The organism is Lacinutrix sp. MEBiC02404 (assembly GCF_053601575.1).
In genome coordinates, this window is sequence record NZ_JBSHNV010000128.1 from 1 (window position 1) to 57,671 (window position 57,671).

Below are 57,671 nucleotides of genomic sequence, written 5' to 3' on the forward strand. Positions count from 1 at the left end.
AGCTAAAGGAAGGAGCAGTAAACAAGTATCTTTTTAGTTATTCTAGCTATTCCACAAGAGTAATCACGCAAACCAGTCCCATAAGAATTATCGAAATGAAAACATATTTTCATCAAAAACACCCAACAAAGCCAATTAGAAAAACCTTAACACGAAGCAACCTCGCGGCAATGTCCCCTTGAGGGTTATCGAAATGAAAACATATTTTCATCAAAGACACCCAACAAAGTCAATTAGGAAAACCTCAACACGAAGCAACCTCGCAGCAATGTCCCCTTGAGGGGACTTTAGGGGTGTTTTTCAAAAAAAACATAGCATCATCAAAGATACCAAGTATCGCTCATTAGGGGTGTTTTTCAAAAAAACATAGCATCATCAAAGATACGAAGTATCGCTCTTTATGGGTGTTTCACTTTGCCTTTTGTCTTTTCCTCTAATACATGTCAGTTCGAGTGAAATTGCTTTTTTTTCTGCAATTTAGTATCGAGAACCAATACTAACTAAAGACATATACAAACCCTTCCGTTTTTGATTTATTTTATTGAAATCAAATCCACCTTTCCTTGAAAAAAGAGAAGTAGTTTTATAATTTGAAGTTAATTTATTTAATAGTTTTTAGTTGAAATTGTCATTTCGAGCGTGCCGAGAAATCTTTTTTCTTTAATCTTTGTAAAACTGTCATTTCGAGCACAGTCGAGAAATCTCATTTTTATTTGGGCAATTTATTTTTGGCAGAAAAAACCAAAAATAACCACGCTTTTCGTTTCTAGTTTTGTAAAACCTTAAATAGAAGTTTTACAAAAGCTAACCACTACAATCCTTATTGCGGGGAAATCCTGCATGTACTTTTCTAGCTGCCAATATCTAGACTATCCGTTTTTTTATGCTACATTTTAAAAAGCGCTTCGCCTTTTAGGGCAAACCTTCCGCTTTTTTGTCACAACAAAAAACCACCTTCCTTTAGCTAAAGGAAGGAGCTGAAATCGAATGTCTTTTTATTATTCTAGTTATTTCACAAGAGTAATCACGCAAACCTGTCCCCATAAGAATTATCGAAATGAAAACATATTTTCATCAAAAACACCCAACAAAGTCAATTAGGAAAACCTCAACACAAAGCAACCTCGCAGCAATGTCCCCTTGAGGGGACTTTAGGGGTGTTTTTCAAAAAAAACATAGCATCATTAAAGATACCGAGCATCACTCTTTATGGGTGTTTCCAGAACGAACACCATTACAATCCTTATTGCAGACCAATCTACACAGGTACTTTTTCATCTGCCAATAACCAGACCATCCTTTTACTACAGTCCACATTTTAAAATGCGCTTTGCTTATTTTACGCCAAACCATCCACTTTTTCGTTACCACAAAAAACCACCTTCCTTTAACTAAAGGAAGGAGCAGTAAATAAGTATCTCTTTAGTTATTCCTAATTATATACAAGAATAAGCTTTGTGCCTTCGCGAGAGAAATTAATATGCAGTTGTAGTTTTCAATTTCAATAATCCAAAAACAAACAAAACCTGCTATCCTATTCTCTTGTAACAAAGTGCTTCGCCTTTTACGCCAAACCATCCGATTTTTCGTTCGCACGAAAAACCACCTTCCTTTAGCTAAAGGAAGGAGCAGTAAATAAGTGTCTTTTTAGTTATTCTAGCTATTCCACAAGAGTAATCACGCAAACCAGTCCCATAAGAATTATCGAAATGAAAACATATTTTCATCAAAGACACCCAACAAAGCCAATTAGGAAAACCTCAACACGAAGCAACCTCGCGGCAATGTCCCCTTGAGGGGACTTTAGGGGTGTTTTTAAAAAAAACCATAGCATCATCAAAGATACCGAGTATCGCTCTTTATGGGTGTTTCCCTTTGCCTTTTGTCTATGTCAGTTTAAGTGAAATTGCTTTTTCGTTTTGTATAAAAAAAAACATCTATCAGATATTTTTAATAATATGCAGTCTCAGTTCACTGTCACAGTTTTCAACTTCACATTCATTTTCATTTTCATTTTCACTAACTTTGAATCTTAAATCCAAAACCTTGAATTTAGAAGCATGAAAGTATACACAAAAACAGGAGATAAAGGTACCACCGCACTTTTTGGAGGCACAAGAGTACCAAAACACCATATCCGTATCGAAAGTTATGGTACTGTAGACGAGCTAAACTCGCATATTGGTTTAATTAGAGACCAAGAAATAAATACCAAATACAAAGAAATTCTTATCCATATACAAGACCGCCTTTTTACGGTAGGTGCTGTTTTAGCTACAGATCCCGAAAAAGCAATTCTTAAAAATGGAAAAGAACGATTAAACATTCCTAAAATTTCTTCAGAAAACATAGAACTACTAGAAAAAGAAATGGATACAATGAATGAAGACCTGCCTCAAATGACGCATTTTGTACTTCCAGGTGGTCATCAAACCGTGTCATTCTGTCATATTGCTCGCTGTGTTTGTAGACGTGCAGAACGCTTAGCAGCAGCTTTAAACGACATAGAGACCGTAGAACCTACCACTTTAATGTACTTAAACAGATTATCAGACTATCTTTTTGTCTTGGCACGAAAATTGTCTTATGATTTGCAAGCAGATGAAGTAAAATGGATTCCTGAAAAGCAATAAATTTTACCGCCTGTAATTAGTAACACTGCAAAGTACTTTAGTGTCTAGTAGTTTACAGTTAAAATGGACGTTCTTTTAATTTATTGAAAAAATAATTCACTTTTCTCTTGACTATCTAAACTAAAAATTTATTTTTGCAAAAATAAAAACATTTAGAAATGTATTGGACATTAGAACTAGCATCTTATTTAAGTGATGCACCTTGGCCAGCAACAAAGGACGAACTTATTGATTACGCAATCAGAACGGGAGCACCTTTAGAAGTTGTTGAAAACTTACAAGCAATTGAAGACGAAGGAGACTCTTACGACTCAATTGAAGAAATTTGGCCTGATTATCCAACGGACGAAGATTACCTCTGGAATGAGGACGAGTATTAATATCACAAAATTATCAATAAAAAAGTCTCATATGAGACTTTTTTTTGGTTATAATTATAATAAAATAACAACTTAACGTATCTTTGAAATCCTTTTTATTAGGGTTTTATCTTTACATAATAACAATCAAAAACTTATTATCCTTGCAAGCAAAGGCTTGAAAATAATAAGAACAAAAACATACCACACATGACTTTTTTAGATTCTGTACTAAAAGTATTTGTTGGCGACAAGTCTAAGCAAGACGTAAAGTCCATAACACCTTTAGTAAATAAAATCAAAACCTTTGAGGCTGCTTTAGAAGCATTATCTCACGATGAACTAAGAGCAAAAACAGCTTTCTTCAAAGAGAAAATAGCCGAAGCACGTAAGCCACTTCAAACAAAAATAGATGCGCTTTTAGTAGATGCAGAGAATGAAGAGGACATCGATAAACGGGAAGATATTTATTCAGAAATTGATGCTATAAAAGACGAAATTTATAAAGTTACCGAAGACGTACTAAACGATATTTTACCGGAAGCTTTTGGTGTAGTTAAAGAAACTGCTAGACGTTTTACAAACAATACTTCCATAACCGTTACAGCAAATGAGTTTGATAGAGTAATTTCTGGAGAACATGATTATGTAACCTTAGAGGGAGACCAAGCAACTTGGGCAAACTCTTGGGATGCTGCAGGAAAAGCGATTACTTGGGACATGATTCATTATGATGTGCAATTAATTGGTGGTATTGCAATGCACCAAGGTAAAATTGCCGAGATGCATACTGGAGAAGGTAAAACGTTGGTAGCAACACTTCCTGTGTATCTTAATGCTTTAGCTGGTCGTGGTGTTCACTTAGTAACGGTAAATGATTATCTAGCAAAAAGGGATAGCGCATGGATGGCTCCAATTTTTGAGTTTCATGGTTTGAGTGTCGATTGTGTAGATTATCATAAACCTAATTCTGCTGCTCGTAAAAAAGCGTACAATGCAGATATTACTTATGGTACCAACAACGAATTTGGTTTTGATTACTTGCGTGATAATATGGCGCATAATCCAGATGATTTAGTACAACGTCCACATCACTACGCTATTGTCGATGAGGTCGATTCTGTTTTAGTCGATGATGCTAGAACCCCATTAATTATTTCTGGTCCGATACCAAAAGGAGATCAACATGAATTTGATGCCTTAAAACCTAAAGTAGATGATATTGTTTCGGTACAACGTAAATACTTAACAACGGTTTTAGTCGAAGCAAAAAAACTGATCGCTGCTGGGGATGAAAAAGAAGGTGGTTTTCAACTACTTCGTGTATATAGAGGTATTCCTAAAAACAAAGCTTTAATTAAGTTTTTAAGTGAAGAAGGTGTTAAACAATTACTTCAGAAAACGGAAAACCATTACATGGCAGATAACAATCGTGAAATGCCTAAGGTAGATGAAGAATTGTACTATGTAATTGAAGAAAAAAATAATCAAATAGAACTTTCAGATAAAGGTATAGAATACATCTCTGGAAAAGATAATCCGGACTTTTTCGTCATGCCAGAAATTGGTATTGAAATTGCAAAAATTGAAGGAAAAGGATTAAGCAAAGAAGACGAAGCAGAAGAAAAAGAAGAATTATTCCGCGATTTCGCAATCAAGTCCGAACGTATTCACACCCTAAACCAATTACTAAAAGCATATGCTCTTTTTGAAAAAGACAACCAATATGTGGTAATGGATAATAAAGTGATGATTGTAGACGAGCAAACGGGTCGTATTATGGATGGTCGTCGTTATAGTGACGGTTTACACCAAGCCATTGAAGCAAAAGAAAATGTAAAAATTGAAGATGCTACGCAAACTTTCGCAACGGTAACCCTTCAAAATTACTTTAGAATGTACCGAAAGCTTTCTGGAATGACAGGAACTGCGGTTACAGAAGCTGGTGAGTTCTGGGAAATATACAAATTAGATGTTGTAGAAATCCCTACTAACAAACCTATTGCACGTGATGATAGACAAGATTTAGTATTTAAAACAAAACGGGAGAAATACAATTCGGTTATTGATGAAGTTACAAAACTATCTCAAGCAGGAAGACCAGTTTTAATTGGTACTACTAACGTAGAAATTTCAGAACTTTTAGGAAAAATGCTTTCTATTCGTAAAGTTCCGCACAATGTCTTAAATGCAAAACAGCATAAAAAAGAGGCCGAAATAGTAGATGAAGCTGGTAGAAGCGGACAAGTAACTATTGCAACCAATATGGCTGGTCGTGGTACCGATATTAAATTAAGTGACGAAGTAAAAGCAGCAGGTGGTTTAGCAATTATTGGTACAGAACGTCATGATTCTCGTCGTGTAGACAGACAGTTACGTGGTCGTGCCGGTCGTCAAGGAGATGTTGGTAGCTCCCAATTCTACGTTTCATTAGAAGATAATTTAATGCGTCTTTTTGGTAGTGAACGTATTGCCAAAATGATGGATAGAATGGGATTAGAAGAAGGGGAAGTAATTCAGCATTCTATGATTTCTAAATCTATTGAAAGAGCACAGAAAAAAGTAGAAGAAAATAACTTTGGTGTACGTAAGCGTTTACTAGAATATGATGATGTCATGAACTCGCAACGTGAGGTTGTTTATAAACGTAGATATCATGCTTTATTTGGGGAACGTCTTCGTGTAGATATCGCCAACATGGTTTATGATACTGCGGAAAACATTACAGAAACAAATAAAGGTGCTTCCGATTTTAAGAATTTCGAGTTTGAATTAATTCGTTATTTCTCTATGGCTTCTCCAATTACGGAAGCTGAATTTGTAAAGCTTCCCGTATTAGAAATTGCACAACGTGTATATAAAGCTGCTTTTGAACATTATAAAGCAAAAATGGCTCGTAATGCAGAAATTGCATTCCCTATTATCGCTAATGTATATGAAACACAACGCGAAAAGTTTAAAAGAATAGTGGTACCATTTACAGATGGTGTAAAATCTTTACAAGTAGTTACAGACCTTGAAAAAGCGTATGAAACGAAAGGAAAACAACTTATAACCGATTTTGAAAAGAATATTACACTAGCTATTATTGATGATGCTTGGAAAACACATTTACGTAAAATGGATGAGTTAAAGCAATCGGTTCAATTAGCAGTGCATGAGCAAAAAGATCCTTTATTAATTTATAAATTTGAAGCTTTTGAGTTGTTTAAAACAACTATAGATCAAGTAAATAAAGATGTGATTTCTTTCTTATTTAAAGGAGAATTACCAACGCAAGAATCTAATATTCAAGAAGCAAAAGAAACGCGTAAAAAAGAAAATTTACAAACGCAAAAAGACGAGATTCCTAATTTAGACGAACGTTCTGCTCAAAATAGAGCTGCCGGGAATACGCAACGTCAACCAGAAGTAGTAGAAACTATTGTACGTGACAAACCAAAAATTGGACGTAATGACAAGGTTACTATTAAACACGTTATGAGTGGCGAAAATAAAACCGTAAAATACAAACAAGCAGAACCTTTAATCGCTAAAGGCGAATGGGTTTTAGTAGAGTAATAAAAACCTAATACATCTTCCTGAACTTGTTTCAGGATCTTAAAACCTGAAGGTAATACTTCAGGTTTTTTATTATCCTATTTTCACAAAAAAGGCCACCAAAAAGAATAAACTTTAATTTTTTAACAATTTATTTTTTGTATCTTTAAAAATACCTAACCAAAATTGAAGATATGAGAAATGCATTTGCTGTTGCTGTTGGTCTAGTTGTTGCCGGACTAGTAGTATTTTTATTATATATTTTAGGTCCACAATTTTTCACCTTTCCACCAGGAGCAAATCCTATGGATCCAGAATCTATAAAACAAAACATGCATTTAATACCTGCAGGCGCAATGCTCTTAGTTATTGTAGCACACTTTTTTGGTATTATTGGAGGTATGATTGCTTCTACAGCAGTTTCAGAAACGTCCCTAATCCCTGCGTATATCGTTTCCGGAATTATAATTTTAGGTTCTATTGGAGGCTCTCTAGCCATGTCGCATCCTACTTGGTCAATAATCACAGGAATAATTGCTGTAATTGCTGCTTTTTTTGTGGGTAGAATCGCTGCCATCAATAAAATGAATGAAGAATAAATCTATCTTTTAATGCTTCCTTTTTACCGATAAACAAAACAACCGATTTTATTCCGTTTCAACGAATATATTTCCGATTACACCGAAGTTTATTCAATATTCCTTAAATTTATTCCGTTGCATAACAGCAACATATACTCCTTTATTTTTTTTCGATTAATAGCACCTAATAAAATACGAAAAAAAACTATGAAGCTTTATGTTACTTTAAAGCGAAATTTTGTGCTATTCATCTTAATTTCCACATTACTTATATCTTTTCAAAGCATGGCTCAAACGATTAGTTTTGGAGCATCCGGCTTGGTTGGAGAATCGGTGTTGAATCCTACTTCTTTAGAATTTGGTCCGGATAATAGATTATACGTATCGCAACAAGATGGGAAAATTTGGGCATATACTATAAATAGAGATGCTGCCACCTCTGGAAATGGAACATATACCATTACAAGTACCGAAGCTATTACAACCATACAAAATGGTATTGTAAACCATAATGATAGTGGGATTTCAAATACAACACAACAGCGTTTAATAACGGGAATAGCGACTGCAGGAACTTCTACAAATCCTATTCTATATGTAACCTCATCCGACTATTTATTTGGAGGCGGAGGCGCTGGTAGTGATACCAATCTAGACACAAATTCTGGTATTTTATCTAAATTAGAATGGAATGGTACTTCTTGGGACAAAGTAGATTTAATTAGAGGCTTGCCACGTTGTGAAGAAAATCATGCGATAAACGGCATGGATCTTTTTGAACGCAATGGCAATAACTACCTTTTAATTGTTCAAGGTGGGAATACCAATAAAGGAGCACCAAGTAATAACTTTGCTGGTACTCCAGAATATTTTTTATCGGCTTCTATGCTCATTGTAGATCTCACGCAATTAGACGCTATGCCAACGTATACAGACCCTAGAAACAACACAGATTATGTTTACGATTTACCAACCTTAAATGATCCTACAAGATTAGATATAGACAAAACACATGCCGATTTCCCATATCCTATTGGTCATCCATTACGAGATGCAACCATAGATGTTAATGATCCTTTTGGAGGAAATAATAGTTTAAACCAAGCTTTTCCGGAAACTGGAGGACCAATACAATTGTTTGCTCCTGGTTTTAGAAATGCTTATGATGTTGTTGTAACTGATAACGGAAGAATTTACACTTCAGATAATGGTCCGAACTCCCTTTGGGGCGGCGTTCCAAGAGTTTACGACAATAACACAAACACATATCTAGGAGATGAAAGCACAATAACCTACGACCCGGTAAATCATTATGTGAAAAATGAAATGAATGAATCTGGAAGTAGTTTAATTGGGGACCCATTACATTATGTAGGTACTATCAATGATGCAAATAAAACATATTATGGAGGGCATCCAATTCCTATTAATGCATTCCCTTCTCGTGCAGAAGTTATTGCTTACCAAAAAATTAATGGTTCATGGGTTGCTACCAGCACAAATACCTTACAGTCTTTAATAGTTGGAACCTCTGGATATTTCAACACTTCTTTTGCTATTGGCGATTTTCCGGATGATCCACGTTTAGGAGAATACTTGGTAGATGAACCTATTGGAAGTCCGAAAAATAATATTTTAGATGTTAGACCTTCCTCCACCAATGGTATATTGGAGTATACCGCAACAAACTTTAGTGGTATTATGCAAGGCAATATCTTAACAGCTTCCTTTAATGGCGATATTAATAGATATGTACTAAATGCTGCTGGAGATAGTGTTTTAGAACAGGAAATCATCTTTAGTGGTTTTGGAGCCTTGCCTTTAGATATTTCAGCACAAGGAGATACCGATATTTTTCCAGGTACGGTTTGGGCTGCAACCTATGGCGCAAATAATATTACCGTTTTTGAACCATCTGACTTAGATTGTACGCAACCTGGAGAACCTGGATATGATCCGTTAGCCGACAATGATGGCGATGGATTTTCTAATCAAGATGAAATAGATAATGGCACAAATATTTGTTCGCAAGGAAGTAAACCGAATGATAATGATGGCGATTTTATTTCCGATTTAAATGATCCAGATGATGATAATGATACCATTTTAGATGTTAATGATGCTTTTGCGTTAGATGTAAATAATGGTTTAAGCACGAATCTTCCTGTTGATTTTGCTTTTTGGAATAATGACCCAGGAACAGGTTTCTTCGGTTTAGGTTTTACTGGTTTACTATTAGATCCTTCCGGAAGTACAGATTACTTAACCCAATTTGACGAAGTCGATTTATCCTTTGGTGGTGCTGCTGGTAAAGCAACGGTTGATTACGTAACCATTGGTGATGCTGCTAACAATACACAAAAAAATGGTTTTCAGTTTGGTGTAAATGTAGATATCAATTCGAATCCTTTTACTATTCATTCTAAAATTGAATCTCCGTTTTTTGGTATAAACGGTTCGCAAACACAACCTATAGATCATCAATCGTATGGTATTAGCTTTGGTAATGGAGATCAAGATAATTATCTAAAACTCGTCTTAATGAATGGTACAACTAATGTGGATACCGTGCATGGCTTACAAGTATTACTAGAAGATAATGGTGTGATTACCATCAATAACACCTATGATGTTCCTGGAATATTAAATGCTGGATCTGTAAGTTTATACTTTAGTATAGATCCTACAGCGAATACTGCGCAACCGTTTTATTCTATTGATGACGGACAAACACTACTCGTTTTAGGAAGCCCAATATCCTTACCTTCTACTTTTTTAGACCCATTGGATACTAAAGGATTAGCTATTGGAATGATTTCGACAGCAAGAGACGCTTCTGGAAGTGCTTCCAATCCGTTTACAGCCACTTGGGATTATATAGAAGTTTACGAAAACCAAAACGGCATATTAACCGCAACTCCTAACCCATTAGATTTTGGTTTAACTCCTACCACAAATTCTTTAAGAACAAAAGAACTTAATATTAGTAATGAAGGAGGACCAACAGATGACGCCATTACAATAACGGCACTTCAATTTTCTGGTACGGATGCCGCTATGTTTTCAACCAATATAACTTTACCGTTAACTATCAATGCGGGGACTAACGAAGATCTTCCTATTCATTTTATTTCTAATAGTGTTTTAGGAGTAAAAAACGCATCGCTACAAATGGTACATTCTGGAAGCAACTCTCCTATTCAAGTAAATGTAACCGGAGAAATTACAGATACCTATTCCCCTATAGTAAGAATAAACGCGGGTGGCCCATTAGTAACAGCAAGCGATTCTGGTCCAGACTGGGAAGCAAACAATAGCAACGGAACTTTTACAGGTACATCTTATGCCGTTTCCTCTGGATCTAGATACTCCATTTCTACTCTAGATTATTCTTATAAAGATGCATCTATTCCTTCGTATGTAGACCAAACAACCTATGAAACAGTTCTAAATTCACAACGAAGTATTAGTGCGACTTCTATTCCTATGATCTTTTCTATTCCTGTTCCTAATGGCGATTATATCGTTAATTTTTATGTTGCTAATTTATATAATGGAACTTCAGATCCTGGAGAACGAATTTATAGCGTAGATATTGAAAACCAACGTTTCTTAGAAAATGTGGATCCTTCTGCAAGGTTTGGACATAGACGAGTAGGAATGATTCAGCAGAATGTATTGGTATTAGATGGGATTTTAGAAATAGAATTTTTCAGAAATATAGAAAATCCAATGGTTAATGCTATTGAAATTCTTGCTTTACAAGCTTCGGATATTATTATCGATCCTATAGCAGATATTACAAATTGTGTCTTAGAAATTTCAGATTTTTCCGCAATAGCTAATGGCGGAAGTACTTCGGAAAACTTCACATATTCTATTAGCGGACAACCAAGCGGATTACAAATAGAACCTACCAACGGACTTATTTTTGGTACTATTAATCCTAGTGCAATAACTGGAGGATTAAATAGCGATGGTGTGCATCAAGTAACGGTTACTGTTTCTAAACTAGGAAGTACAGACGCGATTGAAACATTTATTTGGACTGTTCTTGAAGATACAGAAGTTCCAATAATTACTTGTCCGTTAGACATTACCCAAACCACGGATACCGCTTCTTGCGATGCTTTAGTTACCATCATAGAACCGACAGCAACCGATAATTGCACAGGAACAATTACTTATACTGGCGTACGGAATGATGCTTTATTATTAACAGATCCTTTTCCAGTTGGAGATACCATTATTACATGGACCGCAACAGATACCGCAGGAAATGATTCCATTACTTGTGATCAAACCATAACCATTACAGAAGATGAATTACCAGTTATTACTTGTCCGTTAGACATTACACAAACTTCAGATATAGCTTCTTGTGATGCTTTAGTTACCATAATAGAACCAACTGCTACTGATAATTGCACAGGAACAATAACTTATACTGGCGTACGAAATGATGCTTTATTATTAACAGATCCTTATCCTGTTGGGGATACTATTATTACATGGACCGCAACAGATACTGCAGGAAATGATTCCATTACTTGTGATCAAACCATAACCATTACAGAAGATGAATTACCGGTTATTACTTGTCCGTTAGACATTACACAAACTTCAGATATAGCTTCTTGTGATGCTTTAGTTACCATAATAGAACCAACTGCTACTGATAATTGCACAGGAACAATTACTTATACTGGCATACGAAATGATGCTTTATTATTAACAGATCCTTATCCAGTTGGGAATACTATTGTTACATGGACCGCAACAGATACTGCAGGAAATGATTCCATTACTTGTGATCAAACTATAACCATTACAGAAGATGAATTACCAGTTATTACTTGTCCGTTAGACATTACCCAAACCACGGATATAGCTTCTTGTGATGCTTTAGTTACCATCATAGAACCGACTGCTACTGATAATTGCACAGGAACGATTACTTATACTGGCGTACGAAATGATGCTTTATTATTAACAGCCCCATATCCTTTAGGAGATACAGTGATAACTTGGACCGCAACAGATACTGCAGGAAATGATTCGATTACTTGTGATCAAACCATAACCATTACAGAAGATGAATTACCAGTTATTACTTGTCCGTTAGATATTACACAAACAGCGGATATAGCTTCTTGCGATGCTTTAGTTACCATCATAGAACCAACAGCAACCGATAATTGCTCCGGAACGATTACTTATACTGGCGTACGAAACGATGCCTTATTATTAACAGATCCGTATCCAGTTGGGGATACTATTATTACATGGACCGCAACAGATACTACAGGAAATGATTCCATTACTTATGATCAAACCATAACCATTACAGAAGATGAATTACCTGTTGTTACTTGTCCGTTAGATATCGAAGAACTTGTTGCACAAGGAGTCACTCAAGCAACTATAACTATTATAAAACCAACTGCAACAGACAATTGTACAGGAACCATTACATATATTGGCATAAGAAACGATGCTTTATTACTAACAGACCCGTACCCTTTAGGAGATACAGTGATAACTTGGACAGCAACAGATACAGCAGGAAATGAATCTACTGCTTGCCAACAAACAATAACAGTAACTTCTACGTACAAATTAAACTTAAATGTTTCTTTACAAGGTAGAATAGATCATTCTGGAAGCTATTCGGTTGTCTTTTACAATGTTAATGATTTAGCAACTCCTGCTTACAGCTTCATCGAAACTGCAAATGCTTCTGGAAATATAATTCTTAGCACAGGAATTCTTCCTGGAAATTATAAAGTATTAGTAAAACATGAAATTTATTTACAACGATTGATAACCGTTAATCTAATTGGAAATCAGACAGAAACTGTAACAGAATTACTAGCTGGAGATGGAAATAATGATAATGCCATAAACTTTTTTGACTTTGGTATATTATCTGGAACATACGGATTAAGCTCAACACAGATTGGATATGATGGTCGTGCAGATTATGATAATAATTTAACTATAAACTTTTTTGACTTTGGCTTATTCTCCGGAAACTTTGGTCTATCTGGTGAAACACAAAATGACTAAAACTAAGAACTATGAAAACTTTAAAATTATTTAAAATTAAAACGTTTATACTATTACTATTTATTGGTAGCATAAACGTAACGGCACAAACAGTAGATTTAGTTTCTAATGTAGATGTAACTCCTCCTTTAACCGTTGGGCAAACATTTACCTATACCATTCAGGCTTTAGCTGGAACAACACCGTACCGAGTAGTACAACTTTATTTGGAGTTTAATGAAACTGTGATACAATTAAATAGCTTAACACCTGACAATACAGATTTAAACGTACCATTATCTAATGATACAAGTGTTCCGGGAGTTATTCGATATTCAGCTGGTGCTTTTAATGATGTATTTGGAACAACAACATTATTTACTGCCGTTTTTGAAGTTATTAGCACCAGTGAAAGTGTTAGAATAGAGCACGTATTATACGCAATTGCAGACCCTAATGGGACTGGAGTTTCTAATACAGATGCAGAAAACATTACAGGATCTACTAATGATATCATTCTAGCAACACTTACTACGGAAGAAAACGATTTTAGTAATAGTTTCTCGATATTTCCAAATCCGGTAAGGGATGTATTGTATATAAAAACGAATACGCCTTCCGAAATTAAGGACATAAATATACATGGTGTCGATGGTAAATGGATTCAGCAAATTAAAAACATAAATACTATTGGCAACCAAATTGCTATTCCGGTAAAGCATCTAAATGAAGCCTTATATTTTGTAACTATTACATCTATAGAAAACGAAAACGCTACATTTAAAATATTAATTAATCAGTAATTTAGTTTTAGTAGCGTATTAGGATCTGGACAGTTTTTTTTAAACTTGTCCAGATTTTTTTTGTTGCAAACGCCGGGATAATCACCAACATAATTTTCTAAATCTCTTATAATTTGAAAGTGTAAATGTGGTGCATAGTCACCATTAACTTTTGCTTCTCCCAATGTAGCAACAGTTTCTCCTGCTTTAAAGGTTTTACCAACTTTTAAATTAGTTATTGAAGCTACACTTAAATGACCATAAAGCGTGAAGAATTCTACCTCTTTAATACTATGTTTTAAAATTATAGTTGGACCATAATCTCCAAAATTCGTATTATTTTTAAAACTATGCACAGTAGCATCCAAAGGTGTATATATATTGGCTCCTGCCTCAATCCATAAATCAAGACCTAAATGCATATTGCGTTCTTCGTCCTTTTTTTCTTGATTAAAATAAGCACTGCGTTTATAAAGGTTTCGATGCTCAAGGTAACCTCCAAAAGCAACTGTTTTATTATGCTTTTTCAAATAATGCTGCATATAATTTTGCCAAGCTTGGGAAGAAGAAATGTCAAAATGGTTTAAAGCTGCATTATTTTCAGATAGATTTATAGCAATATATTCTGAATCTGGAATAGACGCATCCAATACACGAAGCGGTTTAGTGTCGATGCTTTTTAAGAATAAGAGGAAATCTTCAGCATTCATTAAATCTAGTTTCTTTCAAAAGTAAGAATAAAAGACTGAAATGTAAAAGAGATAATTAGTACTTCTGCATGTATTTCAGAATTAGAAATACATTCCGATAAACAAAAATTATAGAATTATTTTTTCACAACAACATTACTGTACTTTGCATTAATAACGATGGTTTTATTGCTATCACTATTTACCGTTTTACTAGAAGTGCTTTCGTTATTAAATAACGATTTTGTTCCTTTATAGAATAAGTTATAATCTCCTTGAGGCAGTTTCACATTCGCTTCGCTGTTTTCTAAAACCAAATTAATATTTTTAAAATCGTTAGAAATATTACCAATAATTAAATCCCCAAAACTACCATCTATAACCGCATTACTTACAATATTTTTAATCGTAACATTAGAGGAATTTGCACTTAAAACCAAACTAGTAGCTGCTTCTACTTTTGCCTGATCGACATAATTAAGTTTTAATTCGCCTGCATTCCAATTGATTATTTTAACTGGAGAATACGAAACATGGATGGAAGTCTCACTTCCATCAATGGTATTTGCTATTAAACTAGAATGCGAAATATCTGCTTTTGCATTGCGTATTGCAGAAGCAAGTATAAGTTCGCCATGTCGCACATTCATTTTAAGCTTCGCTTTTTTAGGCATTTTAATCTTTATAGTTTTCTTTACTTTTAAGTTCGAATTTTTAGATGTAGCATATATATCTTCCGGACTATCCTCATGGTCACCTTCTTCAACAAAAGATCTATTTATAGATTCCTCTATACGTTTCCCTAATGCTTCTCCCCAAGCTTCCATATTTTCTTCAAAGTCACTTTCTTCTATAGATCTTTCTAGATTTTCTCCCCAAGCTTCCATCTTTTTTTCAAAGTTCTTTCCAAATTCTTCGCCCCATTTCTCCATGTTTTTTTCAAACTCTCCTCCAAACTGTTCTCCAAATTTTTCTCCCCAAGCTTCCATTTTCTTTTCGTATTCTTTCCAATCTTTTTCATCAAAGTTTTTTGCCCAAACTTCCATTTTATCGGAATATTCTTTACCATACTTATCTTCGTACTCTTTACTCCATTTCGCTAAATAGTCTTCGCCTTCTTCTTGGTATTTTTCATAATCAAAATTAAAGCTATTCATACCGTCTGGTAAATTTGGCAGATTAGGCATTCTCGGAATATTCTCTAATTGCAAAGACTCCATCAAACCTTCTACCAAAGGCATTACTGGCAAATCGGCCAATTTAAATTCTAGTTCCTTAAGGGCATCTAAGGAGCTTTCATCAAAAAGCGCAATACCTTCATTAGACCAAGAACTTAAAGATCCTTCCGTTTTAATAGTAACTACTTGTTTCGATCCATCGACTTTTACCTGCCAAGCATTAAAAGCTTTTTGTAATTCTTCTTTAGACAGTACATCACTTTCTAAATACGCTTCAATTTCAATAATATCTTTATCCCAAGTTTCAATTTCAATATTGGTATGGCTTGTATTTAAATCTATTATAGCGTTTTGATTTACGTTGATAGATTGCGATATTTTTTCTAGCTTTTGTTGTGCTATGCTACTAATAGCGACAAAAAGTGTAAGTATTGTTATTCTTAAATTTTTCATTTTAGTATATTTTTTTTAAATTACATCTGGAATGGTATCCAACGTACTTAATGTTTTTAATTGATCTTTTAATCGGTGTAATAAGTTTAATCGAAATTTTAAATTATCGATAAGCGCATTAATAGTTTGTTCATTAGGCCCATCTTGTGTTAACTCCACAGATAGCTTTTTGTATTCCTTTTTTAAATCTTCTAATCGTTGTACATAACCATCAAACATTTCTTTGTTTTCTGGTGTTAGTTTTACTTTAGAAAGCTCCAAATTAATATTAGCTAAATAGTAATCTTCTACCTTTTTTAAATCTGGTGATACATCTCCTAAGCTTTTAGTAGCAACCACTGTTGGATTAGTGTCTATAGGCAAAACTGGATTATTAAAATACGTAAAGCCTCCATAACCTAAACCAATAAACAATACAATACTTGCTGCAATTTGTAACCAATTAAATTTAGGTTTTTGCTGTTCTGGCAATGCTTTGTTTAGTTTATCAAGAAATCTAGCTTCGTGATTTTCCGGCATTTTTTTGTTTTGCTCTTGCAAATCTTGCTTTAATAAATCTCTAATATCTTGTGCCATCTTTTTTGTGTTTTAATAATTCTTTCAATTTTTGTTTTCCTCTAGATAATTGCGTTCTAGATGCTACTTGCGATATATCTAAAATTTCTGAAATTTCTTGATGATCATAACCTTCTAATAAAAACAGCGTAATCACATATTTATATTTTTCCGGTAATGTGCTTATTGCATTTTTAACTTCAACAATCGTTATGCCATCGTCTACCAACCAATTGTCATCATTTGGAGTATCTATTACTTTTAAGTGCACTTCTTCTAATGCAACCACTTGTTGCTTTTTAGATTTCAAGTAATCAATACTTTTATTAACAACAATACGTTTTAACCACGCACCAAAAGTAACTTCCGCTTTATACTGATGTAGTTTTTCGAATGCTTTAATAAAAGCCTCTTGCACTACATCTTCTGCTTCTGCTGCATCCTTCACAAACCGATTAGCAACTATATACATACCATTGCAATACTGGTTGTACAACTGCATTTGTGCTAGTCGGTTATTCTGTTTGCATTTTTCAATAATTTCTGTTTGAAACACGCTTTTCTCTTTTGGTTTTTGGTTCGTTCTCCTTAAAGACGATTAAAAATTTGTTGTGTTGCAAAAAAGATAATATTTTTTTTAATAATTGGTAAGAAATTTGCATTACCTTTTTAAAGATGCTTACTTTAAAGTATCTTTACATTATTAATTGGTATTAAAAAATTTGTAAAAATGAATAGGTTTTTAAAATGGGTTATCGGTTTATTAGCTATTGCATTAGTTGCCGTTTCTATATATTCATATAAAAATGACGGATTCTTTAGCGAACGCTTAAGTCCGGAAAAAAACGTAAGTTTTCAGGTAGAAGATATTAAGCTTCAAGTTTTTTATAACAGGCCATCTAAAAGAGATCGTGAAGTTTTTGGTGCACTAGTACCTTATAATCAAGTTTGGCGTACTGGAGCAAATGAAGCGACTACTTTTGAAACCAATAAACCGCTAAGAATTGGTAAAGATTCGCTACCTGCTGGAAAATACACTATTTGGACGATACCAAATGATAGTACTTGGAATGTCATGTTTAACTCGAAACAATATTCTTGGGGCGTAGATATGGAAATGAAACCAATGCGTGTTCCAGAATTTGATGTGGTTAACATTAGTGTTCCTGTTAAAAAAATAGATACCACAGTAGAGCAATTTACTATTGGTTTTGATAATTCTACAGATAACTTATCCTTAACTATGGCTTGGGATAATACGATGGTTGTAGTGCCTCTAAAATAAATATTTAGCTTAGAGTCTCCGCTTATATTTAACCGTTGTTGTCTAACAAATATTTCTTTTGAAAGAAAAACATAAATTCACTTCATCTATAATTCAATCCATGAAGACACTTCTCAAAGGAGAAGTTCATTTTGTTGAAAATTATAATAGTTGGATGATTAATGTATCTGTTACATGGAACAGAAGAAAAACAAACATAAATTTAAACGCTAGAAAAACAGACTTAGCATCTAATTTCCTTTCCTGTTGTCTTAGTAAATCACAATTTTTCACTTTTATCTCTAGATCTAAAACATATAATTTTAGCGGACAAAAAAGTATGTTTTCTGAATTGTTACTTGAATGTGTAGAAACACAATTCTTAATGGATAGTAAAAGCCCAACTATTGAATTAGATGGAAAAAGTTTAATTTTTAAAGGAGGTATTCGGAAAAAAGATTTTAATAGCTTATCCAACGTTTTTAAACTGTTTGAAACGCTAATGGATGAAATAGATTATTTAAATGATGGTAACGATTCCAAAAAATCTAAATAATAAGTTATAAATTTATAAAAATTCTGAAAATTTGGAATTTGGAATTTGGAATTTGGAATTTAAAACTATCACATTAGTGGCTAAACAAAACAAATCTGCATTACAAGAAAAAAAAGGGGTTTCACAAAGTGAAATCACCAATGCTACTTCTATACAGAATATTAAACGAAAAAGAAGAGCACAGCCAAGTGCTGCAGATTTAGTTTCGCAGATTTTAAAAGGAAATATTACCGCTTTAAGTAGAGCGATTACATTAGTAGAAAGTAAAAACCCTACACATTTAGAAAAAGCAAATACTATAATTACAGCTTGTTTACCACATGCAAACAAATCTGTTCGTGTTGGTATTACTGGAGTTCCTGGAGTTGGCAAAAGCACCTTTATTGAAGCACTTGGCACGCATTTAACTGCACAAGGGAAAAAGGTTGCTGTTTTGGCAATTGACCCTAGTAGTTCGCTTACCAAAGGAAGCATTCTTGGTGATAAAACCAGAATGGAAGATTTGGTAAAAGATAAAAATGCGTTTATAAGACCTTCACCTTCTGGAGAATCTCTTGGTGGTGTTGCAAGAAAAACACGGGAAACCATTATACTTTGTGAAGCTGCTGGCTTTGATACTATTATTATTGAAACTGTTGGTGTTGGACAAAGTGAAACTGCGGTTCACAGTATGGTAGATTTCTTTTTACTACTAAAACTTGCAGGAGCTGGAGACGAGTTACAAGGAATAAAACGTGGTATTATAGAAATGGCAGATGCTATTGCTATTAATAAAGCCGATGGCGACAACGCAAGAAGTGCTAAAATTGCTAAAGTAGAATTTAACAGAGCGCTTCACCTCTATCCTGCAAAAGATTCGGAATGGCAACCTAAAGTAACTTTATGTAGTGCTTTGCATAATGAAGGAATTGATAAAATCTGGGAAATCATTGAATCCTACATTGCAATTACTACTAAAAACAAGTACTTAAACCACAATAGGAACGAACAGAATAAGTTTTGGCTTATTCAAACTATTGAAGCGCAATTAAAAAGCAGCTTTTTTAACGATACTGAAATTAAAGATGCTTTGCAAATACAATTGCAACGTATTGAAGATAATAAAACGACTCCATTTGCTGCTGCAGATTATTTGTTAGGATTAAAAAACAACCATGATTAACACTATACAAATAGTAACTTTACTACAAGGTTTACTTTTATTAATTGTCCTTTTTAAGAATAAAGAGAGCTATTTAAAACCTGCATTTTATTTACTCATTGGATGTATTATCGCTGTGATATTATATATTCTTGGAGATGATTACAATAATATATTCCTAAAAAACCAAGATTTTTTCTTCTTCGATAAATCGTTATTTATCACCTTTCTATTTCTGTTTATCAAGTATCATGTATCTAAAGACTCCATATTCTTGAAAAGGGATTACTTATTTTTTATTCCTAATATTATTTACTTTTTTATTGAATCCTTAGAGGTTTTTGTATTCGAAGAAAACATAATTATAGAGCTCTTAGAACTATTTGTAGAAATTACATTCTTAAGTTATTTGGCCTATACTAGCTTTTTAATACTTAAAAGTAAAGATAGGAAATGGATGCTTTATTTTATCATCCCATTAATTTTACTAATAAGTATTTCTATAGTAAATGAAATATTCAGTTGGTTTCATTTTAAAGAAATTATCATTTCTACAGATGCTAATTTTGGAAGTTATCTACTAGTTGTCATTGCTTTTTTATTTTATGCAATAACGTTAAAACTAATCCTTTCTCCTAAAGATGCATTACCAAACAAGAAAGCAATCAAGTATAAAAATTCGAATTTAAATCCGGAGCAAATTCTTAAATATAAAAAGGACCTAATTCATAAAATGGAAAAGGATAAAGCTTTTACAGATGCCAAGCTTTCTATTCATAAAGTTGCAGACGATCTAAAAATACCAAGACAATATATTTCTGAAATATTAAACAATCATATGCATACCAGTTTTCAGGATTTTGTAAACGAATATCGTGTCGAAGCGTTTATTAAACTCCTTAAAAACGACCAATATGCTCATTATACACTTCTAGCAATAGCAAATGAAGTGGGCTTTAATTCTAAGGCAACATTTAACGCTACCTTTAAGAGAATCAAAGGATTAACACCTTCAGAATACAAGAAGAAATTCTTATAAATCTACAAATATGTTCAGATAACTTATTCTGAACACTACCAAAATAATTACCTCCTTTTTAAGTGCGTTCTTTAATTAGTTAAGAACAAAAAACGCACATGAATTTCATTAAAACAGCATTTCTTTTTACATTCTTTTTTATATCCCTTTCTTCTTTTTCACAAGAAAATAGCGAATACAAAACTAAAAAAGCAGTACAAGATATTGGGGACTATTTACGATATGGTATGCCAATTGCTGCAGGCTTAACAACCATACTTATAAAAGATAAAAAAGGAACTTGGCAATTTGCTAAAGGCTTTACAGTAAATCTTGCAGTTACCTACGCGTTAAAATATGCCATTAACAAACCTCGTCCAGCAGGAGCAACAGATGGTCATGCATTTCCTTCTGGGCACACTTCTGTAGCTTTTCAAAGCGCATCCTTTATACAAAAAAGATATGGCTGGAAATACGGAATTCCTTCGTATGCATTAGCGGGATTTGTAGCTTATTCTAGAATAGAAGGTTACAAACAAAGACATGATGGCTGGGACGTTTTAGGAGGGATTATTGTTGGTGTTGGTAGCACATATCTCTTTACTACGCCATACCAAAAAGAACATCTTAAACTTGCTTATACTAGTTATGATAGCACTTACTTAATAGGGTTAAAGTATACATTTTAACCCTACAAATAGCGCATAAAATATTCAGTTCGACAATGAAGCCAGTCAATAAATTTTATAAAAAATCAAATGGAAAAACAGAATAAAGTTGCAGAAGTAACCATGCTATTTTGGTGCATGAAAATTGTTGCTACAACACTTGGCGAAACATTAGGTGATTACCTTTCAATGACTTTAAATCTAGGGTATTTAACAAGCCTATTTATCACTTTGGTGTTTTTTATTAATGTGCTATGCATTCAATTATACACAACAAAATACAGTCCGATTTATTTTTGGCTAGTCATAATTGCCACTACCACTTTAGGTACCGAAATATCCGATTTTATAGATAGAAGCCTCCATTTAGGATACACTATTGAAAGCATAATATTGTTTATAGGCTTATTACTAGTACTCTATTTTTGGTATAAAAAATTCAAAAATTTAAGTGTTTACCCAATCTTCCATAAAAACAAAGAAGTCCTCTTTTGGTTCGCTGTTTTATTTTCTAACAGCTTAGGTACAGCCTTTGGAGATTACTTGAGTGATGTTATTGGCTTAAGCTACCTAAATGGCGCATTAGTAACTTCTTTAATTATTGCATTAGTCGTGTCTTTACATTATTGGACCAATATAAATCAGATTGTCTTATTCTGGATTGCATTTATTTTCACTAGACCATTTGGTGCAACCTTTGGTGATTTTTTAACGAAATCTATATCTAAAGGAGGTTTAGATCTTGGCACACTTAACGCTTCCATTGTATCCATTCTATTAATGACAGCTTTACTATTTATTTCTCATAAAAAATTAAAAATCAAAACCATACAAAATGTTTAAAAACCTTTTCCCTAATCGTTTTTCATTATTAAAAACATATATTTTAATCTTTCTAACACTCTCTTTTATAATAAGAATTTGCTTTTTTATATGGAATTATTCCGAAGTAGAAACTTCTATTCTTAGTGTACTAAAAATATTCTTTATTGGATTTCTATTTGATATTGGTACTGTTTCCTTTTTTGCTTCACCTTATGCTATTTACTTACTTTTCATTCCTACAAAATGGTATGGATCTGCAGTAGACAGAGCTATTACCTACTTTGCATTTGTACTTGGTCTCATTATTTTTATTTTTTCGTTCTTTTCTGAAATTGCTTTTTGGGAAGAATTTAGCCGAAGGTTTAACTTTATTGCTGTTGACTATTTAATTTACACCAGCGAAGTATTAAAAAACATTAATGAATCGTACCCAATACCTTTACTTCTGTTAGGTGTTTTTGGCATTCTATTTTTACTATTCTATGATACCAAGAAGAGAGGTGTTTTCCTTAAAACCTTTAATAGCAATGAAAGTTTTAAACATAAAATAGCACCTACAATTATTATTTTATGCACTTCCTTATTATTTGGTTTTTTCATAACAAATAAAAATGCAGAACAATTTGAAAATAGATATAATAACGAAATAGCAAAAACTGGTATTTATTCCTTTTTTGCCGCTTTTAGAAACAATGAACTTTCCTATACCGAGTTTTATAATACGATTAATAAACAGGAAGCTTTTGATATAGTAAAAAACAGTTACTCTAAAAATGGGGATCGTTTTATAGAAAATGAAAATTCTATTCTTAGAAATATGAGTCCGTTAGATACTATAAACAAACCCATAAAACCAAATGTGATTTTTATATGCATTGAAAGTTTAGGTGCTAAACGTTTAGCGTATTTTGGTAGTACAAGAAATATAACACCAAACCTAGATAAATTAATAGATAACAGCATATTCTTCACCAACCTATTTGCAACGGGAACCAGAACAGTAAGAGGCATGGAAGCCATAACGCTATCTATTCCTCCAACTCCCGGAAGAAGTATTGTAAAACGAAAAAATAACACCAACCTATTTACGATTGCAGAAGTGTTTAAAGACAAAGGTTATAGCAACAGTTTCTTTTATGGAGGCGATGGTTATTTTGATAATATGAACACCTACTTTGGTGGTAATGGCTTTAATATTGTAGATAGAGGAAGAGGCTTTTTATTAAACGATGCTATTAAAACAACCCGAACTAATATTGAAGATAATGAAGTGACTTTTGAAAATGCTTGGGGAGTTTGTGATGAAGATATTTTTAATAAAGTTTTAAACGAAGCAGACAAATCATATCACGAAAACAAAGTATTCTTCAACTTTGTCATGACTACTTCCAACCATAGACCATACACCTATCCAGACCATAAAGTATCTATTCCTTCTGGTCAAGAAAGAGATGGAGCAATACAATACACCGATTTTTCCATTCATTCTTTTCTGGAAAATGCAAAAACGAAACCTTGGTTTAAAAATACCATTTTTGTAATCATGAGCGACCATTGTGCAGCAAGTGCAGGAAAATGGGAATTAGATGTTGCTAATTATCATATACCAGGATTTATCTATAATGCACCAAATACAAATGCTCAAAAAATAAATCAATTATGTTCTCAAATAGATATGTTCCCAACACTGTTTGGTTTACTTAATTGGGAATATAAATCGAATCTTTTTGGAAAAGATGTATTAAAAATGCAACCTAAAGACGAACGTGCTTTTATAGGAAACTACAGAAAACTAGGATTGTTAAAAGGAGATTCTCTTATGGTTTTAGGAGACCAAAAAACCAAAGCTCAATACGTTTGGGAAAAGAAAAGTAATGATTTAATACCGCATCCTATAAACCATACTTTTTTAGAGGAAACCACTGCATTTTATCAAGTAGCAGATTATTTATATAGTAACAAAGGACTTAAAATAAAATAATTTGAAACATATCCATTTTATAGTAAACCCAATTGCTGGTTCTGGGAAGCATCCGATTACATTTGCTTTTCTTCAAACTTTTTTTAATCCTGAAAACTATAGTTTAACTATAAAATATTCCGAATTTAAAAAACATGCCATTCTATTAACTAAAGAATCTATAGACGAAAGAGCTAATATTATAATAGCTTGTGGTGGTGATGGTACTATTAATGAAGTTGCTTCTTGCTTAGTACATACTCCTATTATTTTTGGTGTTATCCCAATTGGTTCTGGTAATGGTTTAGCATCTCATTTAAAAATTTCAAAAAAGATAGAAGATGCTATTCAAACAATCATAAATCAAAATATCTGTAAAGTAGATGTTGGTTCTATTAATTCCCATTATTTTTTTAGTAATACAGGAATTGGATTTGATGCGCAAGTTGTCAAGCATTACGAACTTTCAGGAAGTAGAAAATTTACAAGTTATTTAAAAGCGACAATGAAGTCTTTAAATACGAATAAAAACAACGCCACGTTTACCATTAACAATAAAACAGAACTGACAGCTCCTTTTATGCTATTTGTATCCAATTCTAATGAGCTAGGTTATCATGTTAGCCTGACACCAAAAGCTTCGTTACAAGACGGCTTATTAGATATATTAATAGTCTCCAAGATTGGAAAGCTAAAAGCACTTTTGTTTGGTTTTTTAGTGCTGTTTAAAAAACAACAGGTATTGAAAGAAGTAAAAACGTATCAAGACAAAAATTTTACAATTAGCCATTCAGAAAACACCAGCTTTCAAGTACAAATAGATGGAGAATTGCATATCATAAACAAGCCTACTCTTTCCATTTCGATACTAGAAAACGCATTACAGGTTATTTGTTAATTAAATTAAAGCGGAGATCCTTGGATTAGTCTTGACAAAAAAGAGCACCTTATTTTTACGTCTCTAATGTTAAAATATTTTACTCAAAAGTTAAATGCTTAGTAATTCTGTTATTATCTTTTATATTAATAGTAATATGAAATTAAAACTAATCCTACTATTATTAATGACGAATACACTGTACGCACAATCCACTATTCCGGAATCTATAAAAGATGAAATTAAAACGGCTTTATCGTATTATCCAGATTTAAAAAACACTGCAATAAATTTCGAGTTTAAAAAGAATATTAAAAAATCGACCATGCAAGCGCAACCTTCATTTGGTAGTGTTTTTAGAAAAAAAGGAAAGCGTTCTTACAATATATACATTAGTGAAACGGTAAACATTTCTGGTGATATTCTCTACACGAAAGATATGCCCAAAGAGGTTATCATTGGTTGGATTGGTCATGAATTAGGACATGTTATGGATTATAGAAACAGAAGCAACTTTAACTTAATTTGGTTTGGCGTAAAATATCTATTATCAGACAATCACATTGCCGAAGCCGAGCGGTCTGCAGATACTTTTGCTGTAAAATCTGGTATGGAAAAGTATATTTTAATAACCAAAAACTTTATTCTAAATCAGGCGAATATAGATGAAAAGTATATTGCAAGAATTAATAAATATTACTTGTCGCCAGAAGAAATCATGGAAATTATAAATCAAAGAGATTTAGAAAGTTCCAAGTCTTAGTGTGCATTGGTAAACGCTTCCCATTCTTCAAATTTATCTTCTCCCATAACACGTTCCATTTTAACTTGTCCGCCTTTTTTCTTATTCGCGCCACTCCATTCTGAAAAAACATCAGGTGCAACAATAGTTACTTTTACTCCTTCTAAAGCTTTTCCTCTAGCAACTTTATAATTTTTATTCGCATTTTTAAGAAAGTTATCTAAAGCATCCACAATGGTTTTATTATCTCCTTTTAAACCTTCAGAACCTAAATACCAACTGTGATAAAAACCATCTTCAAATCGTTTTGCACATAAGGTATATTCTGGAATCGTAGTATGGAATTTCTCTTCTAAATGTCTAATGGCATCATCCAACTTATTAACAGACAACTGGGAACCAACCGTGTTTAAAAAGAACTTTGTACGTCCCGTAATTTTTATTTCTGCTCTATCCACATCCGTAAATGCAATAGTATCTCCAATTAAATAGCGCCATGTGCCACTAACGGTACTTATAATTAAAACATAATCTTGATCGAGTTCCACATCTTTCAAAGTAATGCATGGTGCGTTATCTTTTAGCGATCCATCCGTATTAATGTATTCGGGTTTAAATGGGACAAATTCAAAATAAATACCGCCATTGGTTACTAATTGCATGGCATCGGTTTCGGGCCTGGATTGAAAAGCTATAAAACCTTCCGATGCTAAATAGGTATCAATTACGGTTACCGGCTTTCCTAGTAATGCATTAAAACTCTTTTTATACGGACCAAAAGCAACACCTCCAGAAGTGAATACTTGTAAGTTTGGCCAGACATCATGAATGTTTTCCGCTTGATGAAAATCAATAACTTCTTTTAGCATTAACTCCATCCAAGATGGTATGCCACTAAGTGCTCCAATATCCCATTCTTTAGCTCGTTTTGCTATCGTTGCGACGCGTTTATCCCAATCATCAATTTTTGCAATGTCTTCACCTGGCTTATAAAAACCTTTAAACCAGGACGGAATATTACTAGCTGTAATGCCACTAATCTCCCCTTCGAGGTGATCTTCTTTTTCAATTAAATCTGTAGAACTACCTAACATCATAGCTTCTTTACTAAAAAAATCTGCTGGTAAATCAAAATTACTTAATGCCGTAACTTGATCTATTCCTGCTTTTTTTATAGCATCTAACATAGCGTCTGTTACCGGAATTCGTTTGCTAGTTTTCCCTGTTGTACCAGAACTTAGTGCAAAATAAGAAGGACTTCCTGGCCATGTCACATTTTCTTCTCCATCCTGTAATTTACACCACCATTTGTCATTGATTTCATTATAATCAAAATAAGGAATCTTTTTAGAGAATACCTCGGAAGGATTTTCGGCTTCCAAAATAGCTTCAAAATTGTAGTGCTCACCAAATAACGTGCCTTTCGCCGTTTCTAATAATGTTTGTAGTACTTTTTCTTGCGCTTCCATTGGTTTTACTTCGGGCGTAAGCGCATCTTTTAAATGAATAGTTCCTTTTATAATATTACCTATAATCTCCATGTTGTTTCGTTTTGATTTAATAGCATTCATAAGGAAATACGCTTTCTCTTTTTAAAGTTATATTTCCAATTGAATTCTGTGATGAAAATAAAAAGAATTCTACAACTATTTTAACGCATTACATTAATATTAAGACCCATTTCCTTTTTGGATTTAAATTTTATTTTGTCAAATCTTTAAAATTTATTTAGCCTTTTTAAATGCATAACACGGTATAGCATATATTTCTATTCGCTTTCGTTAAAAGAAAAACTTAAAATTAGTAATAAAACACAAATTTTACGACTCATACATTTCCTGCTTTTTAAGGGTACGAATTATATAAGAACAATTTAAAAAATGCCCTTTTTAAAATAAAGGATTAAAAATATAGTAATGAGATTATCCAAAATAGTACATCTAACTAAGCGTTCTAAAAAAATGAATTTTTACTTCTTTCATGGGCTTTTACTTTTTTGTTTCCTTTCTGTAAAAGCACAAGATACTGTCAAACCCATAGATTTAATTATCGATGCGGATACCGCAAATGAAGTAGATGATTTATACGCTATTGTAAGCGCTATTTTAGAACCCAAATTCCATCTTCTAGCTATAAGTTCTGCACAATTTCACACATCACCATTAGCTTCAGAAAATACGGTTATGGAAAGCCAAGTCATTAATGAAGAGATTATACGATTAATGGATGTGAAAGGAATTGCACTTCCGTTGGGAAGTAATATCCCGTTAACAGAATACGGTGAACCTGCTCCTTCTGAAGCTTCACAGTTTATCATAGAAAGTGCGCATCAAATGAAAGAGAATCAAAAATTGCATGTTGTTATTTTAGGTTCCACTACAAATGTAGCTTCCGCTATTTTAGAAGACCCTTCCATAATTCCGAAACTAAAAGTACATTATCTCGGTTTTTGGCATACTCCAGAAACAAATGTGTATAATAAAAAAGAATTCAACTCAGGAAATGATCCTATTGCTGTAGAAGTTTTACTCAACACTAAAACACTAGATCTTAACATAATGACGGCGACCACGAGTCAACATTTAATATTTACAAAACAAGAAGTAGATAGTCATCTAAAAAATAAAAAAGGGATTGCTAATTATTTATTAAATAGATGGGAAACCTATGATCGTTGGTGGACGAAAGAAGATCCGGAAAAGAAAAAATGGGTCATGTGGGATGTTGCGATTATTGAGGCTTTGGCATATCCAGAATTGTCTACCATAAAACATTTTACAACGCCTCCTGAAAACACGCAACGTACTATTGGCATACATACCAATATAAATGCAGAAGCAATGACCGCTAATTTCTGGAAGGTTTTAAAAAACTTATAATCGCATACGTTTATGTTTATTGATCAACAAACTCCGATAGAAGAAATTAAAAACCTGTTACAAAAAATTGGTTTTTTTAATAATACCGATGAATATATAACCAAAGTCAGCAAACCTGGTGAAGGTAATATGAATGTGGTATTACGTATTAACACCAATTTACGTTCGTTTATTTTAAAACAATCGCGTCCATTTGTTCAAAAATATAAAGATATTGAAGCACCTATAGCACGTATTGATGTGGAATATCAATTTTACAAAACGATTGCTAGCAATGCGTTACTGAGCAAACACTTTCCTAAGATTTTAAAATATAATTCGGGAAATCATTTACTAATTCTAGAAGATTTAGGCGCATGTGAAGATATGACGTATTTGTATGATACTGGCACATTGGAAACCAAGCAACTGGAATTATTGGTTGAAATTATTGCTAATATTCATAATGCAAAGGCACCGAAAGACTATCCGAAAAACACAGATTTACGATTACTTAATTATCAGCATATTTTTGAACTTCCATTTATGGAAAATAATGGTTTTTCGTTAAATGAAATACAGCAAGGATTAGAAAAACTTTCTATTCCATACAAAAAAGATGTACTGCTGAAAGCAAAAATTAAAGAGATAGGAAGTATATATCTATCCGACGGAAAGACTTTAATTCATGGCGATTTTTACCCTGGAAGTTGGATGACCAAAAAGGAAGAGGTATATATTATTGATCCAGAATTTAGCTTTTTAGGTTTTCCTGAATTTGATCTTGGCGTTCTTGCGGCACATGCTATTTTAATAGCGCAAAACAAAACAGTACTTGCTACTATTCAAAAAAACTATCCTAATACTATCGATTCGCAACTTTTATCCCAAATAACAGGTATTGAAATAATGCGTCGACTAATTGGATTAGCACAACTGCCAATTACCTTATCATTAAAAGAAAAAGAAAACCTACTAGAATTGGCCTATTCATTGATAATGCATCCGATTAATAACGCATCAGATTAGGCACAAAACCTTCCTATAAATAAAACAAAAAAAGCACAGTCCTAAAACTATGCTTTTTCTTTATTATATATTTTAACCTATAGAAATCTTAAAGAAATTCTTGGTTTTTCTCAGAAAGCAAACGACTATAAAAAATTAGCTTTATACCAATTTACCTGCGCTTCCACACCTTCTAATAAGGTTGTTTTCGGATCGTAATTTAATAATTCTCTAGCTTTATCAATATTTGCTTTAGTACGCAATTGGTCTCCAGTTCTAGCATCTACATGCTCTATTTTAATAGACTTACCAATCACCTTCTCCACAGCTTCAATACCATCTTGCGTAGTATGTTCTACTTCTGTACCAAGGTTAATTATTTCGCCATTTACTTTGTCTTCATTGGTAATCACACTAACCACGCCATCTACAATATCACCAACAAACGTAAAGCTACGTAAGTGAGTTCCACTACCTTCATATAAAGGAAAAGCATCATTATTATACCCACAAGCAATAAGTTTGGTGTACATTTTTTCTGGCCTTTCCCGTGGTCCTATTACAGAATACAAACGTAAAGAACAAGATTTAAAAATATTTTCTCTACTTTTTTGAAGTACCAATTGCTCTGCTGCTAATTTGGTAACACCATAATGCGAAGCTGGTTTTACAGCAACAGTTTCTGGAAAAGTAGCCTCTAATCCGTAAATAGAAGAAGTACCAATATTTACAAACAGTTCTAAATTATGCAACGTAAGCGCATAATCAATTAGATTTTTGGTCCCAATTATATTGTTACTGAAATAATCTTCGAACGTAGATGTTTTAGAAATCCCTGGTTGTGCCGCGTAATGAAAGATATAGTTAATGTCTTTTGGTAATACTTCTTCTAGATCTGTATCGCGTAAATCTTTATTAATTATAGTAATACCTTTATCTGCAAGTGATTTTTCATTTAGTCTTTTTAAGTCTAAACTATAGTAAGGCGAAAAATTATCTACGCCTATAACTTCATGACCTAAGTCTTTTAATCGTTCGGCGGTATGTGAGCCTATAAAACCTGCAGCTCCAGTTATTAAAATTTTCATGTGTTTATATCTATTATTTTTCAAAGGGCACATGCAGCATCCATTTCATCTTTATTCTTGAGTGTCAAGTTTTAGTTATGGATGTTCCATATAAAAAATTTATAATACAAAGAAACAGATTTTTTTTTACAAAGAATTTCTATTGACTAAAAAAGAATACATTTGTAATATCAACTTTAGTTTGTATGAATTACCAATTTACTATTATTGTTCCTGTTTATAATGAAGAAGATAATCTATTTCGTGTTGAAAAAGACTTACTTGCGTATACAAAAATAGCAACAAAAACCACAAAAATACTATTTGTAAATGATGGCTCTAAAGACAAAAGTCAAGAGTTTATTGAAACGATTTGTACTCGAAATCCTGAATTTTCATTTATTTCTTTTCAAGAAAACAGAGGTCTAAGTGCTGCTATTAAAGCTGGTTTTGATTATACAGAAACGGAACTAGTTGGCTATATAGATAGCGATTTACAAACTGCTCCCGAAGATTTTAATTTACTTTTAGAACATATTGGGCCTTACGATTTAGTAACAGGAGTACGTGAAAACAGAAAAGATAGCTTTGTAAAAAACATGTCTTCTACCATTGCAAACGGTATTCGTAGAAGTTTTACACATGACGGCATGGACGACACTGGTTGTCCGTTAAAAGTTATTAAAACAGCATACGCAAAACGTATTCCTATGTTTAAGGGGTTACACCGTTTTTTACCTGCCATGATTTTATTACAAGATGGTAAAATAATACAAATACCTGTGCAACACTTTCCTAGAATTGCTGGTCAAGCAAATTTTGGTGTTTGGAATAGATTAGTTGGTCCGCTTATGGATTGCTTTGCGTATTTATGGATGAAGAAAAAATACATTAATTATAACGTAGCAAAACAAAGTTAATGAGTACTTGGATAATATATAGCATTGGATTTGCAGCACAAATATTATTCTCTTCTAGATTAATTATACAATGGATTACTAGCGAAAAACAAAAAAAAGTTACGACACCTACACTTTTCTGGACACTAAGTTTATTCGCTTCCTTTTTATTATTTGTGTATGGTTATTTACGGGATGATTTTGCCATTATGCTAGGTCAAGGACTCACCTATTTTATTTATATACGAAACTTACAATTACAAAACCAGTGGCAAAAATTCCCAAAAGTAATGCGTTTGTTCTTACTTTTAGTTCCTGTTTTTATTTCCATATTTTATTTTAATAATAACACTATTGATGTAGAACGTTTGTTTAAAAACGAGGCTATTCCGTTTTGGTTATTAGTATTAGGTATTGTTTCACAAGTAGTGTTTACGTTACGTTTTGTGTTTCAATGGCTGTATTCAGAAAAACAAAAAGAATCTTCTTTACCGTTTGGTTTTTGGCTTTTAAGTTTAATAGGTTCTACCTTAATTTTAACCTATGCTATTATTAGAAAAGACCCTGTTTTATTTATCGGTCAGCTTTTTGGAGCCGTTATTTATAGTAGAAATTTAGTTTTATTAAAAAAGAACCATGTTAAAAACACTTGAGAAATACCCAATAATTAGCATTTGTATTTTGGTAGCTTTTATGCTTTTACCAAATTTAGAAATTATTCCTGTTTCTATCATGGAAGCTCGAAATTTTATTACTGCTCGTGAAATGGTTCAAGATAACCATTGGTTATTAACGACAATGAATGGGGAAGCACGATACGAAAAACCGCCACTTCCAACTTGGTTCGCTGCTATTTCTAGTTTTATTTTTGGAATAAAAAGCGTTTTTGGTTTGCGTTTACCTGCCGTATTGATGGTGATGTTTATTGGGGTTTTCATGTACAAACTCTCCCAATTAACACTAAAAAACAACACACACAGTTTTATTAATGCACTCCTTATAATTAGCTCTTTCTATGTTATAGGAATTATTATTGAAGCACCTTGGGATATTTTTACACATGGTTTTATGTTAATTGCCATTTTCCATTTATTTCAGCTTTTTAAAGCCCAAAACAACTACTGGAAACACACCCTTTTATCTGGACTATTTATTGGTTTATCCTTTATGTGTAAAGGTCCGGTTTCTATGTATGCCGTCCTTCTTCCGTTTTTAATAGCTTATGGCTTCACTTTTAAATACCATAATTTTAAAGCCAAAGCCTTTTCCTATTTTAGTATTTTACTATTAACCCTTCTCATTGGGTGTTGGTGGTTTTTATATGTAAGAATGCAAGACCCTGCTACTTTTGAAGCGATTACCACCAAAGAAACGGGTAACTGGTCTAGCTATAACGTGCGACCTTTTTACTATTATTGGAGCTTTTTTACACAAAGCGGATTATGGACCATTCCGGCATTTATTAGCTTACTATATCCCTATTTAAAAAATAGAGTCCGAAATAAAAAAGCCTATACTTTTTCCTTTTTATGGACGGTACTTGCCGTTGTTTTACTTTCCATAATCCCGGAAAAGAAATCGCGTTACCTGATGCCTGTTTTAATTCCGTTGTCCATGAATATTGGCTTTTACATCGAGTATTTAATACGAAGATTTAAAGATCTTAAAGACAAGAAAGAAACGTTACCTGTCTATTTTAATTTTGGATTAATTGGTTGCATAGGAATCGCTTTTCCAATACTAGCCTATGTATTTTTAAAAGATAATTTAGCAGGTTATTGGTTTTGGTATATACTGGCTTCTGTAATTTTAGTAACTCTTGGTGTTTTAATTTTAATGCATTTAAAAAAGAAAAACATACAACAGGTTTTTATATACACGGTATTATTCTTTGCTTCCGTTTTACTGACAGCTTTACCATTAAGTAATGCATTTACTAGTAGCAACTACAAACCTATTTCTAAGTTACAAGAAGAAGCTTCTACAAAGCAATTAAAAGTATATGGTTTTAATTATGTTTCTCCAGAAATGATTTGGCAGTTTGGTGGTATCATTCCAGAAATAAAAAAGGAAGAGAATACATTACACTTCCCTGAAGAAAACACTTTTGGTATGTTAGCTAATGGTATAAGCCCTGAAGATCAATCTACCTTAACCTCCTTATACCATATTGAAAAAGTTACGACATACGATTTAAATACCGTTTCTAAAGATTCTAGAAAGTACAATAGCAGATTAATGTGTGATTATTATTTACTTAGTAAAAAATAGGATTAAACGATTTACTAATCTATATTTTCTTCCCGAAGTAATTTTTCAATAATCTCTTTTATTTTGGCTTTCCTAATAGGTTTAATTATATAATCTGAAATTTCACTTATCTTTTTCGCTCGTCCTAAATCGGCAATATCTACGGAAGAAGAAACCATATATATGGTGATTTTTTTTCCTAGCTTTGGTTTAATTTTTATGTATTCCTCCATAAACTGAAACCCATCCATTATTGGCATATTTATATCCAACAAAATAACATCCGGAAGTTCTTCATCATTATTAAGATTGGCAATCATAAAATTTAAAGCTTCTTCTCCATCCGAAAAAGCAATTATATTTTGTGCTAGATTAAGCGCTTTTATAGTCTTTTTTATGGTAAACTGATAGATATCATCGTCATCAACAATACAAAAATTAAAGTTTCTACTCATTTATTATTCATTAAAATTAATGTTAAAAGTCGAGCCGACATGCTCTTCACTTTCCACAGATATCTTTCCACCCATGGCTTCTACTTGTACTTTTGTCATAAATAAACCCACACCTTTAGCATCTGGATGCCTATGAAAAACTTTATTTAAACCAAATATTTTATGACCATGTCTTTCTAAATTAATACCTAGACCATTGTCTTTAAATTTGAGTTTTTGTACACCATCTTCTATTATAGAATAAATAAAAATTTCTGGTGTTCTATCTTCCGATTTATACTTTATAGCATTTCCTACTAAATTAAGAAAAATACTTTCTAAATAAACTTTATTATATTTAATATTTGGATTTTTTGAAAAATCACAGGTAATTTTGGTATCCGTTTTTAAAATCTGACCAGAAAGAATTTCCTTCGTTTTATTTAAAACGGCACTAAAATCAAGTATTTCCATCTCTACATCATTAGCATCTTTTGTTTTTAAGGCTTCTATTAATGTATTTAGTGTGTCTGTAAGATGATGTATTACAATTTCAAATTTATCAAATAAAATATTTTTTTCCTCTTCTGATTCTGCTGTTTTATAAAAATCTAATAAGGAATTTAAATTACTTACCGGAGCACGTAAATTATGTGAAGTTATGTGTGCAAAATCAGCTAGTGCTACATTTTGCATGGTCAATTTATTTGCCAATATTTCTAAACTATTATTGGCTTCCAATATTTTTGTTTCTGCCTTTTTTTGAATAGTTATATCTCGAATAGCTGCAGAAACTAGCAAACCTTCTTCTGTTTTAAGCGGACTTAAACTTATTTGAATGGGAATTTCTTTTCCTTTTTTATTAATACCAAAAAGATCTCTTCCTTCACCCATCTTTCTTGTTTTGGGCATATTAAAAAACATATCTCGATACGAGGTATGTTTATGTGTATATCTAGTTGGGATTAATAATTCTACTGGTTTATTAATTAATTCTTCCGCTAAGTAACCAAACAATTTTTCTGCTTGCCTATTAATTAGCTGTATTTCTCCACGGTCATTTACAATTACCATAGCATCTGGAGCAGACTCTAATAGTCCTTTAAACTTAATCTCTGCCATCCTTTGTTCTGTTACGTCTTGACAGGTGCCAATGATTTCAATAACAGCGCCTGCTTTATCTGTAATAACCTCACCAAGCAATTGTATCGTTTTTGTTTTTCCGCTAGTAGATTTAATGCGATGTAGCAGATCATAAAACCTCTTATCGGTAATCGATTTCTCAAAAGACTTGCTAACCATTTCTTTATCCTCTGGGTGTACAAAACTAAAGTAAGTCTCGAAATTTAAATTTTCTTTAGGGTCTACTTCAAAAATATTAAATAGGTTACTGGACCACTCCACTTTATTAAAAATAGTATCCAATTGCCAATTTCCGGTCATGGTAATTTTTTCGGAAGCATTTAAAACTTGATTTTTACGTAAAAGATCATTTTCTATTTTTTTCTGATCGGTTACATTTTTCAATATGCGCATAAAACCAACACTTTCACCGCTATCATTTTTTAAAGGAATTAATGTGGAATTCGCAATAAATGTAGTACCATCTTTTCGCCTAACCGTCCATTCTCGTGAATCATAATCATTATTTTGAGCTAATATTTGATAGGGATTTAAATTGGAATTATTAACTTTATATCGGGAAGCAATCTCTTTTTCAAAGTTTTTATATTCTTCTTCCACTAGAAAAAAATTAGTCTTTTTTTTGCCAATCATTTCCGAAGCAGAATAACCTAATAAAATTTCGGCTCCCGCATTAAATTGATAAATAATTTCGTCGTTATTTATTGCTATTATTGCAGTAATTTCAGAATTTAAATTCGCTTCCATAAGAGTAGGTTTCTTTAAGCATATTTAATTTCCATTAGCTAAAGAAGCCGCTTAAAATTATACATTAGCTATAGTGCTAAGTTAATTTATTTTATTCAATTAATTTAAGCTTCCTTTCTCTGGTTATAAGTGAAGGTGGTTTTTACAACATTTCTAACGCAGGACTCACTTCGAAAAGCATGAGGATGCGCAAGAAACTGTTTTTTAGAATTAGGAGTGTCTTTATATAACTCGTTTTCAAATAACGGCAGCATAGAGGATCTAGTACTCTTTTTATACTTTTTTACGCTTCTTTTTTTTTCTTTGTGTATACTTTCTTTTGGTTCGGATTACTCTATATTTTAAATCATCATAAAACAGACTTATTAATAAAATAATAGCTCCCAAAATAAGCGTATTTAATTTCAAACCAATATTAGAATATAGAAATCCTCCCATTATTCCACCAAGAAAGAAGAAGCAAATGATGTAGACACGTAATTTTATAGTCTGCTTAATTTTCTCTCTATTGGGATGCGATTCCGGAAAAAACAATTGCGAAAGTTCAATACCTAAATCGGTAAAGAGTCCCGTTAAATGTGTGGTTCTAACCACAGCATTAGAGATTTTTGTAACAAAAGAATTTTGTAATCCCATTGCAAAAAGCAGCAAACAAACAATAACATCTGGATATTGCATTTCGGTAACATTACTTAGAATAGCAATGCAGATTAAAACAAAACATTCGATACTTGTTGGCAGCACAAAAACATTAAGTTTCTTGTTTTCTCTATACTTTTCAATAAGAAAACTAGACAGAAAAGAACCAAAGAGAAAAGAAAAAATATAAAGGAAATAAATGGTTCCTTTCCAAAATTCAAAATTAGCAACATCACTAATAAATAATGCAAAATGTCCCGTTACATTTGTTGTTAACTGATGAAAAGATAAAAACCCTGTAACATTAACAATTCCTGCTACAAAAGACAAGATGGTAGCAATTCGTAGATTGTGTTTTAAAGTTCTACTTTTACCTTGATGTCTAAACATGTCATTTTTCTTTTAATTCCGTGTTTCGTTTTCTAAACAATTAAAACACAAATATATTTTTCATCCTTTACATCTCATTTACTACCACATAACGCTTAATAATATAACTCATTATTTTATAAAACATAAAACCAGAAAGTGCGCCAAAAGTCATTCCGCAAAGTACATCTAAAGGATAATGTACACCTACATAAATTCTGCTATATGCAACCACAGCACTCCAAAAAAGTAAAATGAAAATCAGTTTTTTATAATAAGGTCTTAATAATAAACCTGCAAATACTGCTGCAGCCATTGTGTTTGAAGCATGCCCTGAAAAGAAACCATAAGGTCCACAACGCACCGCTATAAAACGCATTTGTTCCATAACACCTTCTTGTCTGCAAGGTCTTGGACGTTGAAAACCATGTTTAAAAAGATTGGTGATTTGGTCGGTAAACGTAACCATAAGTGCAATTAGCAAAACAGAAAAGACTACCGTTTTTAACCCAAATTTCTTATAGATTAAAAATAATAACAAAGCGTATAAAGGAATAAAGGTGAGCTTATTGGTTAATAATAACCAGAAAGCATCCCAAGTTGGGGTTCCTAAATTATTTAAAAATAAGAATAATTCTTTATCGTATTGAATCAGTTGGTCTAACATTTTCTATTTTTTGGGCGTTTCTTTTTGCTCTTGCCTGCTACCTGTAGATACCAAAAACAAATGTAGTACCAATCTTGCAGGATCGCAAAAAGTCAGGCTTTACGTTACAATCTTTTTTAAAAAAAATAAAAAAGGATTTTCACTGCAATCCTTAACGCAATTACTCGTCGTAACGCGCTACTTCTCTATCGTAGAAAGCAGTTGCTTCTACTATTAAATTTTCGGTTTCTAATTCCAATTCTTTTTGATCGTGTTGATCAAAATCTTCTAACCATTCTACTTCATCATCTTCCAAGTTGATAATAAACATTGGAAATTCGGTATGTATTACAAAGATTGCATTCGGATAATCCGTATTGTCGCCAAGTATAAATTTAGGTAGTTCCATGTTTTGATTTAATTAATTTTTTAGTCAAATAGTTAAAACGAATATACAATAATATAGATGCTGTTGTTAGTCCTGCAAGTAAACCTAACCAAATACCAAAACTAGCATAAGCTTCTTCTTTTCCTAAAAACCAGCTGATAGGAAAACCTATTAGCCAATAGGAAATAAACGTAATAATTGTTGGTATTTTCACATCTTGCAAACCACGTAAGGCACCAAGAACTACGACTTGAATACTATCACTTATTTGAAAAATGGCTGCAGCAAGCATTAGTTTGGATGCTATAGCAACTACTTCTGTATTATCTACAAAGTTTTTCGCATCGTCTAAATCTACATACAATTTAGGTAGTTGGTCATGAAACGCAAAAAATAACAAAGCAAAACAGGTTGCAAAAAGGGTTCCTAGTAAAAATAAGGAAAAAGCAATTCTGCGTAACTCCACATAATTCTGTAGTCCTTTTTGATTACCAACTCGCACCATAGACGCAACGCTTAAACCCATTGCAATCATAAAGGTCATCGAACTTAAATTCAATGCAATCTGGTTTGCTGCTTGCGGATTTTTCCCTAACAAACCACTTAACCAAATTGCCGCTGTAAATATGGCAACCTCAAAAAACATTTGCATAGCACTTGGTGCTCCTAAACCTATTAGCTTTTTTATCATGCTACTTTCTAGCACAAAAAATTTAATATTAGTAACGTAGTTTTTAGATTTCTCTTTTCCTTTTAACAGCCACCACAAATAAACAACCATTACAATACGCGAAACTAAAGTACCATACGCCGCACCAATAATACCAAGTTCTGGGAAGCCAAACTTTCCAAAAATAAGTAAATAGTTTAAAACCACGTTGATAACGTTTGCCAAAATAGTTGCATACATTGGGTAACGCGTCATGGACAAACCGTCACTAAACTGCTTAAAAGCTTGAAATATAATTAACGGTACTAACGAAAAAGCTACTAGGTTTAAATAAGGTATTGCTAGCTCCACAACCTCAAGAGGTTGCTTCATAAGATACATAAGTGGTTTGGCTAAATACAGCATAAAAAATAGGGAAAGTCCTAAAACCGTACACAAAAACAGACCGTGCTTGAAAGCCGATTTTCCTTGTTTAAAATCATTTGCGGTATCTGCTTCTGCAACCAAAGGAGTTATTGCTGTAGAAAAACCAATTCCTAAAGACATGGCTATAAATACAAAACTATTCCCAAGAGAAACCGCCGCTAATTCTGCAGTACCCATTTGGCCAACCATAATATTATCTACAAACTGTACAAAGGTATGACCAAGCATACCCAACATTACGGGTGCTGCTAGTTTCCAGTTGTATTTAAATTCTTTTGTGTAATCACTAAGCACCATTTAACGGTAGGTTTTTTAAAAAAATTAAATACCTTTTGCGTTATATTTCAAAATAAAAATAAGCTATCGCAATAGGAATAAATCATTTGGCAAAAGTAGTGCTTCGTTTTTTGTTATGCGAATTTAATTTTAAACTATGTTACTTTTCTTTTCTAGAATAATAAGTTATCCCAAAAGCAATTTTTAAGTATGCAGCAACTTTATCTCCATTCTTTTCTGCAACTAACCATTGTCCTTTTCTACTTTCTATTTCGCTTTTTATAAAATTGAAACTATCTACTCCAAAAACAATATTTGGATTAGAAATTGGATAATTATTTTTTATATCTCCTATAGTTTCATCTTTTTTTATTAAAACTGAAAAGTTTATAGACACATATTTCTCTGTATAAACATATTCTTTTTCTGAATCATAATCATCTATTGGATAATCACGAATTTCGTTGAATTTTTCACCAATTTCATAAACTAAATTACTTCTTCCACCAATATAAGAAGGTGGTAAATCTAAAGCAGTAATAACTAAACTATCATTAATAAAAACCTCATATTCTAATAATTTAGGATATTCTTTATCTCTTTCAATTTCTTTTGAAGAAATTAATTTTTTATTATCATAATTATATTCTTGAATAGTTTTTCCAGAATGATTAAAGAATTGCCAATTACCAACTCTTATACCACTTTTATAATAACCTCTACTTCTAATTTTATTCGACAAAATATTATATTCAATCCATAAACCATCCTTTTTACCAAAAGCATATTCTCCAGAAATCTCTAAATTATCTGAAAAACGATTTTTTACAATATAGGAACCATGCTTAATTTTTTTATCAGACTTTAGCACATGATAAATTATATTTTCATTCGCAGTTTTTTTAGTTCGTTTTTTTACTTTTTGCGCTTGTGTAGTAACGAAAAAAATCAAGAAGAATATTGTAATTATTTTTTTAAACATAAATATAATTTAACATCTATAATTTAGAAACATTTTTCTTCGCTTCCTCAAACTCTTGCATCATATCTTCCACAATTTGCGTTGTTGTTTTAATATCATGAATCAATCCTGCTATTTGTCCGATTTCTAATTCACCATCTTCCAAATCGCCTTCAAACATACCTCGTTTTGCTCTTGCCCTCCCCAGTAATTCTTTAAGTTGTTCTGGTGTTGGAGACGTTTTATACAATTCTTGAAGTTGATTATAAAACTTATTTTTAATCAATCGAACTGGCGCTAATTCTTTTAATGTAAGTTGTGTATCGCCTTCCTTAGCATCTACAACCACTTTTTTAAATGCTTGGTGTGCTGAGCTTTCTTCACTAGCAACAAATCGACTCCCAACTTGAACCCCATCTGCTCCTAAAATCATTGCTGCTAACATGGCTTGTCCGGTTGCAATTCCTCCTGCCGCAATTAATGGTATTTGCAACTGTTCTTTTACCATTGGAATTAAGGTAAGCGTTGTAGTTTCATCTCTACCATTATGTCCTCCAGCTTCAAAACCTTCGGCAACTATTGCATCTACTCCTGCTTCTTGTGCTTTCAAGGCAAATTTTACACTACTAACAACATGTACAACCGTTATTCCTTTTTCTTGTAACCATTTGGTCCACGTTTTAGGGTTACCTGCAGAAGTGAATACAATCTGGACATCTTCTTCTACAATAATATTCATGATTTCTTCCACGTTAGGATATAACATTGGAACGTTAACACCAAAAGGTTTATCGGTTGCTTTTTTACATTTCCGAATATGTTCTCTTAACACATCTGGATACATACTTCCTGCTCCTATTAATCCTAAAATTCCAGCATTACTAGCTGCTGATGCCAGTTTCCATCCAGAATTCCAGATCATTCCTGCCTGAATAATTGGGTGTTTTATTTTGAATAACTGTGTGATTCTATTTTGCATTTTTCTGTATTTACTAAGATGCTTCGACTACGTTCAGCATGACAGTGAGTTTAAAGATGGTAATTTAAGAATTTGATTACACTTGGACAATAGAAATGTTCTCGATACAAAATTGTAAAAACAATTTCACTCGAACTGACAATGCCTTTAAAATGTAATTAATAATAATTGTGCATCTTAAAAACCGAAATAATTAGAACATAATATTTACAAATCACTTCCATTTTTATCTTCGCAAGGATAAGTATTACGAAATAACTCCAGAACCTAAAAGCTCATCTCCATGATGCCAAGCTACAAACTGTCCTTCTTGAATGGCAGATTGCGGTTCTTCAAATTCTACATACATTCCAGAATCTACTTGATGTAAGGTCGCTTTTTGTAACTCTTGACGATATCGAATTCGTGCCAACACTTCCATAGTTTCATCTACTTGAAGTGCTAAATCTTCACGTACCCAATGAATTTCTTCATTAGACACAAAAAGTGCTCTTTTATATAAACCTGGATGATTTTTTCCTTGTCCGGTGTAAATTACATTGTCATTAACATCTGTATCAATAACAAACAGAGGTTCTACGGTACCACCAACAGCGAGACCTTTCCGTTGTCCTTTAGTAAAATAATGTGCTCCTTGATGTTTCCCTACAACTTTACCATCTGCGACTTTAAAATCTGCTTTTTCCGATAAGTATACTAATTCCTCTTTCTTATTAGAAAAAGAAGGTACTTCTCTATGAAAAGATGCATTGCTTTCTGGTATTTCTACAATAACACCTTCTTTAGGTTTTAATTGTTGTTGTAAGAAATCTGGAAGACGTACTTTACCTATAAAACATAGACCTTGAGAGTCTTTTTTATCTGCAGTAATTAAATCTAATTTTGCAGCAATTTCTCTTACTTCTGGTTTTTTTAATTCGCCTATAGGAAATAATGCTTTTGCTAATTGATCTTGTGACAACTGACACAAAAAATACGATTGATCTTTATTATCATCTGCTCCAGCAAGTAATTGAAAGGTTTCTTTTCCATTATTTGTTATAGTTCCTTTTCTGCAATAATGCCCAGTTGCGACATAATCTGCACCAAGTTCTAAAGCTATTTTCATAAACACATCAAACTTGATCTCTCTATTACAAAGTACATCTGGGTTTGGCGTTCTTCCTTTTTCATATTCTTTAAACATGTAGTCTACAATGCGCTCTTTGTATTGCACACTTAAATCTACGGATTGAAAAGGAATACCTAATTTATCTGCAACAAGCATGGCATCATTACTATCGTCTAACCACGGACATTCATTAGAAATGGTTACCGTATCATCGTGCCAGTTTTTCATAAACAAGCCTATTACTTCATAACCTTGCTCTTTTAATAAATAAGCAGCAACGCTTGAATCTACTCCTCCTGAAAGTCCTACTATTACTCTTTTCATCTGTTTTCTTTATATTTTATTTTAGGGTCAGATGTAATTCATCAAAAAAAACACCCATTAAAAACAACGGTTTCCAATGGTTTATTTTCCTGCTTCAAAATTACGAATAAAAAAAATTGAATTATCTTAAATTATAATGCTTTGTTAAAATAACATGCCGTTAGTCGAAAAAACAAGTTATTATTAACTAGAAACTATAAAAAATATTAATTTCGTATCATAATTTAGGTATCCCCTTTCATTTAGATTGATTAATAGCTTATTCATTAAAAAAAAGACTACCTAAAAAAAAGCTCCTTACGCAAGTAAGGAGCTTATATTTTACACCTATTTGTAATTATCTTTTATATGGATTGTTACTCTTTCTCGTAAAATCTTTCTCCTTTACCAATGTACCATTTTCGTAGTATTTCCAGACACCATGTTTTCTATCTCTTTGGTATTGTCCTTGTAAAACCATAACGCCGGTTTTATCAAAAAACCTTGCTGGACCATGTAATTCTCCTGTATCATAAACATACTCTTTTACCACAATACTTTTTTCTGTATACCAAGTAGAAGGACCGTGAAGTTTTCCGTTTACATAGGATTCTTTTTGAGCTAAAACACCATCATCATAGTACACTAAACGCGCACCATGTAATTCGCCTTTATCATTATAGGTATCTTTACTTAGAATGCTTTTGGTTTTATTTTGATAGTACGTCCAAGTACCAACGTATAATTTACCATTCATTTGCCCTTCACTAATCAATTTTCCTGAAGAAGCATAAAAGGAAACTTGCGCAATATCACTATCTGTATGGAATTGCTTATTGGCAGCCAAAACAGCTTTCCCATTTACTTTCTTATAAAACTTAAAAACACCAATTTCTTTACCATGAGAAAATTCCCCTTGGTAACGTAAAACGTCGGTGTCTTCGAAATTCTTTTTCCAAACTCCATGTCTTTTACCTTCCGCATCTAATTGATTTACATCTTGTGCAGTAGCTAAAATAGAAAGTAAAAAACCAAAAAGGAATAGTATATTTTTCATATTTAAAATAACGTTAGTATGTAATTAAAATTGTTAGAACAACAACCCAATCACTAAATGATTATAGCAAAAAAGCTGCCAAAGTTTTAAAACAAATAGCAGCTTTCTTATTTTATTAGAAGTTTATATTACTTCTTATTTTTAGATTGCTTTTGTTTTTCTGCTTCTTCCATCATTTGCGACATCTTTTTAGCAAATTTACCCTGTTTTTTAGGCTTCGATTTACTGATTTGAATTTTAGCATGTATTTTATCTTCATCTAAAATGTAATTCTTAATTACAAGCATAATACCTATACTAATAACATTAGAAATAAAGTAATATAAACTTAATCCTGACGCATAATTATTAAAGAAAAACAACATCATTATTGGTGAAAAGTAAATCATATACTTCATCATTTTCTGCATGTCTGGCATCCCTTCTTGCGTAGGTTGTGAAGCCATTTGTTGTCCTGTTGTCATTTTCATGTAAAAGAAAATAGCGATAGAAGCTAATATTGGAAATAAACTTACGTGATCTCCATAAAAAGGAATGTGAAATGGTAAGTCTGCAACCACATCATAAGAAGACAAATCATCTGCCCAAAGGAAACTTTTTTGTCTTAAATCGAAAGCAGAAGGAAAAAATTGAAACAGTGCATAAAACACAGGGAGCTGTATTAAAGCTGGTAAACACCCACTTAACGGACTAGCTCCTGCTTTTGTTTGCAACGCCATTGTTTCCTGTTGGATTTTCATTTTGTTGTCTTTGTACTTTTCTTTTATTGCATCTAATTCTGGCTTAATAATTTTAAGCTTTGCTTGCGATAAAAATTGCTTGTACTGCACAAATGAAAGTAACAGTTTAATTAAAACAGTCATTACAACAATAGCTATTCCATAAGGCAAGAACCCACTTAAAAAGCTAAATAATGGTACAAAAAGGAAACGGTTAATCCAACCAAAAATCCCCCATCCAAAAGGAATACTATCATCTAAACCAATATCGTACTTTTTAAGAACCTTGTTATCTGTTGGTCCGAAATAAAATCGTAAAGGTTGCGCAAACTCTCCCGCTTGTAACTCTAATGGTATTTTAGTTGTAAATACTTTAGTTGAAACGGTGTCTATTTCTTCATCTAAAACTAAGTTTTTAGATGTTATCACTACATCTTTTAAAGGTTTATCGGAAACCAATATAGAACTAAAAAAGTGCTGTCTGTACGATAACCAGTTTACATCTTCTAGCGTTTCTTCATCATCTCCAGAAGGACTTAACTTGTCAATTTTATCTTCTTCATGTTGGTACGTTAAACGCGTATATCTATTTTCATAAGCGACACTTTTATCGTGTCTGAAGGTTTTCAGTTTCCAATCTAAATTTATTTTTTGAGTACCATTTACGATGCTACTCAATCCTTGCGATCTAATAGTGAAATTCACCATATAATCATTAGGAATTAGCTCGTATCTGTATTCTAAAAATTGTGTTGGAGATACTTTTAGCTTCATAGAAACTACGGTGTTCTCTCCGCTTTTCGTAATTGTTGGCTCAAAAAACAGATCTTGTGTATTTAAATTTCTATTATCTGAAGTATTAAAACTAATATTAAAAGCAGTGTTACCATCTCTAACCAAGTAAATTGGAACAGAATCGTAATCTACAAACTTCTTTAATTTAACCTCACTAAGATAACCACCTTTATTACTAAATTTTAAAGCTAGCACACCATTCTCTACCAATGTTTCTTTATTGGTAGCAGACGCTAGCGTCGATGCATAAGCAAAAGCACCTAATTTATTCTTTAATGTTACTAGTTGTGTAGAATCTGTAACTGCTCCTACAGAAAAATCTTCGGCAGTGGTAACCAAAGTATCGTCTTGAACTTCTGCTTTTTGTTCTGCTTCAAGTTGCTCTTGTTTTGCAATTGCTTCCGCTTCCTGTTCTTCCGCAGATGGCTGGTTCATGTACATCATGTACACCAAAATTCCGAATATTAGGATGAATCCTATTATTGAATTAATGTCTAGTTTTTTTTCTTCCATATTATATTAATTAAGACCTGACGGATTTCAAAAACCTGTCAGGTCTAAAAGTTTTAATAGTCAAAAATATGACCAATCTTACATTTGTGCCATAGTGACACTTTACTTACTTTTTTTGTGTTTTAATGCTGCTTTTACAAATGCGACAAATAAAGGATGCGGATTTGAAACCGTACTTTTATATTCTGGATGATATTGCACACCAACAAACCAAGGATGTTCTGGTATTTCTACAATTTCTACCAAACCTGTTTCTGGGTTTAATCCTGTTGCCAGCATTCCTGCTGCTTCAATTTGTTCTTTATACACATTATTAAACTCATAACGATGTCTATGTCTTTCTTTAATGGTTTCCGATTTATAGACTTTAGCAACAATGCTATCTTTTTTAAGATCGCAGGACCAAGCACCTAAACGCATCGTTCCACCTTTATCTGTAATGGTTTTTTGTTCTTCCATTAAACTAATCACAGGATTTTCAGTTTCCGGATCCATTTCAAAGGAATTTGCACCTTCAATCTTTAGTACGTTTCTAGCAAATTCAATGACTGCCATTTGCATACCTAAACAAATTCCGAAGAAAGGAATATTGTTTTCACGCACATATTTTACAGCTGCAATTTTACCATCAATACCACGTTCTCCAAATCCTGGAGCAACCAAAACACCATCTAAATGGGAAAGCTTCATTTTTATATTATCGGCATTCAAATACTCTGAATGTATAGACTCTATATTTACTTTTACTTCATTTTCCGCTCCAGCGTGAATAAAAGATTCTAAAATAGATTTATAAGAATCCTGTAATTCTACATACTTTCCAATTAAACCAATAGTAACTTCGGTTTTTGGATTTTTATGTCTTGTTAAAAACTTATTCCATTGGGTTAAGTCTGGCGTATGACTTTCTAAAGCTAGTTTCTTTAAAACTACTTTATCTAAGCCTTGTTCTAGCATTAAATTTGGTACATCATAAATAGTAGAAGCATCAATAGATTGTATAACCGCTTCTTCTCTTACATTACAAAATTTAGCAAGTTTTTTGCGTAACTCCACTGGTAATTCGTGTTCTGTTCTACAAACTAGAATGTCTGCCATAACACCACTTTCCATTAATGTCTTCACACTATGTTGGGTCGGTTTGGTTTTCAATTCGCCAGCAGCCGATAAATAAGGTACTAATGTTAAATGAATAACTATCGCATTATTATCGCCTAAATCCCATTTCAATTGACGCACAGCTTCTATGTAAGGAAGCGATTCTATATCCCCAACAGTTCCTCCTATTTCTGTAATTACCACATCGTAATCACCAGAGTTTCCAAGAATCTGTATTCTGTTTTTAATTTCGTCGGTAATGTGCGGGATTACTTGAACCGTTTTTCCTAAAAATTCGCCACGACGTTCTTTTTCAATCACACTTTGGTAAATACGTCCTGTAGTTACGTTGTTTGCTTGACTAGTTGGTACGTTTAAAAAACGTTCGTAGTGTCCTAAATCTAAATCCGTTTCTGCGCCATCATCTGTAACATAACATTCGCCATGCTCATACGGATTTAACGTTCCTGGATCTACATTGATATAAGGATCTAATTTTTGAATAGTAGTTCTGTAACCTTGCCCTTGAAGTAGTTTAGCTAAAGAGGCAGCAATAATCCCTTTTCCAAGGGAAGATGTTACTCCTCCTGTTACAAATATGTATTTTGTTGTAGTTGTCATGTTGCGCTGTTAAACGCGAGCAAATTTACAATTTTAAGTTTGAAAATTTACAGGTTTGGTAGTTTATTTTTCAGAGGAATTTCTTCGCGGTTTTGGGCATATTTGGACTTGATTTTGTTGGAGAAATAACCAAACTTCATTGGATATTGTATAAAACCATGGAAATGATTTCTCAGCAACGAACCTCCAATCCATCTACACAAACCTACTTCTTCGGAAAATTCTTCTGGATGTTTCTAATTAGGTTTTCTAAACCATTTAATTTTAAGGTATACACCGTTTCTAGCATTTCACCAAGTTTCCCTTTTGGGAATCCTTTGTTATGATACCAAACCACGTAATATTCTGGTAATTCTATTAAATATCTACCTTCATACTTACCAAAAGGCATTTTAGTATGTGCTAATTTTACAAGGAATTCTCTATCTGGCTGTAATTGCATGCCTATTGTTTAGATTTAAAGGTATCTAATTTGGCTAATTCGATTTCGATATGATTTTGCCAATGGGATTGTAGTTCGTAATTTCTAGAAAAATCGGTTTCTGCATCATACAGTTTTTGAAGATTAGAAAGCTCTTGATTAATCTCTTGATGTATTTTATCTAATTGCTTATTTAAAGCAGGTGATGCCTCTAATTGCGATACGCGTTGTCTAAACTTTCTAGCATACAACTCTGTAATATTAAAATGAAATTGCTCATGCGCTAAAATATGTCTATCCGCTATTTCTGCTTTATACCAAGATTTCTCCGGATAAAAATGCGCGAGTATTTTCGTTTTAAAACCTACGACTTCGTTTTTTCTTGTTTTTTTAATGGAATAGCTAAACGTTATACCAGAAGCCGTTGTTGCTACTGCATCTGTATCTGTTTTTGAAGGTCCTTTAAAATCGCTCCAAGAAAGTTGGTACGATTCGCTCCAAGCAATTGTAGACTCTTCTTTATGAAGTGTGCCTATACAAAAACAGATAAGGACTATTCTTAAAAACATTTTATTTTGCTTCTACAATTTTTAAATCTTCATATTTTACAACGTAAATCGTATTGTTATAATATCCTCCGAAAAGGTTTTTATGATATGCGAATTTATTTTCTATGTATTCCGTTAGTGGGAATTCATTTACCGAAGTATACATATTATCGGAAGCCGAAAGACGTAAAACCACATCCATCATTAAATCGAAACCTCTAACTGCTGTTTTATTTGGAGTTGCTCCGTATTTTTTCTTGTACGCTTTAGCAAAACCATTATCATCATCTTCATTATAGGTTTTAGAAACGGTTGGGAAATGAAAATTAAGGTTTGATAAATGATAGTTTGAAATTTCATCATGCTCAAAGGCAGCATTCATATTGGTAGTTGCTAAAACAATTTTAGTATCGTCATTATTTAATGCGTTTAAAATACTAGTCACATTAGATACAAAAGTGTAATTTTCGGTTTCTAAAAAGATAATATTCTTTCCTGGTTTTAATTTACCAACAATATCACTTTCTAAAACATAATATGAATCTTTCCCGTCTTTATCTTTTCTAGAGTGTATTTGTGATGCCGTACCAACTTCTCTTTTTATCCCATTACTAGTTGCTGAATTTTTAGCGTCTGCAATAATAATGACATGACTTTTTGTACTATCTGCCTTAACAAAACTAATCATTTTTGTTTTTAATAAAGCGGAAGAAGGCATGGATTGAAATACGTTTTCTGATAATTTTAAATCCTTTAAATTAGGAGAAATTACCGGAATATTTTTCCCTTTTAAATGGGAAGCTACTCGTTCGAAATTTTTAGTTATTAACGGACCAATAACCGCATCTGCATTTTCTAAATTTTTAGTACTTAATAAATTGGAAACTTCGCTTAATTCATTTTTAGTATCGTATACATCTACTTTTAAAGAAATCCCTAATTTTTTAAGCGAATCTACTGCCATTAAAACTCCGGAATGAAAATCTAAGGAAGTACCTAAAAAGTTATCGTTTTCAATTTTCTTTTTAGCATCATAAACAGAATCTGAATTCACTCTATTTAATTTAAAAGGCAATAGGATTGCAATGTTTTTAGTTTCGTAATTTCTAATTTTACTAACTAGACTGGAAGCAGCAGCCGTTGTGCTATTCGCTAAAGATTCTCCTGTTTCCGTTATGTCACTAGAAAAAGGAATTTTTAAAACCATTCCTGATTTTAATCCTGTTTCTTTTAATATTGGGTTTAAAGCTTCTAATTCTTCTTGCTCTAATCCTAATTTGATTTTTAATCTATAAAAACCTTCTTTTGGTAACACCGAATAGTACGAATATCTTTCGTCAATTTGCTTTACCTCTTCTTTTTCTAGATTTGGCACTTGTATTATTTGTCCAACATCCAGTGTCGCAGACATATTAGGGTTTAGCGCTTCTAGTTCCGCTACTGTAATCGCAAATTTATACGCAATTCTCCATTTTCCTTCCTTTGGTAAAACCGCATAATCTTTAGTTGTTTTTACCGTTTCGACTACTGTTTTAGTTTTATATATTGGAATTTTTATTCGATCTCCTTTACGCAGGTTATTGGCATATAATGACGGATTATGTTTTTTTATTTCGGCTTGCTCTACATTATATTTTTTAGATAAACTGTACAGCGTTTCTTTACGTTTTACTTTATGTTCTTTAAAACTTTGAAACTCTCTTACAATTGTCGTTGTGGTTTCTGGCGTTGCTATTTTAGAATTTGGAATAATTAGAACCGCATTGTTCTTTAATTCTTTTTTAGCATCTGGATTTAATGCATATATCTCATACGGCGTTACCTGGTATTGTTTAGCAATAGCTTCAATAGTTTCTCCGGATTTTACTTTATGTGTTTTATAGTTTTGTGCTTGTGTTGTTGTTGCACAGCTGAATAATAAAACGAAACTGAATATGTATATTAAATTCTTCATATTAAATGCCTGTCTTTCGACGCTGCTCTAGATAAACTTAGCAGGTATCTTTTTTATTGATTCTTATCTTTATTAACAGTCCTAAACTTTGTACTGTTTACTTACATTAGTAAGTATGCTTGCGTTAAGGATTGATGCGATATCCTTTTGTTTTTTTTACAAAAGATAAAGCGGAAAGCCTGACTTTTTGTGATCCTGCAAGGTTTTAAAAACCTTGTAGGTATGAGCAAAAAGTAACGCCCAACTTCTCGACACTATTTTTTCGTGCCTCAAAAAACCACTCGAAGTGACGTTTTGTTATTCCCACTCAATGGTTGCTGGTGGCTTACTACTAATATCGTACACTACTCTATTAACGCCTTTTACTTTATTTATTATCTCGTTAGAGGTTTTTTGTAAAAATTCATACGGTAAATTTACCCAATCTGCCGTCATACCATCGGTACTTTCTACGGCACGAAGTGCGACACATTTCTCATAGGTACGCTCATCTCCCATTACACCAACGCTATTTACAGGAAGAAGGATTGCTCCTGCTTGCCAAACGCTATCATAGAGATTCCATTTTCTTAGGTTGTCTATAAATACGGCATCTACTTCTTGCAAAATACGTACTTTTTCTGGAGTGATATCTCCCAAAATACGGATGGCAAGTCCTGGTCCTGGAAATGGATGACGACCTAAAAGCGCTTTGTCCATTTGCATAGAAGCACCAACACGACGTACTTCATCTTTAAATAATGCTTTTAGTGGTTCTACAATTTTAAGCTTCATAAAGTCTGGCAAACCACCTACATTATGATGACTTTTTATGGTTGCACTTGGTCCGCCAGTTGCAGAAACACTTTCTATAACATCTGGATAAATGGTTCCTTGTGCTAGCCATTTTACGTCTTCTATTTGGTGTGCTTCGTCATCAAACACTTCAATGAATACACGACCAATTGCTTTACGCTTTAATTCTGGATCACTCAATCCTGCAAGTGCATCCAAAAAGCGTGCCGAAGCATCTACTCCTTTTACATTTAAGCCCATGCCGCTGTATTGCTCTAATACGCTTTCGTATTCGTTTTTACGAAGTAAACCATTGTTTACAAAGATGCAATATAGGTTTTCACCAATGGCTTTATGCAGTAACATTGCAGCTACGGAAGAATCTACGCCTCCAGATAAACCGAGTACTACTTTATCGTTTTTTAATTTGTCTTTTAGTGCTTGAACGCTTTCTTCTACAAAAGAATCTGGTGTCCAATCTTGGTCCAAACCTGCAATATGAACTAAGAAATTTTCTAGTAATTGTTTTCCGTCTGTAGAGTGATATACTTCTGGATGGAATTGTATCGCGTATGTTTTTTCGCCTTCAATTCTATATGCTGCATTTTCCACATCGTGCGTACTTGCTAAAAGCACACCGTTTGTTGGCAAGGTTTTTATGGTATCACTATGGCTCATCCATACTTGGCTTCCTTTAGAGATTTGGCTAAAAAATGCTTCGTCTTCTTTTACAAAACTTAAGTTAGCTCTACCATATTCTCTAGTGTTTGAAGGTGCTACTTCACCACCAGAAAAATGTGCTAAGTATTGCGCGCCATAACAAACGGTTAATAAAGGTTTATGGCCTCTAATTTTAGATAAATCTGGGTGTAATACGTCTTCTCCTCTTACAGAATTTGGACTACCAGAAAGGATTACAGCTTTGTAATCTTCTATGTTTGCAGGAATTTTATTGAATGGATGTATTTCGGATAAGATGTTAAGCTCTCTAACTCTACGCGCAATTAGTTGTGTGTATTGCGATCCGAAATCTAATATAAGTACCTTGTTGTGTTGCATGCGCAAAAATAGGAATTGATTTTTTAATCGGGAACGATACGTAAACTTTTTTAATAGAATTTTAGGTACTTGTTTTTTTGGAAGTTGAAAATATGGGTAAAAACGATGTTCTCGCGAAGGCGTAGCGTAGAAAAGTGAATGATTATTAAGATTCACGGAGAAATCTATTCCTCTCGAAGGCGTAAAGGTGCTAAGTTGAAATCGATAACTCGGACTGTTCACTGAACACGGATCGCTACTCACTAAAGACCTTTCGACTGCGCTCCAGGTGACATTAAAACTACATGGAAAGAAATAATAGGTAAAAAGGAAAATCGTTTACTCTGTACAAAGAATTACGACTACAAACCTCTTCTACATCGTAATTATAGTGAAATCGCCTTGTAACGGTTTTAACTCTTCTATTAATTTTGGCACTAATTGCTCTCCGAATTCTAAATACAGTTCCGAGAAATTGGTGTTACGTTCTTGTAAACTCGCATTCGGAAACAGCTCATTTTGCAGTTCGGTCATGCGTTCTACTTGATCTTTTAGTTTCCTTTTTTGTGCGGTAAGCAAACGTTTCTCTAGGTGTTGCAATCCGTTTATTTGCTTTTTTTCTTGTGCTGCAACTGCGCCTATAAAAGAGGTATCTGTTTGTTCGGCTAAAGTATATAAATCTTTAAACTGCGCTTGCAATTCTTTTAATTGCTCAGAAAAATCGATATCGATATTAGAAATTTGTCGTACTTTTTTATTAATAAAAGCATCTCGTTTTAAAAATAAATCTTCATTAGATATGTTAAGTTTACTTAATTTACCCGCTTGCTTTTCGGTTTTTATTAAAGCAGAATTTCTTAGTAATAGCATTGGAAAAGGTACTTTTACGGCTTCAAAATAATCTTTTAATTGCAACCAATATGCAAGTTCACCTCCACCACCTGTATAACAAAGGTTTGGCAGAATTACTTCTTGATATAAAGGCCGCATGATTACATTAGGACTAAAGCGTTGCGGGAAGTCTGAGACTTCTTTTAGTATCTCATTCTTACTCCACGTAATATCTGTATTCAGCACTTTATAGGCTTCATCTTCAAAAACGATTCGCTCTCTAAGGTTTTTATTTAAGTAGAATAAATTTATTTCTCTCGGGTTTACCTGAATTTTACTAACGCTGGATAATGCTTCAAGTCGTTTATTGGTTTCCGAAATCGTTTTAAAAGAAGTTTGATTTAAGAGTTCCTCTTCGATATAAGGAACAAATAATTGTTTTAAATCTTTAGTATTTGCTTCTACAATTACCAAACCATATTCGGCAAACAAAGCATTTGCTAAATAAAGTGTTGCATCTGCTAAATTATCATGTTTTAAATATGCCGATTGAAATAGTTCTCTTAAGGTTTCTGCATTTTTCCCAGAACCAAGTTCTTTAGTAAAAACATCAAATACATCATCTAAGCCTTCGGTAGAAAGTTCTCCAACGGCTCCAGATGCATTTCTATTCCACTGAACTTTTTTTCCTTTGAAGTTGAAATAATTAATTTCTTCAAAATCGTGATCTTCGGTTGCCATCCAGTAGATTGGCACAAAATTACTCTCTGGATATTCTTGTTTTAATTGCGCCGCTAGATTGATAACAGAAACAATTTTAAATAAGAAATACAATGGTCCTGTAAACAAGTTTAATTGATGTCCTGTTGTAATTGTAAAGGTATTATCTAGTTTTAGGTCTTCAATATTTTGAAGGGTTTTCACTGAAACTTCCGTGTTCTCATATTGCTTTTTTAAGGCTTCCGACAAAATAATTCTAGACTCCGATTTAACAGATGCTGTTTTCTCTTCTATTTGCTTTTTAAAATTCTCTAGCTTCGGAAAATTATTATAAAAAGGTTGTAGTTCCTTATTTTCCTCTAAATAATCACAGATTAAAGAGGAGAAATAGTTGGTTTTTTTAAAAGCAATACATTCTGTTGGCATAGTAAACTTCAATATTTAAGGTAAAGATACAGTGTTTTATTCTTTAATTTCAGATATTTTATTTTCACTTTTAAATCTAATAAATCATAATAAAAAGGAAATATCTTATCTTTAGTCTCTTAAATCTATTAGTCCTTAAAATATTTTTAATGAAAAAAACTGTTATTCTTTTCCCGTTTCTTCTTTTAGCGACATTCTTCGTTTTTCAAGACTGTCACAAAAATGAAGAAAAATCTAATACTTTTATACAAAATAATGTTAATACTAATGCAATTACCATAATGCCTTTAGGCGATTCTAGAGTGGAAGGCGCTACTCGCAATTCTGTAAGTTACCGATATGATTTATGGAAAAACTTGATTTCTAACCAATGGAACATTGATTATGTTGGTACTCAAAATGACAATACTTCGTATCCTTTATTACTAGGAAAGTCTTTTGACCCCGATCATGAAGGTATTGGCGGGTTTAAAAGCGAAGATCTTTTAGAAAACATAGAAGATGTTATTGCAGATGTAGGAACTCCAGATGTTGTTTTATTAGGTATTGGCGGAAATGATTTAGTTAGAAATATTCCGGTGGAAGAAGTTATAGATAACATCAACCAAACCATCGATATTTTACAAAACAGCAATGCGAATATTACTATATTTTTAGAACGTATTGCACCTGGAAGATCCAATGTAATGACACCAGAAGGTATTGTTGTCTATAATTTATTTATTGAAAACCTAGCCACTGTTGCCAATGAGCAAACCAATGATTCTTCTAAAGTTATTCTAGTAGATATGTCTAGTAATTGGACCGATGCGTATATGGCTGATAATTTACATTACAACGAATTAGGAGCAAAAGAAATTGCAACTAGATACTTTGAAGCTATTGTAGAGAATTTAGAAAAATAACCATTCACCATACAGATACTCTATAAAACAGTGATTACAAATTAAAACTATTGCAACACAATTTTATGTATAGAAGTACTTGTTTCTGTTTTAATACTTACAATATAGCATCTGCACCCTTAAACACTAGAGAACCTTATAAGCTCGCTTGCCTTTTTTTTAAATTTATTTCTTAGTTAAATTACCTCACCATAAAGATCAAAATCTTCTGCTTCTGTAATTTTTACCGTTACAAACTCTGCTGTTTTTAAATAGGTTTTTGTAGCGTCGATAAGCACTTCGTTATCTACATCTGGAGAATCAAATTCTGTTCTACCCACAAAATAGTTTCCTTCTTTTCTATCGATAACTACTTTTAATTCTTGACCTACTTTTTGCTGATTCAATTCCCAAGAAATTTGCGATTGAATTTCCATGATTTGGTTCGCTCTATCCGTTTTCACTTCTTGCGGCACATCATCTTCTAAATTAAAAGCGTGTGTGTTCTCTTCATGTGAATAAGTAAAACATCCTAAACGTTCAAAACGCATATCTTGAACCCATTGTTTTAATTCTTGGAAGTTCTCTTCGGTTTCACCAGGATAACCAACAATTAGGGTTGTTCTAATCGTCATATTTGGGACCGCTTCACGAAACTGTCCAATAAGTTTTGTCGTTTTTTCTTTAGTAGTACCACGACGCATACTTTTAAGAATAGTATCTGAAATATGCTGTAACGGAATATCTAAATAGTTACACACTTTAGCTTCGCGATTCATAACATCTAACACATCTAAAGGAAATCCTGTTGGAAATGCATAATGCAAACGAATCCACTCTATACCTTCAACCTTTACAAGGTTTTCTAAAAGTTCGGCTAAGTTTCTTTTTTTATAAATATCTAAACCATAATAGGTTAAATCTTGCGCAATAAGAATAAGTTCTTTAACGCCATTTGCTGCTAATTTTTCCGCTTCAATAACCAACTCTTCAATTGGTGTACTTTTATGTTTTCCACGCATTAATGGAATGGCACAAAAACTACAAGGTCTGTCGCAACCTTCCGCAATTTTTAAATACGCATAGTTTTTTGGCGTAGTAGTTAAACGCTCACCAATTAACTCATGTTTATAATCTGCACCTAAAGCTTTTAACAAAGCAGGTAATTCTGTAGTACCAAAATAGGCATCTACATTAGGAATTTCTTTTTGTAAATCTGGTTTATATCTTTCCGAAAGACAACCAGTAACAAATACTTTATCGACTTCTCCTGCTTCTTTTTTCTGCATGAAATCCAGAATAGTATTTACACTTTCCTCTTTCGCATTATTAATAAAACCACAGGTATTTATAACCACGACATTTCCTTCCTCTTCATGAACAACGTCTTTTCCATTGGCTTTCAGTTGCCCCATTAACACTTCACTATCGTACACATTTTTACTGCATCCCAAAGTGATAACGTTGATTTTATTTTTTTTAAGCGTCTTTGTTCTCATATTCATTCCCCACGAAAGTGGAAATTTCGTTAATTAATACTATCTTTTTTCAGGCTGCAAAGATACAACCTTAATTAAAGCTTTTATATATTTAACAGTCTTAAATTAAAACCACCAGATGAATTCATTGCGGACACGAACCCTAATACGACTTCCATATATTTTCCACCAATGGCTTCTAATACTTGGGAAACTAATTTTATTTCTGAAATTGGCTGGAACGAAAACGGCTTACAGCCTCTATTGTATTTTTTAGAAGATAAAAACACCAAAAGTTTTATTCTGCTTTACAACGGAAAAATTATTGTAGAAAAATAGATGAATGGGTATACATCCTCTTCTTCATGGTATTGGGCAAGTGCAGGAAAAACGCTAACCGCTACATTAATAGGAATTGCGGAAGAGGAAGAATTAATAGATACAAATAATAAAGTATCTGATTATTTAGGAACTGGTTGGACAAGCGCCTCCCTAGAAAAAGAAAACTAAATAACTTGTAAAAATGTTCTAACCATGACTTCTGGCTTGGACGATAGTTTAGGAGATGCTATTTCACCACCCAACTTACAATACCTTGCAGATGCTGGTCAAAGTTGGGCCTACCATAATGTGTATTTTAAATTACAAGATGTCGTTGCACAAGCAAGTAGTCAAACATGGACTAGTTATTTTAATACAAAACTAAAAGACCCTATCGGCATGGCTGGAGCTTGGATTCCTTTAGGTGATT

At 32.8% G+C, this 57,671-nt stretch carries 48 protein-coding genes and 1 pseudogene (1 of these 49 running past the window's edge); 25 read left to right on the plus strand and 24 right to left on the minus strand.

The window, feature by feature from the left end; translation table 11 throughout:
- The 7 genes from ACVCXO_RS02985 to ACVCXO_RS03015 all read left to right on the plus strand — a co-directional run.
- A partial coding sequence (locus ACVCXO_RS02985) for a hypothetical protein (protein ID WP_452228111.1) occupies positions 1 to 182 on the plus strand: 182 nt, incomplete at its 5' end.
- A 1,878-nt stretch (positions 183 to 2,060) separates the two neighbouring features.
- Complete coding sequence (locus ACVCXO_RS02990; protein WP_452228112.1) at positions 2,061 to 2,633, plus strand: cob(I)yrinic acid a,c-diamide adenosyltransferase; 573 nt, start codon at positions 2,061 to 2,063, stop codon at positions 2,631 to 2,633.
- 158 nt (positions 2,634 to 2,791) lie between these two features.
- Positions 2,792 to 3,013: a DUF2795 domain-containing protein gene (locus ACVCXO_RS02995; RefSeq protein ID WP_008272287.1), complete on the plus strand. Its 222-nt coding sequence runs from the start codon at positions 2,792 to 2,794 to the stop codon at positions 3,011 to 3,013.
- Positions 3,014 to 3,202: 189 nt separating this feature from the next.
- Positions 3,203 to 6,553, plus strand: coding sequence for a preprotein translocase subunit SecA (gene secA / locus ACVCXO_RS03000; protein ID WP_452228113.1), 3,351 nt, complete (start codon positions 3,203 to 3,205; stop codon positions 6,551 to 6,553).
- 173 nt (positions 6,554 to 6,726) lie between these two features.
- Positions 6,727 to 7,131, plus strand: a complete 405-nt coding sequence (locus tag ACVCXO_RS03005; protein ID WP_452228114.1) for a hypothetical protein — start codon at positions 6,727 to 6,729, stop codon at positions 7,129 to 7,131.
- 267 nt (positions 7,132 to 7,398) lie between these two features.
- A complete protein-coding gene (locus ACVCXO_RS03010) occupies positions 7,399 to 13,182 on the plus strand; it encodes an HYR domain-containing protein (protein ID WP_452228115.1) in 5,784 nt (1,927 codons plus the stop codon).
- Positions 13,183 to 13,193: 11 nt separating this feature from the next.
- The gene (locus tag ACVCXO_RS03015) at positions 13,194 to 13,964 is read left to right on the plus strand and encodes a T9SS type A sorting domain-containing protein (protein WP_452228116.1); all 771 of its coding nucleotides are present in this window, start codon (positions 13,194 to 13,196) and stop codon (positions 13,962 to 13,964) included.
- On the opposite strand, the gene ACVCXO_RS03020 is transcribed toward ACVCXO_RS03015, so the two are convergent.
- The 4 genes from ACVCXO_RS03020 to ACVCXO_RS03035 form a co-directional block, all read right to left on the minus strand.
- Positions 13,958 to 14,653: a peptidoglycan DD-metalloendopeptidase family protein gene (locus tag ACVCXO_RS03020; protein WP_452228117.1), complete on the minus strand. Its 696-nt coding sequence runs from the start codon at positions 14,651 to 14,653 to the stop codon at positions 13,958 to 13,960. The two genes, ACVCXO_RS03015 and ACVCXO_RS03020, sit on opposite strands and share 7 nt — an antisense overlap.
- A gap of 116 nt (positions 14,654 to 14,769) precedes the next feature.
- The gene (locus ACVCXO_RS03025; protein WP_452228118.1) at positions 14,770 to 16,263 is read right to left on the minus strand and encodes a hypothetical protein; all 1,494 of its coding nucleotides are present in this window, start codon (positions 16,261 to 16,263) and stop codon (positions 14,770 to 14,772) included.
- A 15-nt stretch (positions 16,264 to 16,278) separates the two neighbouring features.
- Positions 16,279 to 16,839 (minus strand): hypothetical protein, encoded by a 561-nt coding sequence (locus ACVCXO_RS03030; protein WP_452228119.1) that lies wholly within the window; start codon positions 16,837 to 16,839, stop codon positions 16,279 to 16,281.
- Positions 16,823 to 17,374 carry an RNA polymerase sigma factor gene (locus tag ACVCXO_RS03035; protein WP_452228120.1) on the minus strand — a complete coding sequence of 184 codons (552 nt, stop codon included), beginning with the start codon at positions 17,372 to 17,374 and terminating at the stop codon, positions 16,823 to 16,825. The genes ACVCXO_RS03030 and ACVCXO_RS03035 overlap by 17 nt, the downstream gene beginning before the upstream one ends.
- A 174-nt stretch (positions 17,375 to 17,548) precedes the next feature.
- Between ACVCXO_RS03035 and ACVCXO_RS03040 the strand changes: the two genes are divergently transcribed.
- The 9 genes from ACVCXO_RS03040 (at position 17,549) to ACVCXO_RS03080 (ending at position 25,890) form a co-directional block, all read left to right on the plus strand.
- Entirely contained in the window at positions 17,549 to 18,103 is a 555-nt protein-coding gene (locus tag ACVCXO_RS03040; RefSeq protein WP_452228121.1) for a DUF2911 domain-containing protein, read from the plus strand.
- Between the two features lie 100 nt (positions 18,104 to 18,203).
- A complete protein-coding gene (locus tag ACVCXO_RS03045; protein WP_452228122.1) occupies positions 18,204 to 18,638 on the plus strand; it encodes a hypothetical protein in 435 nt (144 codons plus the stop codon).
- Positions 18,639 to 18,714: 76 nt separating this feature from the next.
- Positions 18,715 to 19,800 (plus strand): methylmalonyl Co-A mutase-associated GTPase MeaB, encoded by a 1,086-nt coding sequence (meaB, locus tag ACVCXO_RS03050; RefSeq protein ID WP_452228123.1) that lies wholly within the window; start codon positions 18,715 to 18,717, stop codon positions 19,798 to 19,800.
- Positions 19,793 to 20,818 carry a helix-turn-helix domain-containing protein gene (locus ACVCXO_RS03055; RefSeq protein WP_452228124.1) on the plus strand — a complete coding sequence of 342 codons (1,026 nt, stop codon included), beginning with the start codon at positions 19,793 to 19,795 and terminating at the stop codon, positions 20,816 to 20,818. The genes meaB and ACVCXO_RS03055 overlap by 8 nt, the downstream gene beginning before the upstream one ends.
- Before the next feature lie 98 nt (positions 20,819 to 20,916).
- Entirely contained in the window at positions 20,917 to 21,486 is a 570-nt protein-coding gene (locus ACVCXO_RS03060) for a phosphatase PAP2 family protein (protein WP_452228125.1), read from the plus strand.
- Positions 21,487 to 21,555: 69 nt separating this feature from the next.
- Positions 21,556 to 22,308 carry a COG4705 family protein gene (locus tag ACVCXO_RS03065; RefSeq protein WP_452228126.1) on the plus strand — a complete coding sequence of 251 codons (753 nt, stop codon included), beginning with the start codon at positions 21,556 to 21,558 and terminating at the stop codon, positions 22,306 to 22,308.
- Entirely contained in the window at positions 22,301 to 24,271 is a 1,971-nt protein-coding gene (locus tag ACVCXO_RS03070) for an LTA synthase family protein (RefSeq protein ID WP_452228127.1), read from the plus strand. Before ACVCXO_RS03065 ends, ACVCXO_RS03070 begins: the two co-directional genes overlap by 8 nt.
- 1 nt (position 24,272) lies before the next feature.
- A complete protein-coding gene (locus tag ACVCXO_RS03075) occupies positions 24,273 to 25,148 on the plus strand; it encodes a diacylglycerol/lipid kinase family protein (protein WP_452228128.1) in 876 nt (291 codons plus the stop codon).
- 136 nt (positions 25,149 to 25,284) lie between these two features.
- Complete coding sequence (locus tag ACVCXO_RS03080; RefSeq protein WP_452228129.1) at positions 25,285 to 25,890, plus strand: hypothetical protein; 606 nt, start codon at positions 25,285 to 25,287, stop codon at positions 25,888 to 25,890.
- Here ACVCXO_RS03080 and ACVCXO_RS03085 read toward each other — a convergent pair.
- Positions 25,887 to 27,410, minus strand: coding sequence for a GH3 family domain-containing protein (locus ACVCXO_RS03085; protein ID WP_452228130.1), 1,524 nt, complete (start codon positions 27,408 to 27,410; stop codon positions 25,887 to 25,889). The two genes, ACVCXO_RS03080 and ACVCXO_RS03085, sit on opposite strands and share 4 nt — an antisense overlap.
- A gap of 375 nt (positions 27,411 to 27,785) precedes the next feature.
- On the opposite strand from ACVCXO_RS03085, the gene ACVCXO_RS03090 reads away from it, so the two are divergent.
- Both ACVCXO_RS03090 and ACVCXO_RS03095 read left to right on the plus strand, forming a co-directional pair.
- Entirely contained in the window at positions 27,786 to 28,748 is a 963-nt protein-coding gene (locus ACVCXO_RS03090; RefSeq protein WP_452228131.1) for a nucleoside hydrolase, read from the plus strand.
- Between the two features lie 12 nt (positions 28,749 to 28,760).
- Complete coding sequence (locus ACVCXO_RS03095; RefSeq protein ID WP_452228132.1) at positions 28,761 to 29,756, plus strand: phosphotransferase; 996 nt, start codon at positions 28,761 to 28,763, stop codon at positions 29,754 to 29,756.
- A 125-nt stretch (positions 29,757 to 29,881) separates the two neighbouring features.
- On the opposite strand, the gene ACVCXO_RS03100 is transcribed toward ACVCXO_RS03095, so the two are convergent.
- A complete protein-coding gene (locus ACVCXO_RS03100) occupies positions 29,882 to 30,823 on the minus strand; it encodes an NAD-dependent epimerase/dehydratase family protein (protein ID WP_452228133.1) in 942 nt (313 codons plus the stop codon).
- A 185-nt stretch (positions 30,824 to 31,008) separates the two neighbouring features.
- Between ACVCXO_RS03100 and ACVCXO_RS03105 the strand changes: the two genes are divergently transcribed.
- From ACVCXO_RS03105 to ACVCXO_RS03115, 3 genes are read left to right on the plus strand one after another with little or no spacing between them, the layout of a single operon-like run.
- On the plus strand, positions 31,009 to 31,722 hold the full coding sequence (locus tag ACVCXO_RS03105; RefSeq protein ID WP_452228134.1) for a glycosyltransferase family 2 protein: 714 nt from the start codon (positions 31,009 to 31,011) through the stop codon (positions 31,720 to 31,722).
- Positions 31,722 to 32,354: a lipid-A-disaccharide synthase N-terminal domain-containing protein gene (locus ACVCXO_RS03110; RefSeq protein WP_452228135.1), complete on the plus strand. Its 633-nt coding sequence runs from the start codon at positions 31,722 to 31,724 to the stop codon at positions 32,352 to 32,354. The genes ACVCXO_RS03105 and ACVCXO_RS03110 overlap by 1 nt, the downstream gene beginning before the upstream one ends.
- Positions 32,338 to 33,972, plus strand: coding sequence for an ArnT family glycosyltransferase (locus ACVCXO_RS03115; RefSeq protein ID WP_452228136.1), 1,635 nt, complete (start codon positions 32,338 to 32,340; stop codon positions 33,970 to 33,972). The genes ACVCXO_RS03110 and ACVCXO_RS03115 overlap by 17 nt, the downstream gene beginning before the upstream one ends.
- A gap of 14 nt (positions 33,973 to 33,986) precedes the next feature.
- On the opposite strand, the gene ACVCXO_RS03120 is transcribed toward ACVCXO_RS03115, so the two are convergent.
- The 17 genes and pseudogenes from ACVCXO_RS03120 to bshC all read right to left on the minus strand — a co-directional run bounded on the left by ACVCXO_RS03120 (position 33,987) and on the right by bshC (position 54,558).
- Positions 33,987 to 34,406, minus strand: coding sequence for a response regulator (locus ACVCXO_RS03120; RefSeq protein WP_452228137.1), 420 nt, complete (start codon positions 34,404 to 34,406; stop codon positions 33,987 to 33,989).
- Between the two features lie 3 nt (positions 34,407 to 34,409).
- Positions 34,410 to 36,275 (minus strand): PAS domain-containing sensor histidine kinase, encoded by a 1,866-nt coding sequence (locus ACVCXO_RS03125; RefSeq protein ID WP_452228138.1) that lies wholly within the window; start codon positions 36,273 to 36,275, stop codon positions 34,410 to 34,412.
- A gap of 273 nt (positions 36,276 to 36,548) precedes the next feature.
- Positions 36,549 to 37,304, minus strand: coding sequence for a YoaK family protein (locus tag ACVCXO_RS03130; protein ID WP_452228139.1), 756 nt, complete (start codon positions 37,302 to 37,304; stop codon positions 36,549 to 36,551).
- 67 nt (positions 37,305 to 37,371) lie between these two features.
- Complete coding sequence (locus ACVCXO_RS03135) at positions 37,372 to 37,950, minus strand: phosphatase PAP2 family protein (protein WP_452228140.1); 579 nt, start codon at positions 37,948 to 37,950, stop codon at positions 37,372 to 37,374.
- Between the two features lie 160 nt (positions 37,951 to 38,110).
- Entirely contained in the window at positions 38,111 to 38,338 is a 228-nt protein-coding gene (locus ACVCXO_RS03140) for a hypothetical protein (protein ID WP_452228141.1), read from the minus strand.
- Entirely contained in the window at positions 38,325 to 39,710 is a 1,386-nt protein-coding gene (locus ACVCXO_RS03145; RefSeq protein ID WP_452228142.1) for an MATE family efflux transporter, read from the minus strand. The genes ACVCXO_RS03140 and ACVCXO_RS03145 overlap by 14 nt, the downstream gene beginning before the upstream one ends.
- 139 nt (positions 39,711 to 39,849) lie before the next feature.
- A complete protein-coding gene (locus ACVCXO_RS03150; protein ID WP_452228143.1) occupies positions 39,850 to 40,671 on the minus strand; it encodes a hypothetical protein in 822 nt (273 codons plus the stop codon).
- 16 nt (positions 40,672 to 40,687) lie between these two features.
- Positions 40,688 to 41,647 (minus strand): annotated as a pseudogene (locus ACVCXO_RS03155) (NAD(P)H-dependent flavin oxidoreductase); the annotation flags it as partial.
- 229 nt (positions 41,648 to 41,876) lie between these two features.
- A complete protein-coding gene (mnmA, locus tag ACVCXO_RS03160) occupies positions 41,877 to 43,064 on the minus strand; it encodes a tRNA 2-thiouridine(34) synthase MnmA (protein ID WP_452228144.1) in 1,188 nt (395 codons plus the stop codon).
- A 337-nt stretch (positions 43,065 to 43,401) separates the two neighbouring features.
- Positions 43,402 to 44,100, minus strand: coding sequence for a toxin-antitoxin system YwqK family antitoxin (locus ACVCXO_RS03165; RefSeq protein ID WP_452228145.1), 699 nt, complete (start codon positions 44,098 to 44,100; stop codon positions 43,402 to 43,404).
- A gap of 128 nt (positions 44,101 to 44,228) precedes the next feature.
- A complete protein-coding gene (yidC, locus tag ACVCXO_RS03170) occupies positions 44,229 to 46,127 on the minus strand; it encodes a membrane protein insertase YidC (protein ID WP_452228146.1) in 1,899 nt (632 codons plus the stop codon).
- A gap of 102 nt (positions 46,128 to 46,229) precedes the next feature.
- On the minus strand, positions 46,230 to 47,846 hold the full coding sequence (locus tag ACVCXO_RS03175) for a CTP synthase (RefSeq protein WP_452228147.1): 1,617 nt from the start codon (positions 47,844 to 47,846) through the stop codon (positions 46,230 to 46,232).
- Positions 47,847 to 48,051: 205 nt separating this feature from the next.
- Positions 48,052 to 48,288 carry a DUF3820 family protein gene (locus tag ACVCXO_RS03180; RefSeq protein WP_452228148.1) on the minus strand — a complete coding sequence of 79 codons (237 nt, stop codon included), beginning with the start codon at positions 48,286 to 48,288 and terminating at the stop codon, positions 48,052 to 48,054.
- Between the two features lie 2 nt (positions 48,289 to 48,290).
- Positions 48,291 to 48,836 (minus strand): DUF922 domain-containing protein, encoded by a 546-nt coding sequence (locus ACVCXO_RS03185; protein WP_452228149.1) that lies wholly within the window; start codon positions 48,834 to 48,836, stop codon positions 48,291 to 48,293.
- A 1-nt stretch (position 48,837) separates the two neighbouring features.
- Complete coding sequence (locus ACVCXO_RS03190) at positions 48,838 to 50,769, minus strand: LysM peptidoglycan-binding domain-containing protein (protein ID WP_452228150.1); 1,932 nt, start codon at positions 50,767 to 50,769, stop codon at positions 48,838 to 48,840.
- A gap of 297 nt (positions 50,770 to 51,066) precedes the next feature.
- Positions 51,067 to 52,602 (minus strand): glutamine-hydrolyzing GMP synthase, encoded by a 1,536-nt coding sequence (gene guaA, locus ACVCXO_RS03195; protein ID WP_452228151.1) that lies wholly within the window; start codon positions 52,600 to 52,602, stop codon positions 51,067 to 51,069.
- Positions 52,603 to 52,956: 354 nt separating this feature from the next.
- A complete protein-coding gene (gene bshC, locus ACVCXO_RS03200) occupies positions 52,957 to 54,558 on the minus strand; it encodes a bacillithiol biosynthesis cysteine-adding enzyme BshC (protein ID WP_452228152.1) in 1,602 nt (533 codons plus the stop codon).
- Positions 54,559 to 54,707: 149 nt separating this feature from the next.
- Between bshC and ACVCXO_RS03205 the strand changes: the two genes are divergently transcribed.
- Positions 54,708 to 55,463, plus strand: coding sequence for an SGNH/GDSL hydrolase family protein (locus ACVCXO_RS03205; RefSeq protein WP_452228153.1), 756 nt, complete (start codon positions 54,708 to 54,710; stop codon positions 55,461 to 55,463).
- A 176-nt stretch (positions 55,464 to 55,639) separates the two neighbouring features.
- On the opposite strand, the gene rimO is transcribed toward ACVCXO_RS03205, so the two are convergent.
- Complete coding sequence (gene rimO / locus ACVCXO_RS03210; protein ID WP_452228154.1) at positions 55,640 to 56,941, minus strand: 30S ribosomal protein S12 methylthiotransferase RimO; 1,302 nt, start codon at positions 56,939 to 56,941, stop codon at positions 55,640 to 55,642.
- A 171-nt stretch (positions 56,942 to 57,112) separates the two neighbouring features.
- Between rimO and ACVCXO_RS03215 the strand changes: the two genes are divergently transcribed.
- The 3 genes in view from ACVCXO_RS03215 to ACVCXO_RS03225 are tightly spaced (each overlapping or abutting the next) and all read left to right on the plus strand, a layout consistent with a single transcriptional unit that may run on beyond the window.
- The gene (locus ACVCXO_RS03215; protein WP_452228155.1) at positions 57,113 to 57,259 is read left to right on the plus strand and encodes a hypothetical protein; all 147 of its coding nucleotides are present in this window, start codon (positions 57,113 to 57,115) and stop codon (positions 57,257 to 57,259) included.
- Positions 57,260 to 57,430 carry a hypothetical protein gene (locus ACVCXO_RS03220; RefSeq protein WP_452228156.1) on the plus strand — a complete coding sequence of 57 codons (171 nt, stop codon included), beginning with the start codon at positions 57,260 to 57,262 and terminating at the stop codon, positions 57,428 to 57,430.
- On the plus strand, positions 57,431 to 57,671 hold the beginning of the coding sequence (locus tag ACVCXO_RS03225) for a serine hydrolase domain-containing protein (RefSeq protein WP_452228242.1). It continues 404 nt past the right edge of the window; 241 of the gene's 645 nt are visible here — the first part of the coding sequence; the start codon lies at positions 57,431 to 57,433; its stop codon lies off the right edge, out of view.

Excerpts from the sequence above, each read along its gene's own strand:
- ACVCXO_RS03070 (WP_452228127.1), top strand. The coding sequence starts at position 22,301 with ATGTTTAAAAACCTTTTCCCTAATCGTTTTTCATTATTAAAAACATAT.
- ACVCXO_RS03120 (WP_452228137.1), bottom strand. The coding sequence starts at position 34,406 with ATGAGTAGAAACTTTAATTTTTGTATTGTTGATGACGATGATATCTAT.
- ACVCXO_RS03095 (WP_452228132.1), top strand. The coding sequence starts at position 28,761 with ATGTTTATTGATCAACAAACTCCGATAGAAGAAATTAAAAACCTGTTA.
- ACVCXO_RS03215 (WP_452228155.1), top strand. The coding sequence starts at position 57,113 with ATGGCTTCTAATACTTGGGAAACTAATTTTATTTCTGAAATTGGCTGG.
- ACVCXO_RS03190 (WP_452228150.1), bottom strand. The coding sequence starts at position 50,769 with ATGAAGAATTTAATATACATATTCAGTTTCGTTTTATTATTCAGCTGT.
- ACVCXO_RS03055 (WP_452228124.1), top strand. The coding sequence starts at position 19,793 with ATGATTAACACTATACAAATAGTAACTTTACTACAAGGTTTACTTTTA.
- ACVCXO_RS03085 (WP_452228130.1), bottom strand. The coding sequence starts at position 27,410 with ATGGAGATTATAGGTAATATTATAAAAGGAACTATTCATTTAAAAGAT.
- ACVCXO_RS03145 (WP_452228142.1), bottom strand. The coding sequence starts at position 39,710 with ATGGTGCTTAGTGATTACACAAAAGAATTTAAATACAACTGGAAACTA.
- ACVCXO_RS03140 (WP_452228141.1), bottom strand. The coding sequence starts at position 38,338 with ATGGAACTACCTAAATTTATACTTGGCGACAATACGGATTATCCGAAT.
- bshC (WP_452228152.1), bottom strand. The coding sequence starts at position 54,558 with ATGCCAACAGAATGTATTGCTTTTAAAAAAACCAACTATTTCTCCTCT.
- ACVCXO_RS03010 (WP_452228115.1), top strand. The coding sequence starts at position 7,399 with ATGGCTCAAACGATTAGTTTTGGAGCATCCGGCTTGGTTGGAGAATCG.
- yidC (WP_452228146.1), bottom strand. The coding sequence starts at position 46,127 with ATGGAAGAAAAAAAACTAGACATTAATTCAATAATAGGATTCATCCTA.
- secA (WP_452228113.1), top strand. The coding sequence starts at position 3,203 with ATGACTTTTTTAGATTCTGTACTAAAAGTATTTGTTGGCGACAAGTCT.
- ACVCXO_RS03175 (WP_452228147.1), bottom strand. The coding sequence starts at position 47,846 with ATGACAACTACAACAAAATACATATTTGTAACAGGAGGAGTAACATCT.
- ACVCXO_RS03105 (WP_452228134.1), top strand. The coding sequence starts at position 31,009 with ATGAATTACCAATTTACTATTATTGTTCCTGTTTATAATGAAGAAGAT.
- ACVCXO_RS03080 (WP_452228129.1), top strand. The coding sequence starts at position 25,285 with ATGAAATTAAAACTAATCCTACTATTATTAATGACGAATACACTGTAC.
- ACVCXO_RS03220 (WP_452228156.1), top strand. The coding sequence starts at position 57,260 with ATGAATGGGTATACATCCTCTTCTTCATGGTATTGGGCAAGTGCAGGA.
- ACVCXO_RS03090 (WP_452228131.1), top strand. The coding sequence starts at position 27,786 with ATGAGATTATCCAAAATAGTACATCTAACTAAGCGTTCTAAAAAAATG.
- ACVCXO_RS03025 (WP_452228118.1), bottom strand. The coding sequence starts at position 16,263 with ATGAAAAATTTAAGAATAACAATACTTACACTTTTTGTCGCTATTAGT.
- ACVCXO_RS03020 (WP_452228117.1), bottom strand. The coding sequence starts at position 14,653 with ATGAATGCTGAAGATTTCCTCTTATTCTTAAAAAGCATCGACACTAAA.
- ACVCXO_RS03060 (WP_452228125.1), top strand. The coding sequence starts at position 20,917 with ATGAATTTCATTAAAACAGCATTTCTTTTTACATTCTTTTTTATATCC.
- ACVCXO_RS03165 (WP_452228145.1), bottom strand. The coding sequence starts at position 44,100 with ATGAAAAATATACTATTCCTTTTTGGTTTTTTACTTTCTATTTTAGCT.
- ACVCXO_RS02995 (WP_008272287.1), top strand. The coding sequence starts at position 2,792 with ATGTATTGGACATTAGAACTAGCATCTTATTTAAGTGATGCACCTTGG.
- ACVCXO_RS03030 (WP_452228119.1), bottom strand. The coding sequence starts at position 16,839 with ATGGCACAAGATATTAGAGATTTATTAAAGCAAGATTTGCAAGAGCAA.
- ACVCXO_RS03130 (WP_452228139.1), bottom strand. The coding sequence starts at position 37,304 with ATGTTTAGACATCAAGGTAAAAGTAGAACTTTAAAACACAATCTACGA.
- ACVCXO_RS03040 (WP_452228121.1), top strand. The coding sequence starts at position 17,549 with ATGAATAGGTTTTTAAAATGGGTTATCGGTTTATTAGCTATTGCATTA.
- ACVCXO_RS03005 (WP_452228114.1), top strand. The coding sequence starts at position 6,727 with ATGAGAAATGCATTTGCTGTTGCTGTTGGTCTAGTTGTTGCCGGACTA.
- ACVCXO_RS03135 (WP_452228140.1), bottom strand. The coding sequence starts at position 37,950 with ATGTTAGACCAACTGATTCAATACGATAAAGAATTATTCTTATTTTTA.
- rimO (WP_452228154.1), bottom strand. The coding sequence starts at position 56,941 with ATGAGAACAAAGACGCTTAAAAAAAATAAAATCAACGTTATCACTTTG.
- mnmA (WP_452228144.1), bottom strand. The coding sequence starts at position 43,064 with ATGAAAAGAGTAATAGTAGGACTTTCAGGAGGAGTAGATTCAAGCGTT.
- ACVCXO_RS02990 (WP_452228112.1), top strand. The coding sequence starts at position 2,061 with ATGAAAGTATACACAAAAACAGGAGATAAAGGTACCACCGCACTTTTT.
- ACVCXO_RS03150 (WP_452228143.1), bottom strand. The coding sequence starts at position 40,671 with ATGTTTAAAAAAATAATTACAATATTCTTCTTGATTTTTTTCGTTACT.
- ACVCXO_RS03045 (WP_452228122.1), top strand. The coding sequence starts at position 18,204 with ATGAAGACACTTCTCAAAGGAGAAGTTCATTTTGTTGAAAATTATAAT.
- ACVCXO_RS03205 (WP_452228153.1), top strand. The coding sequence starts at position 54,708 with ATGAAAAAAACTGTTATTCTTTTCCCGTTTCTTCTTTTAGCGACATTC.
- ACVCXO_RS03065 (WP_452228126.1), top strand. The coding sequence starts at position 21,556 with ATGGAAAAACAGAATAAAGTTGCAGAAGTAACCATGCTATTTTGGTGC.
- ACVCXO_RS03125 (WP_452228138.1), bottom strand. The coding sequence starts at position 36,275 with ATGGAAGCGAATTTAAATTCTGAAATTACTGCAATAATAGCAATAAAT.
- guaA (WP_452228151.1), bottom strand. The coding sequence starts at position 52,602 with ATGCAACACAACAAGGTACTTATATTAGATTTCGGATCGCAATACACA.
- ACVCXO_RS03115 (WP_452228136.1), top strand. The coding sequence starts at position 32,338 with ATGTTAAAAACACTTGAGAAATACCCAATAATTAGCATTTGTATTTTG.
- ACVCXO_RS03110 (WP_452228135.1), top strand. The coding sequence starts at position 31,722 with ATGAGTACTTGGATAATATATAGCATTGGATTTGCAGCACAAATATTA.
- ACVCXO_RS03180 (WP_452228148.1), bottom strand. The coding sequence starts at position 48,288 with ATGCAATTACAGCCAGATAGAGAATTCCTTGTAAAATTAGCACATACT.
- ACVCXO_RS03185 (WP_452228149.1), bottom strand. The coding sequence starts at position 48,836 with ATGTTTTTAAGAATAGTCCTTATCTGTTTTTGTATAGGCACACTTCAT.
- ACVCXO_RS03100 (WP_452228133.1), bottom strand. The coding sequence starts at position 30,823 with ATGAAAATTTTAATAACTGGAGCTGCAGGTTTTATAGGCTCACATACC.
- ACVCXO_RS03015 (WP_452228116.1), top strand. The coding sequence starts at position 13,194 with ATGAAAACTTTAAAATTATTTAAAATTAAAACGTTTATACTATTACTA.